This window comes from Arthrobacter sp. V1I7 (assembly GCF_030817015.1).
GTDB lineage: Bacteria > Actinomycetota > Actinomycetes > Actinomycetales > Micrococcaceae > Arthrobacter.
In genome coordinates, this window is the sequence record NZ_JAUSYS010000001.1 from 2565336 (window position 1) to 2622044 (window position 56709).

Below are 56709 nucleotides of genomic sequence, written 5' to 3' on the forward strand. Positions count from 1 at the left end.
CAGCACGGGAAGCTTGTCGACCTGGCGAAGGGACGTCACGCCGTACTTGTCCGCACCAAGTAGGAAGGAATGGACCGGGAACATGGGGTCGAAGCCGCCAGCTTGCCCCGCATCAATGCCGACAGTCTCCACCCCAAAGCCGCTGATGCTGTCATTCTTGGCTATCCATTCGGCCCCTGCAGCCGAGACACCCGGCGTATGAGGTCCGGCCTCGTCCGAGTTGACGAAGTCCGCGGCGTTCCCGCCCCGGGCAGACCAACCGGTTCGGAAAATGATCCAGCAGTTCTCCGGAAGCGCGCCGTGTTCCTCTTGAAACTGCTCGAAGTGCTCAGGTTCCAGGAGAAAGTCCGGATTCTGTGCCACCGCCGCCGATTTGTCGATGACCACGAGGGGACCGACGAGGCGGGACGGCTCGATTTGATCCACGGATTTGCCGTCCCGGCCCGAGATCCAATGGATGGGAGCATCCAGATGGGTACCCGCGTGCTCCCCAACACTGACGTCATTCCATGCCCATGCCGGTCCGGCATCGTCGAAGTTGCTCACCGGCGCAAGGCTGAGGCCAACCGTGTTCGCGAAAGGCTCCGGCAGATTCAGTATCGGCGTGTCCCTGCTCAGAGGAGTTGTGAGGTCCACGATTTCGACCGAACCATCTCGGAGGGCTGTGACTAGCCCAGCTATTACAGACATTGTTCTCCTATTCAGTGGGATGATTCTAACCACACGATTGACGTTTTGTATCGCTTTTTTTGCGATCGACAGTAAATGAGTACAAAGGTAGGCGGCAGCGCGCGTGCTCAGGCGCGTTCAGCCACGCATCCGACAGCCTGGAGCCGCCAGCGCAATGCGCTGGGACCAGGACCCAGCAGGGCAGGCAAGGACGCGTCAGGATCACATCAATTCACGGCGTTTACCGCATAGAACGGCGTCTTCCCACCGAGGACCCGGGCTACATCCCGGAAGGCCTTCAGTCGCGTCTCTGCGTACGATTCTGCCGAGTAATGTGCGGCGTGGGGCGAGAGAATGACGTTTTCAAGGTCTCGAAGTGGGTTGTTAGGTGCCAGTGGTTCGACGGCAAATGTATCCAGGCCGGCACCCGCAAGATGTCCACCGGCAACCGCCGCTGCCAGGGCGACTTCGTCAACTAGTCCGCCCCGGGAAACGTTAATAAGATTTGCGCCTGCCTTGAATTTGGCAAGTTCAGCGGCGCCGATGAGATTTCGTGTTGTTTCGATAAGTGGCACGTGGATTGAGACGACGTCGGCGCCGGCGATCAGATCGCTGAACGACGCAGGTCTTACCCCATGGGAGGAGATCGCGTCATCCGACATGAACGGATCGTGAGCCCAGACCTCGAATCCGATGGCCTTTGCACTGGCAGCTACCCGCTGACCGATCTTGCCGAAGCCGATTAGGCCGAACACCTGGGTGGAGACTCGCCGTACGCCGGCACCTGGGCCTTCGAAATCCCACTGACCTGACCGGATGCTGCGGTCATAGCGGTGCAATCGCCGAGTAAGCGCCAAGGCCAAGGCGACGGCGTGCGTGGCAACTTCAGTGATGTTGGAGTCGGGGACGTTGGTGACCACTATGCCCCGGTTTGTTGCGGCTTGGACGTCAATGGAGTCCAGACCCACGCCGAAGCGCCCGATGACGCGAAGCTGCGGCAGAGCATCAAGGACTCGCGCAGTGATTGGTTCGCGGAGAACCAGTAGCGCGCTGGCTCCTTCGCAGTTGGATATGAGTTCGGCCTCAGTCAGGCTGGTGATTTCGTCGAAGGTGATATCGAGTCCGGCGAACTCGGCGCGATCGGCGTCGTATGTCTCGAGGACTCCGTCGGTTTTGACAATGCGCATGCTCAATTGACTCCCTTGGATGTTACGAGTGCCGCGGCGGCGATTGCTCCGCGCGCGGATTTCAGGGTCTGTCCCGCTGCCTCAGCGAGGAAAACTACGTCAGCACCGATAAGGTATAGCCGGACGCCTTCGGCAGAATACTTCTCCACCTGGGCTGGGGAGGAGCAAAATATTCCGGTAGGAACGCCGCACTGGGCAGCAGCGTTCAGAATCCGGGTGACAGCGGCAGCGTGCTGGGCGGACCCGGGACTTGTCCCCAATGAAACGGCCAGGTCACCGGGTCCGACAAAAATGACATCGATGCCCTCGACGGCAGCAATCTCCTCGACGTTGGCCACACCGGCAGCTGTCTCAATTTGCAGGACGAGAAGGACGTCATCATTGGCTGTGGCCACATACTGCCCCATATTGGCGCCGTACCGTGTCGCGCGTCCGGGCCCGGCTCCCCGGCCTCCCTCGGAGGGGTATCTCACCCGGGACACGGCTTCCCTGGCCTGGTCCACTGTTTCAATCCGGGGCACGACCACTCCCGCGGCGCCCCAATCCAGGACGCGGCCGATATCCTGGCCAAGTTCGGGAACGCGGACCAAGGCCGGCGTGCCAGTCACATCGGCCGCGCGAATGAGCCCTTGTAGGTCGGCGACACCGAAAGCCGAGTGTTCGGCGTCCAGGCACAGCACCTCGTAGCCGCTCCAGCCAAGGATCTCCACAGCTGTAGGACTGGAGATGCCTACGAAAGTGCCGATAAGGGGCCCTGCGGCCAGGCGGCCCGTCAGGTTGAGGGTTGTAGTGGTCATCAAATGTTCCGTATCTCTGTCAGTGGCTATGCGAGGATGGATGAAGGGGAATTGTCCACAGTCGCCACTACCGCGAACTGATGAGGTTCCTTTGAAGGACTCCCGGGTGGGCAAAGTTGAGGAGATCATGACAACCACGCACGGCTTCGCGCCTATTCGTCCGGGACTTCTTGTGACGCAGATTCACCAAAAACTCAGGGAAGCTATCTTGGACGGGACCCTGCGCCCCGGTGACGCGCTCCGCGATTCTGTTATCGCCGAGCAAATGAAGGTCAGCCGGTCCCCGGTCCGCGAAGCGCTGCGCCTGCTCGAGGCCGCGGGACTCACCACCAAGGATCCGAACCGGTCGTATGTGGTCCTTGAATTTGGTGAAGATGATCTGAGGGAACTTGCCGGCATGCGGCTGGCCTACGAGACCCTGGCAGTGCGACTCATAGTCCACTCGGACAAAGCTGTGGGTGATTTCTCCCTTCAGCTCAAGGCCCTCCGCGCCGCACTTACGTCCGGGTCGCAGGCCGCTATCGCCGCTGCCGACAGGGTCTTTCATAGCTCCTTGGTTGCGCTTTCCGGGAACAGCAGGCTGATCGAGGGCTACGGGCGGATTCAGGATCAAGTGGAACTCACTCTCATCAGTACCGACGCCCCCAACCGGGGATCAGACGGGATGGTGGAACGGCACGAACTTCTGGTGCAATTGCTGACTGAGGCCGCGTCGAGGGGGCAGTCGGGAGACGTTGTGGCTGAGCTCGAATCTCACATCCTCCAAGGGATGGGCTGTCCTTCGCTCCTGCCTCCATTGCACTGACGAACTGAGCGTGCGATGCCGCGCTCGATGCCGGCGCGGCACCGCGTACCGTCTTTTAGGCTGACGCTTTTAGGCTGACGTCTGTGCGGAAACTACCGCGGGGAGACTCTCATCTGTCTGCTGGCTCTCAGTCTTCGGCGATGCCATGCGTGCGGTAATGAACGTCAGGAGGCCGCCCAGGAGGATGGGAATTCCAAGGAGGGCAAGCCCAAGCTCAAACCCTCCAGTAAGGTCGCGCATCCATCCGTTCAGATACGGCCCAACGAAGCCACCCAGGTTGCCGAAGGAGTTGGCGAGGGCGGTCGCGGTCGCAGCCACAGCGCCGCTGACGTATGTCCGGGGAAGGGACCAAAATGCACTGGGGGCAGCGTAAACAGCCGTTGCAGCCACGCTCAGGAGCGCAAGGGCCAGGACCGGTTCCTTGGTATAGGCGCCGACGGCGAAGGCGAGACAGGCCGCGATGCACGGAATTACGGTGTGCCAGATCCGTTCCCCGGTTTTGGAGGAGTGCCGGCCCCACAGGACCATGCCGACGGCAGCCGCCGCAAACGGAATGGCCGTTAGCCAGCCAGTGAGGCCAACGTCAGCGCCCAAGGACTTGATTACCTGCGGCAGCCACAGGACCAGGGCATAGCTGCTGGTCATGATCAGGAAATACTGGAGGCACATCAGCATGGTTTGCGGATCGCGAAGAGCTTTCACCCATGAAACGTGCTCGGTGGGCTTTGCAACTGCGGAACGAAGAGCAACTTTCTCCTCTGCCGTCAGCCATTTCGCATCCTCGATGCTGTCCGGAAGTATCCGCAGGACTACAAAGGCCAGAATGATTGCGGGAATACCTTCAACCACGAAGACCCACTGCCAACCCCAGGCAGACATGATGGCCGTGGCCAGGGGTGCGCCGACGGCGTTGGCCAGTGGGCCGAAAGCGAAGAAAGTGGCCAGGACCTTGGCAATATTTTTCTGGTCAAACCACTGGTAGAGGAAGAACACCACTCCAGGGAAGAAGCCTGCCTCGGCGGCCCCTAAAAGGAAACGGAAGATATAGAACGTCGTCTCGTTGCTGATGAAGTACATGGCCATCGAGATGACACCCCAGGTGATCATGATCCGTGCGATCCAGCGGCGGGCACCATACTTTGCCAGTGCCAGGTTGCTGGGAACTTCGAACAAAAAGTACCCGATGAAGAAGATGCCTGCGCCGAAGCCGTACGCCGCAGCCGACATGCCGATATCTGCATTCATGGTCAGTGAAGCGACACTTACGTTGGTGCGGTCAATGATGCTGATGAAGAAACAGATACCCAGGAGCGGAATTAGCCTTTTGATGGCCTTCCGGGTGGCAATGGCTTGCATGTTAGTCCTGCCCTTAATAGTGGGGGTCCGGTGGTTGGAAAAGGAACGGCTCGAGCTCGGCGCACATCGGGGACCGTGTGGTTAGGGCCGCCTGTGCTGAACAGAGGGTGAGCCGAAGGGGAGCTCCCGCGCTGCGTTGCCGTCCCCACCAGTGTGCAGGGTAAATTCGTAATTGTCGACAGTCGCCACCTAGAATTTTACAAGGCTGAAATTTGTTACATTTGCGGGTCTCTGGAACACGTGGGCCCGATGGAGGCTGCCCTGCGGCCGGCTACTCCACGTCGGGAACGGCTACTATCTCGACATGTCAGATTTGGAAGCCGTCCTTGAGCACGCCAACGTCACGGTTATTGAAGGTGACCCCTAGGCGCCCAGGGCGCGGGTCACTTGCGCGTTGTCCACGCCTGCTTAATGGAGGAAGAGCGCGCTCCGGACGCTTATGCCAGAATCGGCGATGCCCTCCGACTCACGGCCACGGCCCACAACCCAGTGCCCGCTTAGAAGGGACGGAGCCCCGCGGCGCGGAGTTGTTTCACGCGCCCAGAACGGAACGTGCGTACCGCTGTGCCTTTGGGCCCAACAAGGAGTGCACTTTGGCAAAAAGCGCCTCGGCGGCCAGTCCCGACCAGCCCTCGGGAAGATATTCCTCCGGCAGTCCCGGGTCCAAATACGGAAGCCGGCGCCATTGGGTCACGGTGGGCACGTAGTCGCTGAACGCCTGCCTCAGCTGCTCAGGGGTTTCTGGTTCCTCGGCCCGGCCACCGGCCCATCGCACCAGGACATCCTGGTGGCGGACCAGAAAGTCCGAGTAGAGGGCGTCGAGAGCGGGCAAGTCCCACCACTGGCCCACCTTTGCCCGGATGTTCCCCTCGCCCATGCGGGCTGCCCTGAAGAGATCCACGTATTCCATCAGCCCGGCACGATCCAACTGTTGGGCGATCTCGCTGCCAAGACTGCCGGGCGCTATCCACAAGCCCGGGGATACCTGTCCGCAGCCCATCCGCGTCAAAATGGTGCGCAGTTTGTGGCGCAGGTGCCGCTGTGACTCCGGCACCGAGAATGAGGTCAGAATCCAGTCGTCACCTTTGATGGCCCGCCGAGGAGAAAAAATGCGCTCGTCCCCGGCTTTGAATACTTCTTCGAGTCCGGGGGCGAGACTGTACGCGGCAGAGCCTCCCTGCTTCAGGCTGACCAGGACGCCGCGTTTCTTGAGCCTGGAGACCGAGGACCGTACGCCGGCTGACTCGACACCCAGATCGCTGAGCAGGCGGATCAGGTCCGAGACGGCGAGGACGCCGCCGTGTTCCCTGGCGTAGAGCCCATAGACGGTCACGATCAGGTGCTGGTGCCGCGGCATCGGGGCCAAATCGGGAACGGTATCTGTGGAAGCCATTCAGCACCTCGGGTCGGTCGGAGTTGGGCGGCCGGCGCCTCCCAATTCCAGACGCTGCGGGCTTTCGTTTCAGCTGATGACACGGCTGTGGCACCATGGAAACGGTCGTCACACACTTTACATAATAACCGGAGGGTCCACACCTCCACAGGTCTGGGAGCGCCATGACAGCACGAACTCCATCGGTGGCAAACGCCAGCATCGACCGCACGGTTGAGTGGGTAGACACTGATGCCTCGGGGCATCAGCATAATTCTGCGGTTATGCGGTGGGTTGAGGCGGCCGAGGCTGAGCTCATGCGGAATCTCGGCCTGCCTGACTACTTTCCCAGCGCGCCCCGAGTCCACCAGGAGATCTCCTACAGGTCAAAACTCTGGTTCGGTCAGCTGATCACGGCGTCCATTGAAGTACAAAAGCTCGGCCGGACATCCCTGACGTATGCCTTCGAAGTCCGGGGCCACACCCACCCGAAGTCGAACGCGGGCATCGCCGCCTTCGGTACAGTCACGGTGGCCCATGTGCCGCCTGGATTCGAAAAATCGCAGCCGTGGCCGCACGACCTCGTTGAAGCCGTCAATGCTCTGATGGCAGCCGCCGCCCCCGCGTCCTAGAGGCAGGAAAGCCCGGCGCCGGAGCCCGACGCCGGCACGCCCGGCTCCTGTATACCGGAAGGGATCAGCGTTCCGCTATTACCGCGATGCCCTGGATTTCGATCAGTGCTTCCTTCTGCCAGAGCCTGGTAACTCCGATGCCAGCCATGGCGGGGTACTCAGACCCGGCCATTTCCCGCCAGATCCGGCCTATCTCGCGGCCGTTGGCCATGTAGTCCTCGACGTCGGTGAGGTAGATCGTGACGCTGACTAGGTCCTGTGACTGCCCTCCCGCCGCGGCCAGCGTGGTCAGCACATTGGAAAACGCCTGCCGGAACTGCTCCACAATGCCGCCCTCAACAATCTTCATGTCCTTGTCGAGCGCTGTCTGCCCGCCGAGGAAAACCGTGTTTCCGGACAGGATGCCGTGGGCATATCCGGACGGCTTGGGCAGCGAATCGGGGTTGATGGTCCTGTTCACAGTGTTCTCCTGAATCGGCTTGTTACTGGCGTCAAAAAAGCACTATTCAGATCTTCTCTGCCGTGCTACCTTGAGCATATGTGACGATCGTAATAAAGTCGATATATAGATTAGAGGAACTGGCAGATGAAACTGGCCACACTGAGAACCAGTGAAAACGGCACGACGGCGGCCCTTGCCGTGGGCGTAGAGTCCTACTTGCCCCTGCCGTATCCGAACGTTGGAACGCTCCTCGAGGACCCCGACTGGCGGAATACCGTGAAGGCAACGGCAGATGCAGGGCCGGACGACGCGGGCTTCATTGAGGCCTCCGCGGCTTCACTTGCTCCGCTTCTGCCTACGGCCAGGAAGGTCATCTGCTGCGGGCTGAACTACGGCGACCACATCCGGGAAATGGGGCGTGACCTCCCCGAATACCCGACGCTATTCGCCAAATACGCGGACACGCTGACGGGCGCATCCGACACCATCACCGTCCACGGCAGCGACCGCGTCGACTGGGAAGCCGAGCTGGCCGTAGTCGTCGGCGCCCAGCTCTTTCGCGCGGACGAGACGGAGGCCCGGGCCGCGATCGCGGGCTATACCGTTGCCAACGATGTCTCCATGCGGGACTGGCAAAACCGGACCCTCCAGTGGTTCCAAGGCAAGGCCTTCGACGCCACAACCCCCGTGGGCCCGGTAATGATTACCCCAGACGAGGCCGGCACTTCGTTTGACGTAAAGGGCTACGTCAACGGCGAACTGGTCCAGAGCGGCAATACCTCAACACTGGTCTTCGGGCCCGCGCAGCTGCTCTCCTACATTTCCCGGTTCACTTTGCTCCGGCCCGGGGACCTGGTCCTCACCGGGACGCCAGGCGGGGTGGGAATGGGCATGAAGCCCCCACGATTCCTGCGCGACGGTGATGTCCTCACCACGGAGATCGCCGGCATCGGAACCTTGCAGAACACCGTCCGCATCCATCAGCCCACCGGCACCGAAGCCCGCATGCCGGTCGCAGCCACCAGCACCAAGGAATGAAGATCATGACCGATACCATCACCGAATACCTGACCGATGGCGACAACTCGATCTACGCCGGCGCCGATGGGCGCGTTGTCCCCGTGGTCACGAAGGCCGGACAGGAAGACACCAATACAGCCCAATCCGGGGACTGCGTCCGCATTTCAGGGGTCTCCATCCAGCACACTCCGGCTACGAAGATCTGGTTCGGCCAGGTGTCCAATGTTCCCGGCTACCGTTCCCTGCCCCACCACCATGGGGAGGCAGAGACCGGCGGTTACGTCCTGCGCGGCCACGGCCGAATCTATTACGGTGAAAACTACTCCGAATACCAGGACATGAAAGCCGGTGACTGGGTTTTCGTGCCCCCCTTCATGCCGCACGTTGAGGCGAACATGTCCGTGACCGAGGAATTGGTGTGGCTCACCGCCCGCACTCCGGAGAACATTGTCGTCAACCTGGTCGACGTCGCCGACGACTCCCTCGTCGATTACCGCAGGGCATAAACGACGATGATTCCTGCATCCCCGGCAGTCAAAGCACCGACCTCCGAGAACTTCCTGCGGGCCATCGAACTCACGCCTGTCCCGGCACAGCATGCGGACGAGGCCTACGAGGCAGTGACGCAATACGTGCCATGGCCCAAGTCATACGGCGGCGACATGGTGGCCCAGTCCACCGCTGCCATGATGCGCTCCGTCCAGTCGGACCGCAGCCTGCATTCGATGCACAGCTACTTCATGAGGCCCGTGGACATTGAGTCGAGCGTCAGGTACGAGGTGGAGCGCCTGCGGGACGGCCGCGGGTATTCCACCCGCAGCGTCCGCGGCTACCAGAACGGAAAAATTGTCTTCGCGGCGATGGGCTCTTTCCACGTGCGGGAAGATGGCCCGGACTTCCAAACCGCCTCCCCAGCCGTTGTTGAACCCGGGTCCCTCCGTTCAGCCGCCGATGCCCTCGAGGATACAGCCGGTGCAGCCGCTGACTACTGGTCTGCCGGCCGGAGCTTCGACATGCGCCACGTTCCGGGTCCCCTCTACGTGCAGGTCGAAGGCGAAAGCCAGCCACACCAGGCCGTCTGGGTGAAAGCTTTTGACCGCTTGCCCGACGGCGACGACGCCTACGCAACAGCTAACCTGCACCGCACCGCCCTGGCGTACGTTTGCGATTACACCATCCTGGAACCGCTGCTGCGGGTCAATGACCTGCACTGGTCCTCTCCGGGACTGAGCACGGCCAGCTTGGACCATTCCATGTGGTTCCACCGTGATGGCCGCGCGGACGAATGGATCCTCTACGTGCAAGAAGCCGTTTCGGTCCAAAACAACCGCGGGTTGGCGCTGGGCCGTTTTTTCTCCAAGGACGGCAGCCTGCTCGCCACGGTGGCCCAAGAAGGCATGATTCGTCAGGCTTCCTGACACCAACCCAACTCATCAGACGCACTGAAAGGAGTGGCCATGACACCAGCATCCTCAGCCCACGTGGACACCTTTACCCGTGACCACCTGCCGCCCACCGAATTGTGGCCGACCCTCGAGTTCACGTTGCCGGAACTCCAGTACCCCGAGGTGCTCAACGCCGGGGCTGTGCTAATCGATGACGCAGTAACAGAACACGGGCCGGACCGTCCCGCGCTCCACACCCCCTACGGAACAACCTGGACCTACGGCGAGCTCCAAAAGCGGGCTAACCAGGCAGCCCAGGTCCTCACTGAAGACTTCGGAGTGGTGCCCGGAAACCGGGTCCTTCTCCGCGGACCCAACAACCCGTGGATCGTAGCGGCCTGGCTGGGCGTGCTGAAAACCGGCGCCGTGGTTGTCACCACCATGCCCATACTCCGGTCCTCCGAGGTAGCCACCCTGATTGGGCTCACCAGGCCTGTCCTGGCGATTTCTGACCATCGTTTTATGGATGAACTGGTACTGGCAGCAGTCGACGGCGTGACTGTTGTACCGTACGGCGGGCCCGGTGAAGATGACTTCATCGCCCGCTGCGCGGCCAAGAGCGGAAAGTTCACCAATGTGGAAACAGCGGCCGACGACGTCGCGCTCCTGGGCCCCACGTCAGGGACCACGGGCGCGCCGAAGGTCACCATGCACTTCCACCGTGACATCCTCGCCAATGCTGATACATTTGCCCGCCACATTCTCCAGCCCACCGCCGAGGATGTCTTTGCGGGTTCACCTCCCATCTCGTTCACTTTCGGGCTCGGGGGACTTGTAGTTTTCCCGTTGCGGTTCGGAGCCTCCTCACTCCTTACCGAACGCGCCGCCCCCGTGGAGCTCGCTGAACACGCGGCCGCAGCTGGTGTCACCATCCTCTTCACTGCACCCACCGCCTACCGCGCGATTCTCAAAGCCGGCCGGGGGGAGCTCCTTTCCCGCCTCAGGGTTGCGGTCTCCGCCGGCGAACATCTGCCGAAGGAAACATGGGAGGCCGTATACAATGCCACCGGCGTCCGTCTGGTCAATGGCATCGGGTCCACTGAGCTGCTCCATGTCTTCATTTCCGCAGCGGGAGATGACATCCGGCCAGGTACCACGGGTGTGCCCATCCCCGGCTACCGTGCCACGATCCTGGACGATGACGGCAACGAGGCTGGCCCCAACGAGGCCGGCAGGCTGGCGGTTGTTGGCCCCACCGGGTGCCGTTACCTTGCCGACGAACGGCAGTCCAAATATGTGGTCAATGGCTGGAACGTCACCGGTGACACTTTCACCCAGGATGAAGAAGGCTACTTCACGTATCAGGCCCGGTCCGACAACATGATCATCTCCTCCGGGTACAACATCGGCGCCCCCGAGGTTGAAGCCGCGATCGACCAGCACCCTGACGTCGTCGAAAGCGCCGTGGTTGCCCGGCCGGACCAGGAACGCGGCAGCGTGGTTTGCGCCTTCATCGTGCTGCGCGAGGGCGTGGATGCAGATGATGCCAAACGCAAGGAAATCCAGGACTTCGTCAAAGCGACCATAGCTCCCTACAAATACCCGCGGGATGTCCGGTTCACGTCTGAACTTCCCCGCAACCCCAGCGGCAAGCTGCAGCACTTCAAGCTGCGTGACTGCCTCGAACTCGAAAACGACCAGCTGGCCGGCGTCGCCGCCAACCGGCCCTAGTAAGGAGCAGACCGTGAAGATCGCAATCGTCGGAGGCGGCCCCGGAGGCCTGTACTTCGCAGCACTGATGAAACAGCTGGACCGCTCCCACGACATCACTCTCTGGGAGCGCAACGCTGCCTCGGACACCTTTGGATTCGGCGTCGTCTTTTCCGACGAAACCCTCGGCGGCATCGGCAATGCAGACCCGGTGGTTGCCGAGTACATGAGCCGAAGGTTTGCCCGGTGGTCCGACATCGACATCCACTTCCGCGATGAAATCCTGACTGTCGGCGGCCAGGGGTTCGCCGCGATGAGCCGCAAGGAGCTGCTGGAACTGCTGCAGCGCCGGTGCGCCGAACTGGGCGTGGACGTCCGCTTCAGCACGCCTGCACCGCCCATCGCCGACCTCGAGGCTGGCTATGACCTGGTGCTCGCCTCAGACGGCATCAACTCGCAGATCCGGGCAACCTATGCGGAGTCGTTCGGCCCCAGCCTGGACCCCCGGCCCAACAAATTCATGTGGCTCGGCACCGACCAGGTGTTCGAAGCGTTCAAGTTCTTCGTCAAGGACACCGAATACGGCACCATGCAGATCCACGGCTATCCCTACTCCGACGAAGGCTCAACCTTCATCGTGGAAATGTCGCCTGACGTTTGGGAGGCCGCCGGCTTCGACGAGACCGCGGCGGACGTGTTCGCCCCCGGGGTGTCGGACGAGAAGGCCATCAGCAAAATCCGCGCCATTTTCGCTGACGAACTCGCAGGCCACGAAGTACTGGCCAACAACTCCAAGTGGCTGAACTTCACAACGGTCAAGAACCGCAGCTGGCGTCACGGGAATATCGTGCTGCTGGGCGATGCCGCGCACACAGCCCACTTCTCCATCGGATCCGGCACAAAGCTCGCCATGGAAGATTCCCTTGCCTTGGCCGCCTGCCTCCACGAGCACCAGGACCTCGAAGCCGCCCTTGCGGCCTACGAGACCGAGCGACGTCCCGTCGTCGAATCCACCCAACGTGCCGCCCAGGCGTCGCTGGAGTGGTTCGAACGGATCGGACAGTACAAAGGCCAGGAGCCCACGCAGTTTGCGTTCAACCTGCTCACCCGCTCGCGCCGGATCACCCAGGAAAACTTGCGCCTGCGCGACCCGGAATTCGCAGAAACGGTGGACCGCAAATTCGCCGAAGCCCAGGGGTTGCCGGACATCGCCCCGGCGATGTTCCAGCCTCTCCGCATTGGCGGGCTGGAGCTCAAGAACCGTGTGGTTGTCTCCCCCATGGACATGTACTCCGCCGTCGACGGCATGCCCGGGGACTTCCACATGGTCCACCTCGGCTCCAAGGCACTCGGCGGCGCCGGCCTGGTGATGACCGAAATGGTCTGCGTGTCAGCCGAAGGGCGCATCACCCCCGGCTGCTCGGGCATCTACACCGACGAACAGCGCGACAACTGGAAATCCATCGTTGAGTTTGTCCACGTCCGCTCAACGGCGAAAATCGGCGTGCAGCTCGGCCACTCCGGCCGTAAAGGCTCCACCCGGCTCATGTGGGAAGGTATCGACCAACCCCTGGAGAGCGGCAACTGGGAGACCGTCGGTCCGTCGGCACTGCCCTACGGCCCGGGTAACCACGTCCCCCGTGAAATCAGCCAGGCCGAAATGGAGAGCGTCAAGGCTGACTTCGTCGCTTCCGCGCAACGGGCAGACGAGGCCGGCTTCGACCTGCTTGAGGTCCATGCGGCCCACGGATACCTGCTCTCGTCCTTCCTCTCCCCCATCTCCAACCAGCGCACCGACGAGTACGGCGGCAGCCTCGAGAACAGGCTGCGCTTTCCCCTCGAAGTCTTCGACGCCGTGCGCGCAGCATGGCCCGCGCACAAGCCGCTGACAGTGCGCATCTCGGCAACAGACTGGATCGAGGGCGGAAACTCCTCGGACGACGCAATCGTGATTGCCCAGGCATTCGTCGATCACGGCGCCGCGGCCATCGATGTCTCCACGGGGCAGGTGGCCAAAGAGGAAAAGCCCGCCTTCGGCAGGAGCTATCAGACCCCGTTCGCCGACCGGATCCGGCAGGAGGTGGCCGCCCCCGCCGGAGTTGCCGTCATTGCCGTCGGAGCCATCTCCACCTACGACGACGTCAACTCAGTCCTGCTCGCAGGCAGGGCCGATCTCGTGGCACTGGGCCGCACACACCTGTACGACCCGCATTGGACCCTTCACGCCGCGGCAGAGCAGGAATATCAGGGCTCAGGCTCGCAGTGGATCCCCCAGTTCGGGGCGGGCCGCCGCAAGCCACCGAGCGCCCGGACCGATGCCGTGCGCCCGCGGCTGTCCCTGCTCAGGGAACCAGAGTCCATCGCACCGGACGGCCACCTGCGCTGGACGCGGGGCATCACCGCTACTGAGCCGGTACTTGCCCAATAGAGCGCCGAGCCAGCTGCTGCGCGGCGAGCCCTTGTTTCAGCATGATTACCGCTGCGGAAACTCTGCAATTCGTCGTCGCGAGGCCTATTGCATTTCTGTGACGCCCGTTATGTTCAATACATAGCGGACGTCACCTCCAAGGGTTTGCAAGGTTTCAGACCTACGTCCACTCCCCGGCGCTTCAGTCACCATTCACAACCACCGAAGGACTTTCATGGCTGCGTTGAACCACACCCAATGGCCCGTTCCACCGAAAACCACCAACCGCGTTTTGCTCGCCTGCTGGCTAGCCATCCTTGCGGAGGGCTACGACGTCGGCGTCCTGGGCGCCATCATTCCTGCCCTCGCCGAGTACAAGGAATGGGACCTCAGCCCGCTCGAGCTCGGCGGACTGGGTTCCTACGCCCTGGTTGGGATGCTGATCGGTGCCATGACAATCGGCACCCTCTCAGACCGCGTCGGCCGTAAAAACATGCTGCTGCTGTCCGTGCTGATCTTCACCTCCACACAGCTGGGCGCGGCTTTGGCGACCACCCCGGAAATCTTCGGCTTGTTCCGCTTCGTGGGCGGCCTGGGCATGGGTGGCATCATTCCTGTTGCCGCCGCACTCACCATCGAATATTCAGCCCCCAAACGCCGGTCCTTCAACTACGGCATCATGTACTCCGGCTACTCGTTCGGAATTCTCGCTGCCGCACTGGTCGCCCTCGCACTGCTGCCGACGCTCGGCTGGCGCTGGGTAATCGGCGTGGGGTTCATTCCCATCCTGCTCATCCCGGTCCTGGCCTGGATACTTCCGGAGTCCCTTGAGTTCCTGATGAGCAAGGGCCGCCGCGCTGAGGCGCAGCGCCTTGCGGGCAAGCTGGGCGTCACACCGTTCGTCGACAACGACTGGGCACCGGTACCGGTTGCCGGCGCAGCTCTAAAGCCCGTGGGTTGGAAGCAGTCCCTGATGGCTCTCTTTTCCCGCGACTACATCCGGCCCACCGTCTTCTTCTGGGTTTCCCTGTTTTGCGGCATGGTCCTCGTCTACGGTCTCAACACATGGCTGCCGACCATCATGCGGAAGGCCGGCTACGACCTTGGCTCATCCCTGACGTTCCTTGCAGTCTTCAGCCTCGCCTCGGCCATCGGTGGCATGGTCCTGGGCAAAGCCGCCGATGTCTACGGCAAGAAGCTCATCCTCGTCCTCTTCTACGCCATTGGCGGCGTGGGCATCCTGCTGCTGATGTTCCCGAACAACATCTTCATCAACTACGTTTTCGTCGCACTCGCTGGCGTGGGCTCGATCTCGACGTCCCTCGTCCTCACAGGCTGGGTAGCCGATTACTATCCCTCCTACGCCCGGGCAACGGCCACCGGCTGGGCCCTGTCCTTCGCGCGCATCGGAGCGATTTCCGGACCCCTGATCGGCGGCTGGATCGGATCAGCACAACTTCCGTTCCAGTGGAACTTCATCGTCTTCGCATTCGTGGCGCTCCTGGCCGCCGGCGCCGTCGCGATAATCCCTCGAACACCCGGTTCAACGCCCGGCATCATCACACACGCGGCAGACGAGCTCGAACCCACCAGCGCAAAACAATGACGGACGCAGCCTGAAAAGCTGCCTGCAACAGGATCGGACGGTGCGCCCAGGCGCTCCGTCCGATCCTGCTTTAACTGCCCAGTTCTGACGACCCGGCGCGGCCAATACAGCCTCTTCGGCCAACGGCCGGAGCCGACGATATTGCATCAGATGCAATAATCATAAGCTAGCCTTACATAAGGTCCGTTATCGGCACTTAAAATTCCGGGGGTGGTTGCATCTGAAGCGACTTGTCCGTTCTCATTCCAAATGTCAGTTTTCGCATCCAACGTGTCAGTTGACGGATTCGGGGTGATGAAGAACCTGGCCCAGAGCCACGGAATAAGCATTAAAGCTGCGTCACTGCAGTTCTCACTGGCGCACCCCGCAATCGCCGCGGTCATCCCCGGCGCGACCAAACCGAGCCGCATTGCCGAAGACGTTGCCGCGCTGGGTGAACAAGTTCCTGCGGGCCTTCTGGTCAGCTCTTCGTGAAGAACAGCTGATCTCGCCCTCGGCCACCGTGCCGGCCGCCATCACCCAGGCACCATTCCCAGAAACGGGCTATTACTCGACGCTGCAAGTCCACGAACTGCCGGTAGAGAGACTGCACGAGTGGAATGGTCCGGCACCTTCACCCCGGTAAATGTCAGCGACTCCGTGGCCGTGGCCCTGTTCCACGGCATATACTCAGATGGACTGAAAGCGCTCCAGGAGACCGCTCGCGGCCTGAGATTCCCGTGACCTGATCCGCGCCGATGCCCGACCGTGGGCGCCCTGGATTGTGACTCTCCAGAGGATCGAGAACGAAGCCAGCCCTTTCAAGCGAGCACCTCTCGATGCGGCGGCTGCAGAGACCACCACCCACTCCGCCCCAGCTATCCCCTTTCCGGAATCATCAGAAACAGGAACGAAATTCGGCCCCAGAATCCAGCTAATGCGGATGCAGAATCGCAGACGGGGTCCGCGATGAGCCAGGCGACCGCTTGCAGCCACACCATAGGTTGGTATGAAAATTCACTAGCGCGGAAAACGATTGGTCCCTACAGTTGTCATGCAATCGTCCACCGGAGGTCCGGCAATCAGGGAACGCTCGTTCTCAGCAGATTCGAGAGGAATCCACAGCATGGCATTTATTACCGTTGGAACCGAAAACAGCACAAACATCGAGCTTTACTATGAGGACCATGGCACTGGTCAGCCGGTTGTCCTGATCCACGGCTACCCGTTGGACGGTCATTCATGGGAAAAGCAGAGCGCCGCCCTGCTCAAGGCAGGTTATCGAGTCATTACCTACGACCGGCGCGGCTTCGGCCGCTCAAGCCAACCCACCACGGGCTATGACTACGACACCTTCGCCGCTGACCTGAACGTGGTTCTCGAGACTCTTGATCTCCGCGACGCTGTCCTCGTCGGTTTCTCCATGGGAACCGGCGAAGTTGGGCGCTATCTGGGCACCTACGGATCCGGCCGCATCTCCAAGGCCGCGTTCCTGGCATCCCTTGAACCGTTCCTGCTCAAGACCGATGACAACCCGGACGGAGTACCGCAGGAGGTATTCGACGGTATCCTCGCCGCTGTCACCACGGACCGCTACGCCTATTTCAGCGACTTCTACAAGAATTTCTACAACACCGATCAGACCTTGGGCACAAGGCTGTCGGAGGAGGCTCTGCGCAACAGCTGGAACGTGGCCGCCGGCGCTTCCTGGTACGCCTCCAGCGCCGCGGTGCCAACCTGGACTACCGATTTCCGGGGAGACATTCCCAAGATCGATGTCCCGTCGCTCATCCTGCACGGAACCGCGGACAACATCCTCCCGATCGATGCAACAGGGCGGCCCTTCTACAAGGCTCTTCCGTCGGCTGAGTATGTTGAAATCGACGGCGCCCCCCACGGGCTGCTGTGGACTCACGCGGAGGAAGTTAACCGGGCGCTGCTGGGCTTCCTCGCCGGTTAGGTGACCCGCTGTTAGCATCCCACGGCCACCGCCGCGCGCGATGCCAACCCATGAGGCTGTTCGAGACGTGGCGTGCCGTCCGCACTCGTGGGCGAAGCGTGGGTTCCAGGAGCGCTCTGGAGGAGGTTCCCGGAGCCAGCGTTACCTCCTGACGTGATTTCCGGGCCTTGGGGAGGGTTGTGAATTCGTTTGGATACTCGACGAATTCACAACCTCCCACTACGCCGGGCAATGACCCCTTAGTGCTATTTTCCGTCTCGTGGCCATCTCCGTTGGATGTCCGCTCCGCGGCGCGTTGGTGCGCCGCGGGGCGGTTCCGGTGACGACTACGTGGTCTTTTGCCGCGTCATTCGCCGCGTCATTCGCCGGCCGGTGCCTGAGATTTGCCCGGAGAAGTCTTGAAGCCGTCGTGATACAACGCTGCCGATTCTGGCTTCTGGCGTCTGCTTGGCGCCCCGTCTTCTGACAGGTCCTCTTTCTGCCAAGGCCATTTTCCGGTGATTTCGAGTTCGAGCGAGAAACTCAGAAAGGTACGGATGAGGACAATGATGGCCAGCACGCCGACGCCTTCAAATGTTGGGGCAACCGCGACGGTCCGGATGATGTCGGCCGCCACGAGTAGTTCCAGCCCCAACAGAATGGAACGTCCCAGCAATTGACGGTAGGAGCGGTAGACGGATTTGGTGTCAGTCCCGGGCTTGGGACGCCTCGGGTGGTAACCGCGCATGGCCATCGGAATTGAGATGACCGCGCCCACAACCATTACGGCCACGCCAGCGAAATCCATGAACCGGCCCACTGCCTCGATGATCTGCTGGAATTCCATTCTGCCTTTCCTGTTCTGATGTCGTGCCCGGATCGGATACTGGCCACTAATAACCCATCGATGTTCACTTTTGAATTGTGCTGCATCGGACTACGGTCATTTCTGCGGCCGCGCCTTGTGCAGGTCTGGGCCGGGCCACCATCATGCTTAGGGCCCTGATGAGTTTGACCTCCGCAGCGAGGTATCTGGCTGCTTTGCCGGTCTCGAAGAGCACCACGCTGGACGAGGTGTCCTTACGGCGTGTAGATGCGGTCGACGGCGGCCAGATGCTCCGGCCGGATCGGTGCGGCGTACCTCTGGTAGTCGGGATGCCGGCGTATGTAGCTCTTGATGTAGGGGCAGACGGGGATGATGGTCAGCCCGGCGGCGATGGTGTCGTCCAGGGCGTGCTTGGCCAGGACGGCGGCGAGGCCCTTCCCGGCGTGGGCGTCGCTGACTTCGGTGTGGTAGAAAATCCGTTCCTGGTCGGCCGGGCTGCTGGCGGGCACATATTCGGTCTTGCCGATAGCGGTTTGCCCGTCGAGGAGCTCATAGCAGTGGCTGTCGGGGACATGCCGGACGGTGATGGTTTTCTCCGGTTCCATTGGGTCTCCTTGTGATCGTTCCGGCCGGTGACCGGATGTTAGCCTCGCTTGCTGACGGTCACGGCTCGTTCGTGGAGCTGTCGGCCGGTGTCTTCGTTTCTGAGCCGCCCTGGCACTGGTGTTGCCTCCGCCTCGGGAACGTTGTAGCGGGCGGAACAACTCGATCTGGGCGACGGTGTCCCGCCCTTGCTGGGGGCGTTCATCGATCCGTGCGGTGAGGACCTGCCGCCGCACGGCCAGCTCTTCCCGCCAGGTCTCGGGCAGTATGTGCTGGTTGCTGCCCGTGGCAGCGAATTTGGCGAGAGGAGCAGGTTCCATTATCCGTCCGGCGATTCCTCAGCAGGCTAGCGAGGCAGTGAGGTGCGCAGCTTTTCCGTGAGCCTGAGCAGCTCGCGCTGTTCCGCGGCCGTCAGCGCCGGAGCGACCAGCTGGGCGATTTCCCGGACGTGTTCGCGGCCGATCTGCTTTTGCAGCTGTGCCCCTTCATCCGTGAGTTTCACCAGGACACCGCGGCGGTCGTCGGGTGCCGGCATCCGTTCCACCAGGCCACGCTTTTCCAGCCGTTCAACCAGCCTGCTGAGGCTCGACTGGCTCAGCAGCACGTTGTCGTTGAGCTCGTTCAGCCGCGCCCACCCTGAGGGGCAGCGGGACAGCGTGAACAGGACGTCGTACTCATTGAGGGCCAGGTCCCGGAACGCCGGCCCCCACTGTAGCCGGCGCATTACGGCAACCTGTGCACGGAACAGTGACTCCCAAGTCTCGGCAGCCAGCCGCACCGGTGAAGCGGCGGGGGCCGTTCCGGCGGACATCACGCCTCCCGTGCGGCGGGGGCGGCAGGAGCGGCGGATGCGTCAGGCTTGCCGGCTGCAGTCTCAGCCGCCGCGTTCTCCGCGGCGGTCCTAGCAGCTACGCGCCCGGCGTGGGTGGGCGGGTCCGGAACATGGGCCGGCTTGAGGGCGGCGTACTCCTTGCGCAGCACCGGAAGCACCTCTTCGCCGAACAGGTCAAGCTGTTCCAGGACGGTTTTGAGCGGCAGTCCGGCGTGGTCGATCAGGAACAGCTGGCGCTGGTAGTCGCCGAAGTACTCACGGAAGGTGAGCGTCTTCTCGATGACCTCCTGCGGGCTGCCCACAGTCAGCGGGGTCTGCGACCTGAAGTCCTCCAGGGAGGGGCCGTGACCGTAGACCGGGGCGTTGTCGAAGTACGGCCGGAATTCCTTGACGGCGTCCTGCGAGTTCTTCCGCATGAAGAACTGGCCGCCGAGGCCCACGATCGCCTGGTCTGCCGTGCCGTGGCCGTAGTGCTCGTAGCGTTCGCGGTAGAGGCTGATCAGCTGCTGGTAGTGCTCCTTGGGCCAGAAGATGTTGTTCGCGAAGAAGCCGTCACCGTAGTACGCCGCCACCTCCGCGATCTGCGGCGTGCGGATCGAGCCGTGCCACACGAAGGGGGCTACGCCGTCGAGCGGGCGCGGCGTCGAGGTGAAGTTCTGCAGCGGCGTCCGGAACTTGCCGGACCAGTTGACGGTGTCCTCGTCCCAGAGCCGGCGCAGCAGGTTGTAGTTCTCGATCGCGAGCTCGATTCCGTCCTCCATGTTCTTGCCGAACCAGGGGTAGACCGGCGCGGTGTTGCCCCGTCCGAGCACCAGGTCCACCCGCCCGTCGGCGAGGTGCTGGAGCATCGCGAAGTCCTCGGCGATTTTCACGGGATCGTTCGTGGTGATCAGCGTGGTGGCCGTGGAGAGCGTGATGCGTTCCGTCTGGGCGGCGATGTACGCAAGCGTGGTGGTGGGAGAGGAGGAGAAGAAGGGCCGGTTGTGGTGCTCGCCGATGGCGTAGACGTCCATGCCGATTTCTTCGACCTTCCTGGCGATGGCCACCGAGGCCTTGATCCGCTCATTCTCGGTGGGAATCCGGCCCGTGGTGGGGTTCTGGGTGATGTCGCTGACGCTGAATACGCCGATCTGCATGATGTGCCTTCCGTTGTCCGAGCTGTTTCCGGGCTTGCTTTAACTGTACCCGATTTACATGCGTTTGCATCTATCAGTGGATGTAACGTTCAGCGCGGCAGGTTATTCCCGGTTGGGCGAGGGGCGGCGTCGACGTGCGACGGTGCGGGCCGCTCGGGGCGCCGTGCGCGGCGCGCGATCCGGGTCAGGGGCCACTTTTCCCACGGAGCATACGGCCCTGAAGTGCCTCTACCTGGCCACTTGAGCACTGGCCCCCGCGAACGAAGGCAGGGCACCATATTCCTCACCGCGAAGCCAGCCCTGATCTCCTTCGCCTTCACCTTCCAGGGAAGAGTCAACTAACGCAAAATCAAGGATTGACCGATATGCGGAATTCGCGATCTCGGTTCGGAATCTCCTTCACATTCCTGGAGCTCGCCTCACCGCATCAACGATCCACCTTTTCCCAGCCATCTAGCTAGCCGTTCATCGGGCCTTCGGCATGCAGCTTGCCGGCTCCTGGACCTTCAACATGCAATGTGGCGCGGATCACCAGGCTGTCCGGTGCGGTGTCCAGCTCAATCAGGGTTTCGTGGGCGTTCAGGATGGTGAAGACCTCGGAACCGGCCTCGACCGTCAGTCCCTTGGCTTCCGCCGTCTGCCGTGCATTGTCCAAGGCCTCGCGCTGAAGCTTCTCAACATACTTGCTGTCATCTTCTCGGGCGGCATCGCCGAATGCCCAGCCGAACAAAGTCCCTGTGTTGTCCATGACAGCGATATTACGCGCAACGGCTCCGGAAGCATTAGTAAGTGTACTTACCGTAGGCTGACCATGACCTTGATGGGAAACGGCCAGTGACACATGCTCACCAACGGTGATGTCGATACCGCCACCGGAGCTGACTACTTCGCCAGGCGCCGACCAGCCAAAACACCGCGGCCCCGTGCAGCCCAGAAATCGAGGCATTCGGCTGCATCGTCACCCTGCAACCCCACACCCAAACAGGCTGGCAGCCGAGTAGCCTATCGTTTCCTGGCGCATTCCCGGAAGACGTACACTTTGGACTACCGGTGCGCGCCCGCACGGTTTGACCCGGTTCTCCACTGCGGGGCTGCCCGAGGCGCGGCGGATCGCACTGTGGGAGGAGCACAATGCCCGCGCCCTGGTCGGGCTTCAGGCCCGAACGTTGACAGGCGGCCCGCTGGAAGCTGCCGAGCTGAACCTGAACCTGCCCCAGCTGCAGTTGGCCCAGGTCTGGGGCAATCCGCACGTAGTGGAACGCTCACTCCGGGAGATCGCAGCGCACCCGGCCGAGGCCGTGGTCGCCTACTTCACGCTGGAGGGCGAGGGCTTCTTCTACCACCGGGACGGCTGCGAAATCCTCAGGCCCGGCGAGGCAATCCTCTATGACGCGGACCAGCCATTCATGCGCGGATTCTCGCACGGGCTGAAGGAACTGGCCCTGAAGATCCCCCGCGATACCCTGAGCGAATTCACCGGCCAGTCCGGGCTGATTCGCCCGAAGATCTTCGGCTTCCGTGGCCCTCAGGCCGGCGCTGTGCACGCCGGAGCCCTGGCTTCGTCCCTGGGTGCGGCGTTGTCCGGACGGGCCACAGATTGGGACGAGCTGGAGAAAACGGCGCTGGAACTGCTCGCGGGTATCCTCGGCGCCGCGGGACCGGCTGGACACTTGGCCGCTGCGCAGGCCTTCATCGCAGCTCACTCAGCAGATCCGCGGCTGTCGGCCGGGCGAATTGCCGCCGCCGTCGGCATTTCCGAGCGTCAGCTCTCGCGTATCTTGGCCGAGGCAGGCACCAGCGTACCGGGCGCCGTCCTGGATGCGAGGCTGGCGGCGGTCCGACAGCAGTTACTCTCCCCCGAAGCCGCACGGATGTCGCTGGGCAGCCTGGCGCTGCAGCAGGGCTTTGCCTCTCAAGCGCACTTCTCCCGCAGTTACAAGGAGAAATTCGGCATCTCCCCGCTGCAGGATCGCCGTTCCGCCGGCGCCTGATGGCCCTTGCCTTTGCGCCCCGGTCGCTCCGTCGGTGATGAAGCCAGCCGTTTATCGCCGTGTATAGCGCCGCAGGTCCTGACGGGGATGCGTGACGTGGAGTTTTTATCCGGATCCGCCGAGTTTTTTCCTGTTTCCGCCGTGATCGCCGCCACTCCACTCAGAAGCGGTGTGAACCGGGACACTCAGTAGCAGTCGTCCGGAACTAGACCGGCTGTTGAAGTGGAGTACATGCAATGGTGATTTTCAATGACGGGGTCTCCGAGACCGAGACCCCGGATTCTGCCGTCGTCGAGACGGATGTCCTCGTCGTTGGCTCCGGCCCGGCCGGGTCCTCGGCCGCGCTGTTCCTGTCCTCGCTGGGCGTGCCGAACATCATGATCACCAAGTACCGCTGGACCGCGAACACTCCGCGGGCCCACATCACAAACCAGCGGACGATGGAGATCTTTCGGGACCTGGGCATCGAGGATCAGGTGCTGGCTGACGCGACCCCGCACCATATGATCGGGGACACAGTTTTCTGTACCTCGATCGCCGGCGAGGAAATCGGCCGCGTCCTCACTTGGGGCAACCATCCGGCCCGCCATGCGGACTATGAGCTGGCCTCGCCTTCGCTGAACTGCGATATCCCGCAGACCTACTTGGAGCCGATCCTGGTCAGGAACGCCACCATGCGCGGCACGCAGACGCAGTTCTCCACGGAGTACCTCTCGCACAGCCAGGACGACGACGGCGTGAGCGTGCGGGTGCTGAACCGGCTCACCGGCCATGAGTACACCATCCGTGCCAAGTACCTGATCGGTGCCGACGGGGCCCGCTCCAAGGTCGCAGCCGACATCGAACTGCCCTACGAGGGGCGGATGGATATCGCCGGCTCGATGAACATCACCTTCAAGGCGGACATCGCCGAGCTCGTGGGGCACCGCCCGTCGGTGCTGTACTGGGTGGTTCAGCCCGGCTCCAATATCGGCGGCATCGGCGCCGGCCTGGTGCGCATGGTCCGGCCGTGGAACGAATGGCTGATCGTCTGGGGCTTTGATATCAACGAAGGCACCCCCGCGGTCTCCGAGGACGACGCCCGGCAGATCGTGCGCAACCTGATCGGCGTACCTGACCTGGGCGTGGAGATCACCGGCATCTCGCTCTGGGGCAACAACGAGCAGTACGCCACACGGTTGCAGGCCGACCGGGTGTTCTGCGCCGGCGATGCCGTGCATAAGCATCCGCCGAGCAACGGGCTGGGCTCCAACACTTCCATCCAGGACTCCTATAACCTGGCCTGGAAACTCGCCGCCGTCCTCAAGGGTCAGGCCGGCCAGGAACTGCTGGAGGCCTACTCGGCCGAACGTGCCCCGGTCGCCGAGCAGATCGTCACCCGGGCCAATAGGTCCGCCAGGGAGTTCGGCAAGCTGTTCGAGGCCCTGGGCATCGACACGGCCGAAACCGCGGAGGAAATGCTCGCGCTGATCGAGTCCCGCAAGGACGCGACACCGGAGGGCGCCGCCAAGCGCGCTGCAGTGCAGGAGGCCATGGACCTGAAAAACTACGAATTCAACGCCCACGGAGTGGAGCTCGGTCAGCATTATGTCTCCACCGCCGTTGTTGGGGATGGCACGGCGAAGCCGGAACCGGGGCGGGACCCGGAGCTGTACTACCAGCCGACCACCCAGCCCGGCGGCCGGCTGCCGCATGCCTGGGTCGGCGACAACACGCACAAGTACTCCCCGCACGACCTGGCCCCGTACGGCCAGTTCACCCTTTTCACCGGAGTTACCGGCGAGGACTGGACGGGGGCGGCACAGAAGGTCGGTGACCAGCTCGGCATCACCATCAGCACGGTGGTCATCGGCCCCGGCAGGGAAGTCACCGATCTGTACTTCGACTGGGCAAGGCTGCGCGAGGTGGCCGAAGACGGCGCCCTCCTGGTCCGCCCGGACAAGCACATCGCCTGGCGCTGCCACACGCTGCCGGCCGACCCCGAAGCCGAGCTGCGCACCGCGGCGGCCGCCATCCTGAACAGGAGCAAGTGAAGATGTCTTTGGTTTTTGAACATGTCGCACTGGGGCAGCGGGTGCTGTTCGGGACCGGGAAGGCCGCCGAAAACCTGGCCGCGGAGGTGGAGCGGCTCGGGGCACGGAAGGTGATGGTGATCGCCTCCGAGTTCGAGGCGACGATTGCGGATGTGGTCTGTGCCGGGATTTCCCCGGTGCTGCGCTGGGACGAGGTCGTCATGCACGTCCCGGTCGAGGTCGCGGAGAAAGCCCGGGCCGCGGCGGCCGAGCACGAAATCGACCTGCTGGTGTGTGTGGGCGGGGGCTCGACCACGGGTCTGGCCAAGGCCGTGGCCCTGACCTCGGGGATACCAATCGTGGCGGTGCCGACCACCTACGCGGGCTCCGAGGCGACCAACGTGTGGGGCCTGACCGAGGCCGCCCGGAAGACCACCGGGGTGGACGACCGCGTCCTGCCGGTGAGCGTGGTCTACGATGCGGGCCTGACCCTGTCCCTGCCGGTGGACATGTCCGTGGCCTCAGGGCTGAACGGGATGGCCCATTGCATCGACTCGCTCTGGGCCCCGCGGGCAGACCCGATCAACGCCGCGCTGGCCGCCGAGGGCATCCGCGCCCTGAACCAGTGCTTGCCGCTGATCAAGGCCGACCCGCAGGACCTTCAGGGCCGGGAGCAGGCCCTGTATGGGGCCTACCTGTCGGCGGTAGCGTTCGCCAGCGCCGGATCCGGGATGCACCACAAGATCTGCCACGTGCTCGGCGGGACCTTCAACCTCCCCCACGCCCAGACCCACGCCACCGTGCTGCCCTACGTGCTGGCCTTCAACGCCCCCGCCGCGCCCGAGGCGGCCGCGCGGGCCGCCGCCGCGTTCAGCGCCGAAGACGCAGTGACCGGCCTGAACCGGCTCCGCGACATCCTCGACGCACCGAAGGCTCTGGCCGATTACGGCTTCAGGGAGGGAGACATCTCTGAAGCGGTCCAGGTTGCCCTGCCCGCCATCCCGGCCTCCAACCCGCGGAAGGTCACCGCAGAGAACCTGACCAGGCTGCTGGTCGCCGCCACAGCAGGCGATGACCCCAAGATCCTCACCGACCTCTAAGGACACCCTCATGACTGACACTACCGGCACCCCGGTGACTGCCGGCGCCGGCGCCGAACAGATCGCCGTTGAAGAGACCCTAATCCAGAATGTTCTGCATTCCTTTGAGAACTGCACCGATCCGCGGCTGCAGCTCCTGATGCAGGCCCTGGTAAGGCATTTGCACGCGTTCATCCGCGAGGTGCGCCTGACCGGGGACGAATGGAACGCCGCGATCGCGTTCCTGACCGAGGCCGGGCACATCACCGACGAGAAGCGCCAGGAGTTCATCCTGCTCTCCGACGTGCTGGGCGCCTCCATGCAGACGATCAACGTCAACAACCAGGCGTACAAGAACGCCACCGACGCCACGGTCTTCGGCCCTTTCTTCGCAGAGGACGCCCCGGAAATACCCAACGGCGGGGACATCGCCGGCGGCGCGCCCGGTCAGCCCTGCTGGCTCGAGGGCACCGTCGCCGACACCGAGGGCGCCCCGGTGCCCGGGGCCCGCATCGAGGTCTGGGAGGCCGACGAGGACGGCTTCTACGACGTCCAGTACGGCGACAACCGGGTCGCCGGCCGGGCGCATCTGTTCGCCGACGATCAGGGACACTACAGCTTCTGGGGCCTGGCCCCGACGCCGTACCCGATCCCGCACGACGGGCCTGTCGGCAAACTGCTGGAGGCAACCGGGCGCTCCCCGATGCGCGCGTCGCACCTGCACTTCATGGTCACCGCGCCGGGTAAGCGGGTCCTGGTCACGCACATCTTCGTCGCCGGGGACGAACTACTCAAGTCCGACACCGTTTTCGGTGTCAAGGACTCCCTCATCAAGAACTTCGAGCAGCAGGCCCCCGGCACCCCCACCCCCGACGGCCGCGATCTGGACGGGAAAACCTGGGCCCGCAGCCGCTTCGACATCGTCCTCGCCCCCACCGAAGCAGGCGGCGGCAACTGAGACACCGCAGGGGCCAAGCAACAGGCAGCCCCTGAACAGCTCCACCGAACATGCCCGCCAGATCGGGCTACATCCAGACGCGCCCGAGTGTGCCCGTGAATAGCGCCCAAGTGTGCCCACAAATACCCAAGTGCGCCCATAAATAAAGGTTTGGGATGGTCATGACAGTTAACAGAACAGAGGCTGTGGAACGAGCCGAAACGAGACAGATTTCTGCAACGACTACTTCCGAGGAGAAGACGATGACACTGACTAAGCAAAGCATGACCGATGAACAGCGTAAGTCTGTCGCGCTGGAGTATCTGAAAGCCTTTGACCATGGCGGGGTGACTTCCGACGGCGGAAGCATCCTGGACCTCTTCAGCATCGACGCTCAGGTCTACTTCCCTAAATGGGGCATCGCGAACGGCAGGGAAGAAATTGGAAAGCTCTTTGGTGACGTGGGCGCCACCATCAGGAGCATCACGCACGACTACTCCACGTTTAATTGGATTTTCTCGGGTTCGGACACAATTGTGGCCGAGGGCACAAGCTTCGGAGTGCATCGGGATGGACCCTGGCGTGCCGGTGTTCCAGACTCTGGTGCGGGCCGCTGGTGCGACGTCTTTGAGATCCTGGACTGGCAGATCACGCGCGTATTCATCTACATGGATCCGGACTATGCCGGTAAAGATACCCGGCGCTATCCCTGGCTTCAGCCAGAGGGGACTGGTGAATGAGGGCAAGGATTGCGGCACCGATCAAACCTTCCAGGACTACCGAGATATGCCGACACACCGTCTTGTCGAGTGCGCCGATTCTCTCCGGTTTCCGCCCGCTTCGATGCCTTGGAGCCGTTCCCAACCAAGATGCCCCACCGTAGAATGACTTCGACTATCAGGACGCCATGGACATCAAGAACTACGAGTTCAACGCCCACGGCGTGGAGATCGGCCAGCATTACATCTCCTCTGCCGTGAGCTGGACCGGCCCGGTCAAACCGGGCTCCGGCCACGGACGCCGAGCTGTACTGCGAGCCTTCCACCTACCCTGTGCTCCGCCTGCCCCCACGCCTGGGCGGGAAACAGCGCCGGGAAATATTCAACGCATGACCTCGGGCGAACCTCCGGGGCGTTGAGGAAGACGGCGCCGTTCTTGTCTGGCCCTATAAGCACATCGGCTGCGGGTCGGAGCCAGCTGCCTGCAGATCCTGAGCGTCCCTGATGACCGCACCCACCGCCACACTGAGCAGGAGCAACTGATGGGACTGACCTTTCAGCACACAACGCTGGGCCAGAGGGTGCTCTTCGGCTCCGGGAAGGCAGCGGAGCACCTTGCCGGCGAGGTCGGCCGCCTGAGCGCTCGGAACGTCATGGTGATCGCCTCCGGCCGGGAACGGCCCGAAGCCGAAAGGGTCACCGCAGGCATCAGCACGGCCTTGCTGTACGACGACGTTGCCCCGCACGTGCCCATCGATAAAGCGGAGAAAGCCCGGAAGGCAGCCACCGACAACGGCATCGACCTGCTGGTCTGCGTGGGCGGCGGATCAACCACCGGCATGGCCAAGGCCATTGCCATGACAACCGGGCTGCCCATTATCGCGGTGCCCACTACGTACGCAGGGTCTGAGGCGACCAACGTCTGGGGCCTAACGGAAGCATCCCGGAAGACCACGGGCGTCGATGACCAGGTGTTGCCCGTGACCGTGGTCTACGACGCTGAGCTGACGCTGTCCCTGCCGGCAGAACTGAGCATAGCTTCGGGACTGAATGCCTTGGCGCACTGCATAGATTCCATGTGGGCGCCGCGAGCGGATCCCATCAACCAGGCACTGGCCGGCGAAGGCATCCGAGCGCTCAACGGCGGCCTTCCGGCGATCCGCACCAACTCCAAGGATCTGCGGGGCCGGGAACTGGCGCTGTACGGGGCCTACCTCTCCGCGGTCGCGTTCGCCTCTGCAGGATCCGGCATGCACCATAAGATCTGCCATGTCCTCGGCGGCCGGTGGAACATGCCCCACGCTCAAACCCACGCCACCGTACTCCCCTATGTCCTTGCCTTCAACGCTCCAGCCGCGGACGCCGCCGCCCAGAGGATCGCGGCGGCCTTCGGGGCGGATACGTCCACCGCAGGATTGAACACGCTGCGGGAGACACTGGATGCGCCCCAGGCCCTTAGAGACTACGGATTTGTTGAGGGCAACATCACGGAGGCCGTCCAGCTCATCCTGCCCGTCATCCCGGAATCCAACCCCCGCCCCGTCACGGAAGATAACCTCACCGCGCTGCTCACGGCCGCCTACGCCGGAACCGCCCCCGATGCCGAGTGGGCGGAGTCACAGCCATGACAAGCGCCCAGCACCAGGAGGCACCCATGACTGCAGGCCCAACCGCCGGCATCCCCCCGCAGCAGCAGGCACTCGAGGAAGACATCGTCAGAACAGTCCTCGCCTCGTTCGAAAACACCTCTGACCACCGCCTCAGGATTCTGGTACATTCACTCACTCCGCAGCTGCACGCCTTCATCCGCGAAATCGGCGGTGACATCGCCGCTGGTGCCCCCGGGTCGCACTGCTGGATAGAAGGCCAGGTCACGGGAACCGACGGACGGCCGGTTCCGGGGGCCTGCATCGAGGGCTGGGAAGCCGATGAGGACGGCTTCTACGACGTCCGGTACGCGGACCGGAGAGTCTCATGCCGTGCCCGCCTGAACCCGGACGGGGAGGGAGGGCACGCGTTCTGGGGACTGGCCCCTTCCCCCTACCCGGTTCCCCATGACGGGGCGGTGGGCAGGATGTTCGATGCCATGGGACGGTCCCCGATGCGTCCGTCGCATCGGCACCGGTGCGTCCGGCAGGCGCGCAAGGGCGCGGGCACCCAATATCGGGTGCCCGCGCCCTTGGTTGTCGTTGCCCGGGGGTGGCAACGGTGCGGTGCTGGGGTCAGCTGGCTGAGAGCACGAATGCCGAATCGATGGTGATGGTGACCTTGTCGCCGACGAGGACTCCGCCGGCCTCAAGGGCGGCGTTCCAGGTGATGCCGAAGGCCTTGCGGGAGATCTGGGCGGTGGCGGAGAACCCGGCGCGGGTGGCGCCGAAGGGGTCAACGGCCACGCCGCCGAACTCCACGTCGAAGGTCACCGGCTTGGAGGTTTCCTTGATGGTCAGGTCGCCGCTGAGCCGGAAACTCTCCGGGGTGCCTTGGACTTCGGTTGCCTTGAAGGTCATATGCGGGTACTGCTCAACGTTGAAGAAGTCCGGGCCCTTGACGTGGGCATCGCGGTTGTTGTCGTTGGAATCGAACGATGCGGTCTGGACCGTTGCCTCGACGGATGAGGTGTCCGGTGTCGCACCGACGACGAGCGTCGCGTACGCCTCGGTGAAGGCACCGCGTACCTTGCTGATGCCGGCGTGGCGGACGGAGAAACCTACCTCGGTGTGTGCCTGGTCGAGTGTCCAAGTGCCGGGCGTGAGCTCAATCGTGGTCATATCCATCTCCTGTGTCCGGTGTCTGCAAGCTTTCAACTTGCATGCGTATGCATGTAACCATGCCTGCTTTGGGAGGTGGGTGTCAACTAAGAAGATTCTTTACGCACGATAATCTCCTTGGAAATATCTTTCTAAGAAGGTATGTTTCATGTCAGTCCTCCAAGGGCTCCAAACCACAGGGCCGGGGCAGGAGGAAACGGACCAAAAGGGCCCAACGAGCGTCATCCCTAAATTGGAATGGAGGTGGGCCGACATGCCCACAATGCCTGTAGGCGGGATCGTTCCCCGCAATGATGCGGGACAGACCGCAGACACCATCGTTCGAAATGCCAAAGTCTTCACCGGTGACCCTGCCCGGCCGCACGCCTCGGCCGTGGCCATCAAAGACGGCAAGGTACTGGTCGTCGGCGACGATGCCGACATCGCCAAGGTCACCGGATCGGCCACGAAGATCGTCGATGCCCAGAACCGCCGGGTAATCCCGGGACTCAACGACTCGCACCTGCATGTCATCCGGGGCGGGCTGAACTACGTGATGGAACTGCGCTGGGACGGAGTGCCGACGCTCAAGCTCGCCATGCAGATGCTCCGCGAGCAGGCCGACCGTACTCCCAAGGGCCAGTGGGTCCGCGTCGTGGGCGGTTTCACCAAGGAACAGTTTGCCGAAAAGCGGCTGCCCACCCTGGCGGAACTCAACGAAGCCGCCCCCGATACGCCGGTCTTCATCCTCAATCTGTATCAGTCGGCGCTGATGAACCGCGCCGCCGTCAGGGCCGCCGGCTACACCAAGGACACCCCCGACTTCAAAGGCGGTCAGATCGTCCACGGCCGTAACGGGGAACCAACCGGTCTGCTCCTGGCCGCACCCAGTGCCCTGGTCCTGTACTCAACCCTGGCCAAGGCCCCGCTGCTGCCCGAAGACGAACGGAAGAACTCCACGCGCCAGTATCTGCGTGAACTGAACAGGTTCGGCCTCACCTCGGCCATTGATGCCGCCGGCGGCTTCCAAAACTTCCCGGACAACTACCGGACCGTTATGGATCTTGCCAACGAGGGCAATCTGTCCCTCCGGATTGCCTACCACCTGTTCCCCCAGGTTGCCGGCCAGGAACTCGATGACCTCAAGCGCTGGGTGGAGACCGTCAAACCCGGAGATGGGGACGAATACCTGCGGCTCAACGGCGCCGGAGAAAACCTCACCTGGGCCGCCGGGGACTTCGAGAACTTCACGGAACCGCGCCCGGAACTGTCCGCAGACTACGAAGTCGAGTTCGAAAAGGCCGTCCGCCTGCTGATGGAAAACGGCTGGGGCTTCCGGCTCCACGCAACCTACAACGAAACCATCGAACGCGACCTGGCCGTGTTCGAAAAACTCGCCGCCGACGGTCTGTTCCCGGGCGGGAACCGGTGGATCTTCGACCACGCCGAAACCATCAGCAGCTCCAGCATGGACCGGGTCGCAGCACTGGGCGGGTCACTGTCGGTCCAGAACCGCATGTCCTTCCAGGGCGAAGCCTTCGTCCAGCGCTACGGCGCCGGCGCTGCCGCCCAGGCCCCGCCGATCCGCAAGATGCTCGACCGCGGCCTGGTGGTCGGCGCAGGAACGGACGCGACCCGCGTCTCCTCCTACAACCCCTGGGTCGCACTACACTGGCTGGTCTCCGGGCGCACCATCGGCAACACCCTCATCTACCCGCCGGAGAACCGGGTCAGCCGGGAACAGGCGCTGCAGATGTACACGGTCGCCGGAGCGAAACTCACCGGCGAAGAGAACATCAAAGGCGTCCTGCGTGAAGGTTTCTACGGTGACCTGAGCATCCTCTCCGATGACTTCTTCGCCGTCGAGGAGCAGGACATTCCGCACATCGAGGCACTGGCCACCATCGTTGGAGGGCGCATCGTCTACGCCGCCGGCGACTACGAAGGCCAGGACGAGGAAATCCCGGCCATCAGCCCGCTCTGGAGCCCAGTGGCCCACTACGGCGGCTACCAGGCCACCGCAAAGCCCTCGAGCACCGGCGGACGCCAGGCCGAACTGCTCGCCCAGGCCGCCGCCGAAGCCGAACAGCAGCGGCAGTGGCGTTCAGCGCGCCACGGGGCACCTGCAGTCATCGCCGACACCGCCTTCGAAACCCACGCCCACTAGCCAGCAATAGAACCCGATGAAAAAGAGACGTCTGTACGACATCATCCGTACAGCACTAAGAAGAACCCCCAACAACAGAGAAGGAAGCAAAACCATGACAACCGTAAACTTCGACAACGTCCAGGCAGTCCCCAGCGAGAACCTCATCACCCCCGAGAACAGCGTCTTCCTCTTCGTGGACCACCAGCCCCAGATGTTCTTCGGCGTCGGCAGCACCGGCGACCGCGGCGCCATCATCAACGCCGCCGTCGGACTGGGCAAGACTGCCAAGGCCTTCAACGTCCCCACCGTATTGACAACCGTCGCCGCGAAGACCTTCTCCGGCAACCTCCTGCCTTCCCTTGCCGAGGTGTTCCCGGGCGCCGACATCATCGACCGCACCACGATGAACGCGTGGGAGGACCCGGCTGTGGTCGACGCGATCAAGGCCACGGGCCGGACCAAGATCGTCCTGTCCGGCCTCTGGACCGAAGTCTGCCTGGTCCTGCCCGCCCTCTCAGCACTCGCCCAGGGCTATGAAATCTACGTCGTGGCCGACGCCTCCGGCGGCGTCAGCGCCGAGGCCCACGACCTCGCCATCCAGCGCATGGCCGCCGCAGGAGCAGTCCCGGTCACCTGGGTCCAGGTCCTGCTCGAGCTCCAGCGCGACTGGGCACGGGGCGAGACCTACGTACCAGTGTCCGAGATCGTCAAGGCCCACGGCGGCGCCTATGGCCTGGGTATGTACTACGCAGGGGACTTCCTCGGCGGAAACGCCGGCTGAGCCCCCGAATGTCCTGACGTTATGGATTGAGTGAAGGGACCGGACCGTGAATGACGATGTGGGAATCCTGCTGCTGCGGGTGGTCATCGGGCTGCTGATCGCCGGCCACGGCGTGCAGAAAGTCTCCTTCCGCCTCGGCGGGAAGGGACTGCAGGGCGGCACCGACGAATTCAAGGCCGACGGCTTCCGCGGCGGCGCCTTCACGGCGCTGGCCGCCGGTCTCGGTCAGATCGGATCCGGTCTCTTCCTCGCCCTCGGCGCCCTGACCCCGCTCGCGGCGATGGTCGCCATCGGGGTCATGACGGTCGCCGTGACCGTCAAAACCGGCAACGGGCTCTGGGTCCAGCACGATGGGTACGAATTCCCACTGGTCCTGATTACCATCGCCACAGCCCTGGGCTTCACCGGCCCCGGCGCCTACTCCGTCGACGCACTCCTGGGCATTGACAACCCCCCGCTGTGGGCCGGAACCGCGGCACTGGCAGTCGGCGTCCTCGCCGGACTCCTCATGCGGGTGGCGCTCCACCGCGGCACCCCATCTGCCCCTGACACACGTCAGGGGCAGGCCTGATCGGCCACGGAATCCTCCCGGCTCCGTGGACGGCCCGAGGCGCCTCGCCGAATAGCGCGCCGCATCCGGCCTTGCAGTACTACCCCATCCAGTCCACTCACATCCAAGGAGCTCTCATGAGTTCTCCCCCTCGAGGGGTCTTCCTCTCGCTCAGTGCGCTCACCATCGCCACCGGCCTCGTGGACGCAGCAAGCGTTCTGGGCATGGGCGTCTTTGCAGCCAACATGACCGGCAACATCGTCTTCCTTGGTTTCTCCCTGGGCGGCGCCCCCGGGTACTCCGTCATTGCCGCTCTGTTTGCTCTGGCCGGATTCTTGGTCGGCGCATTCGTCGCCGGACTGGTCGTCGTAGGCAAGTTCGAGTCCCGAAGAGCGGGACAAGCTCTGGGTGTTGAGTCCGCTGTTCTTGTCGCCGCGGCATTGGCTGCTTGGCTCACTGGTGCCGATGGATTGGACGGATGGCCAGACTGGGTCGTGCTCGCGGTGCTGGGCGCAGCCATGGGGCTGCAGAACGCGATCTCGTTGAAGTCGGGTGTCACTGATATGAGGACCACGGTGCTCACCCTCACCCTGACCGCGTTGGCGTCCGACCTGGCCCGCGGAAAGAACGATCAGGCCGGCATTCGAATCTACTCCGTGGTCCTGCTGCTCGTGGGCGCTCTTGGCGGGACACTGCTGCTCTTCTGGGCCGGGCTGACCTGGACTATTGCCGCTGCGGCCCTGTTCGTGGGGATTGCCGCAATCCTTATAGCACGTACTCGCTCTGCCGCGCTGGGCGCGACCGCTGGCGGAGGCGGCTAAAGGGAGCGCCAGCCCGCTTACGCCAAATAGAACCCACCGGCGCTCCGGCAGAACCGGGTGCCGGGACCGACCCCGGCGCCCGGCGCCGATAAGCGGGCAGACCACAGGGAAGGGCCATGGAATTCCAATTCCAACCCATCATGGACAGCGTCGGCAGGGCCATGGATGCCGCCCGGCGTCGCGGCAATAGTCATAGGAGCCGTCGCCGCGACACTCTCAGCAGCCGGCCCTGCTGCGGCGGCAGCCGGGCAGCACCTACGAGACATACCGCGCCGGCTGGGCAGGTCCATCCTCTTGGGCCGGGAGCTGCTGGTGGCCGCCGATATCATCCGTTCAGTTGCCATCGACCCCGCCTTCGACCCCGTAGGCGTCCACGGGTGTCCTACGGAAATGCCAACTCGACAGCGACCGGATGCTCTCCCCGAGGGCCGAGGCGTGCGGACGGACCGACAGGAACTAGTCGAGACCAGTCATCGCTAACAGGGAGCAGTGGTATTTTCAGCATATCGCTGTAACTAGCAAGAGCAGAGGGGAAATGGGTGGAACGCGACGACACTCACCCGGCGCCTGAGGGCCATGGGGATGCACCGCTACTGCCCAACGCTGGGGATTCCTTTCACGCCTTGCCTGACCGGCCGCAGGCTTTCTTCAGTTCTCTACTTACCGAGCACTTCGTGCTGGAATCCGCCAGGGGAATAACGGTGGCCGAGTCCAGCAGCAGGGCGTCGCTTTACCTCATGACACTATCGAGCTCCCTAGTTGCGTATGGATTCCTCGCCCAGACTCCAATAGCCCTAAATTTCCTAGCAGTAGTGATTCCTGTGGTCGTTGTCCTGGGACTGTTCACGTACGAACGGCTCGTCCAGACATCACTGGAAGACGTCGCCGCATTGGACTCGATGCAGCGAATTCGCCGGTATTACGCTCGCCTTCTCCCGGGGGCTGAAGAATTCTTTTCAATGCCGCACGGGCAACACGCGCTGAATGAACTGCTCGATATCGGAGGACGGGGATCGTGGCGCGGTGTCTTCTTCACCATGTCCACGGCTATCGCCGTCGTGAATTCCATCGTTGCGGGTGCGGGCGTGGCGCTTCTCAGTTACCCCACTCTCGGCAGTGACACTGCCGCCATCCTCCTAGGGGCAGCGCTAGGTGTTCTCTTCCTTGCGGTGCAGACCGGATATCAAGTGCGTCGCTACCAGAAAGTGATCAGGATTATTCTGGCCAGGCACCGCCCACGCCAGTAGTCCCGGGGGTCACCGGCACGACAAGCCGTTGCGCAAAGTTCGACGGCACTGACCGCTGCTGGATTTGGTAGCCGGTGCCGTGATCGTCCATGCCGCGCCATCGGAGTTGCAGCCCTTCGCAGAGACCGGATTCCTTCCTGTCCCGCTGAAGTTCGCGCGAAAAGTGGAGTAAGCCCCGCGTCTATGCCCGACGGATAGCGGCTTCTTCCTCTTCGAGCGAGGGGTAGTCAATATAGCCTTGTCCGTGCCGCCGTAGAAGTGGTCACGGTGGGTTCGGAGCTGCCGGAGATGGCTGCGGTGGTCTGTGCCCCCTCGGCCACGATCGCCAGCTGACACGCCAGGGAGACGGTGCCCCGATGTCCTTTGCGTCAGCGCGCCAAGGAACCCTAACCTCGGTCTTTCATGAGGGCGTGGCTGGAACGCGTGGTTAAAGCCTGAAAGGTGCCCTGACGGGAAAATGTAGTTACCACACAACATTTTTCATGACACATCAGGAGCACCCTGCAGGTGAGTTACTTTACCGGCTTTACCCGTCTGTCCGTGTTGATTCTTCCGGGGACGGAGTGGTGTCGCAGGCTGGCGGTGTGATCCTGACGTCGATGGTGAAGGGGGCTGGTCTTGGCGCTGGTTTGTCGGAGGCTTTGGAGCCGTGGCGCAAGCCCTTTGCCACGCACGACCCGGGCAAAATCCTCACCGACCTGGCCCTGTCGTTGGCCACGGGCGGCGACAGTGTGTCTGACATTGACCGGCTTCGCAACCAGCCTGAGGTGTACGGGCTCGTGGCCTCGGATCCGACGATCAGCCGGCTGTTCAAGATCCTGGCAACGGTAAAGCCTGCCAAGGCGCTGGCGGCCATCAACGGCGCCCGCGCGAAGGCTCGGGCCCATGTGTGGGCGCAGGCCGGGAAGGACTCACCCCTGCACGGGGTGAGCGCCGAGAATCCGCTGGTCATCGACCTCGACGCGTCCCTCCTGAATTCCCATTCAGAGAAGGAAGACGCCCGTCCAACGTGGAAGAAGGGCTTCGGATTCCACCCGCTGTGTTCCTTCCTTGACCACGGGATTCTGGGCACCGGTGAGCCGCTGGTGACCCTGCTGCGGCCCGGCAATGCCGGCTCCAACACGGTCAGTGATCACATCCAGGTCGTGAAGGACTCTGTCAAACAACTCCCCAAGGGGTACCGGTCGGGGAGGAAGATCATGATCCGCACCGATTCCGCCGGCGGCACGCACGGGTTCCTGGACTGGCTGACTGCCAAGGGTCGCAACTTCTCCTACTCCGTGGGGTTCCCGATCCACGGTGCGGTGGCCGCTGTCCTGCCCCTGGTCCCCAAAGACGGGTGGACCAAGGCGCACGACAGCGACGGGGTTGAGCGTGACGGCGCCTGGGTCGCCGACATCACCGGCATGCTGGACCTGTCCTCATGGCCCGCCGGGATGCGGGTCATCGTCCGCAAGGAAATCCCGCACGTCGGCGCCCAGCTGCGGATCACCGACATCGACGGGCACCGGTACACGGCCATCGCGACGAACCAGGAAAAGGGCCAGCTGGCCACGTTGGAGGTCCGCCACCGGCTCCGGGCACGCTGCGAGGACAGGATCCGCAACGCCAAAGACACCGGCCTGGCCAACCTGCCCTTCCACGCCTTTACCGGCAATGAACTCTGGTGCCACGTGGTCATGCTCGCCGCTGAGATCATGGCCTGGACCCAAATGATTGCCTTCACCGGCACAAAGGCCAGACGCTGGGAGCCCAAGAAACTCCGTGCCAGGCTGTTCGAAATCGGCGGCAAAATCGCCAGCCACGCCCGCCAAACCACCCTGCACCTGGCCGCGACAGCACCGGACGTGACGCTGCTGCTCAAGGGAATGAAACGCCTCGCAGTACTGAGCCCACCATAGCCGGGACCGCCAACCGCCCGCCGCTCATCCAGAAAGCACCAGCATCACCGTGACCGGTGTGGAACCCGTCACCGACAACCGCCATCAGGCCAGCGGTCAAAATGTCACACCCAAATGCCACCATAGAAACCGTCAGGCAGCCGGTAAGCCCAGACCCACTGGAAACCACGCCTCATGAAAGATCGAGGCTAAGATCGGCTTCGCCTGGCACGCGGCCGTCACCGCCCACGGCGACGGCTCAGGTCACCCGCGTTCGGCATCAAATACCGGAGTGCCTGACTCCCGGCATCTCTGTACGACGCACAGGTAGAGGCGCCGTCCCTGGGCGTAGGAGGGTTAGTCCTGGTATGCGCGGGTGACGAAGTCCTCAACGCGGCGATCCGGAACCAGCCAGATCAGCGCCACCGCGGTGTAGACCGCGACCCCCAGCAGCGGCTGCACGAGGCTCAGCGCAAGGCCGGTGAGGTAAATCAGCGGCGACGCCTTGCCTTTCCAGTCCCGGCCGACTGCTTGGGCCAGGGCACCATCCCGGCCCTGCTGGCGGATCAGGGCCTGTTGCAAGATGAAGTAGGCGATGGACGCGCAGAACAGGTTGATCCCGTAGACCACCACAGGGATCTGTACGAAGCCGGACTCGTCCATCCAGTGGGTGCTGAATGGGAAGAGCGAGAGCCAGAACAACAGGTGCAGATTCGCCCAGAGGATCCGGCCGTTGACGCGGTCGGCCAAGTGGATCATGTGGTGGTGGTTGTTCCAGTAGATTCCGACATAAACGAAGCTCAGCAGGTAGCTGAGGAAAGTAGGGAGGACATCGAGCAAACCTTGCCAAGTCGGCTCGTGCGGCACGCGCAGTTCGAGCACCATGATGGTGATGACTATAGCCAGCACGCCATCGCTGAAAGTCTCCAGGCGGTTCTTGTTCATCGGGTTTCTCCATCAGCGCATCTTCGTAATCCAAGCCTTCGCACCAAGGCCGCGGGGTGACATTTTCAAGGGCGTGGCGCAGTCCTCGGCAGTCCGGATTGCGCCGGTCCGCTGCGCCGGCACCTGCCAGCGCGCCGCCATCAGCCTAGCCGTTCCGCAGGATAGATGGGCCCTGGCTCGCCGCTTTGCGGAAGCAGGGCTGCAAGATGAGCCCACCTCGGCGACTTCGCTGGTTGGACGGTGGGGAGGCCTCGGGCAGGGTCGGTTCGAGCAGCTCGATGGGATTGGCCGAACGATCGTCGAGCAGGACCTGACGGCCGACGACGCCAGGAACTTTTCCGTTCACCGAGTTCCTCATGAGGGACCTCCCCTCTACAGCTATGACTACGATGCTGATTTTCCCCCCGCAGGGCGGGGCGTTGCAGGATGCCATCGAAGCCTGCAACGGCATCCTTTTTGCCTCTCCCGAGTACAACCAGGTCCATTCCCGGGGTGCTGAAGAACGCCATCGACTGGGGATCCCGGCCGTGAGGCACCAATTCTTTCGCCCGGAGACCTACCGGCATCATCGGCGCTCCCCCGGCCAGCATGGCACGGCCCTTGATGTAAGTCATCCATCCGCACCGAGCTGAGCTTCCTCGATGCGCCGCAACTGAGCACTCCTGAAGCCTCCATGAAGTTCAGTGCCGGCGCGTTCGAGGACGACGGTGCGGTAAAGGACGAATCCGCAGCAACCTTCCTGCGCCACTACAGGGACGAATACGGCGCCCTCGTCCAGCGCGTCGCCGCCCACGCCCTCGGCCACATCGGCGATCTGGAGCCGGACACCCAAACCAGCTCTCCCGCTGACAAGCAGCCGCCAGGCTCCACGGGCGACGGCGGCTCAGGCGGCATCGAGTGCCGCCTGAGCCGCCGTTTCCTGGGGGCAGGTTCCTGCCCGGTCGCGGTGTCCGGCTGCTACGCCGCGTTGGCTTCGCGCAGTTCTGCCATCGCTTCAGCTACCATGACCGCCTTGTCCGGGCCGAGAACGTCGATATAGGTTTTCTGGACGATGTCTGCGACGAGGCAACGAAGCTCCTTGGCCTGCTCGGCGCCTGCATCGGTCAGCTCCAGGTAGATCACCCTGCGGTCGTCGGCGCAAGGATTGCGTACCGCGAGGTTTCGTTTTGCCAGCCGGTCCGCGATTTTGGTGACGCCGCCCGTGCTGAAGGCCGCCTCGCGGGCCAGCGCCGCCATTGGCATCCGGTGGCCCGGGGTTCGCATCAGCCGCAGCAGCGTCTCGGCTTCGGCAGGGTCCAAGGTGAATGCGGCCGCCACCGCCTTGTGCAGCTTCTTGTTCGTGTTTTGGAAACCCTCGATAACAAGTCCCCACTGCGATACGGCATCGAGGTCGAGGCTGGCTTCTGCAGATGCTTGCTGGGGCATGAGGTAGTCCTTTCCAAGCCCTATGGTACACGCGTCGGCATCTACTTACTAGCAAATTGTTTGCCAGTAAGGTAATCTCTGGGGTTTTGCGGGAAGGGCGGTCCTGTCGACGTAATTAGTTTCCTAGGAAATAATATTCTGGAAAGATGCGTTTGCATGAACATCACCGGCCGGGGGCTTCCTGACCGCGTCAGTCCACAACCATGGAGGGTCAGCATGACCGCGAATACTTCAGGTCTGCACCACGTCACAGCCATTGCCGGCGAGCCGCAGGCCAACATCGATTTCTACGTAAAGGGCTTGGGCCTGCGCCTGGTGAAGAAGACCGTCAACTTCGATGACCCTTCCACGTACCACCTGTACTACGGCGACGAGGCCGGCCAGCCGGGCTCGCTAATGACGTTCTTCCCCTGGCGCGGGGTGGCCCGTGGCCGCATCGGTGCAGGGCAGTCCACCTCCACCGCCTTCTCCGTCCCGGAGGGAACCCTGGGCTGGTGGCAGAACCACTTCCAGGCCCTGGGCGTCGAATCCAGCATCACCCGGGCCTCCGCCGAGGAAGAGCGCCTCTCCCTGCGCGACCCGGACGGGCTGCAGCTGGACCTGGTCGCCTCCTCCACGATCGATCCCCGGAACCCCTGGGATTCGGCCTCTGTGCCTGCCGAGTACGCCGTGCGCGGCCAGCACTCCTCGGTGCTCACCGTCGCCAATCCGGACAAGACCGTGGCCGTGCTGACCGAGGACCTCGGCCTGCACCTGGTCGGTACCTCCGGTAACCGCACACGCCTTGCCGCCGGCAACGGCGGCCCGGGAAACATCGTCGACGTCATTGCCGACCCCAAGGCCCGGCCCGGCCTCACCGCCGGCGGCACCGTCCACCACATCGCCTTCCGCGTCCCTGACGTCGCCACCCAGGAGATATGGCGCCAAGACCTGGCCGCCCGCGGTTTCCACGTCACGGAGATCCTGGACCGCCAGTACTTCACCTCCATCTACTTCCGCGAACCAGGCGGCGTGCTGTTCGAAATCGCCACCGACACCCCCGGTTTCGACGTGGACGAACCGCTGCTGGAACTCGGCCGCTCCCTGAAACTGCCGCCATGGCTCGAGCCCTCCCGCGAGGCGATCGAACACTCCGTGGCCCGCATCCAGCTGCCGGCCGAAAACAACCCCGCCCTGGCAGGACGGTAGGCTCTGATGAGTACCGCAACCACCCCCGTCACGAGCTGGCCGCACGTCTTCAGCCCCGGTGAGGCAGGCTCCCCGGTGCTGCTGATGCTTCACGCCACCGGCGGCAACGAACACGAGATCGCCGCCCTCGCCACCGAACTCCACCCGGGCGCTGGCGTCCTCGCACCCCGGGGTCAGGTGCAGGAACATGGAATGCTCCGCTGGTTCCGTCGCCACGGCGAAGGCAATTTCGACGTGGACGACGTGATCGCCCGCGCCGGGGACCTGGTCGCCTTCCTGGACGCGGCGCGGGACCACTACAACCTCGGCAACAGGCCCGTAATAGCAGTCGGGTTTTCCAACGGCGCCAACATTGCCCTGGCCACAGCCATCCTCCATCCCGAGACCCTGGACCGGGTCATCGCCTTCTCCGGCATGTACCCCTTCGGCGACCGGGAAGGCGCCGCTGACCTGGTCGGCAGCAGGCTGCTGATCCTGAACGGCGAGGCCGACCCCATGGCCCCGCTCACCAGCGTCAACACGCTCATGGCCGCCCTGCACCAAAACGGTGCCGATGCGGAGCAGGTCCTTCGCCCCGGAGGGCACGGCATCGCGCACACGGACCTGCACGCCGCAAAACAGTGGCTGGTAACGGTCCTCGTACAGTAAGAGGAAAGCTGGCGCGACCGGAGACGTGAAAGGACATTGCGTGGAATCACCCTGGGCGCCGCTTCGGCGGCGCACGTTCTTCATTCTGTGGATGGCACAACTTGGTTCCAACGTCGGTTCCTGGATGCAAACGGTCGGCGCGCAGTGGTATCTGGTGGAGTCCGGCGCCAGTCCCACGGTCATCGCACTGGTCCAGACGGCGAACTTGGCACCTGCCCTGCTGCTGTCGCTCATGGCTGGTGTGCTGGCCGATGCCTTCGACCGTCGGAGGCTGATTATTGGCACGAACATCTTCGCGGCTCTGGCGGCGGCGGCCCTGACACTCAGCGCTGCGTCCGGGCTCCTGGAGCCCGCCTCGCTCCTGGTTTATACCTTCCTCATCGGGGCCGGCGTCGCGCTGAGCTCCCCCGCATGGCAGGCCATCCAACCCGATCTGGTACCGCGGTCGGAAATTCAGGCAGCCTCTGCATTGGGCGGAGTCACGGTGAACGCGGCGCGGGCCGTGGGCCCTGCCGCAGCCGGTGTCCTCGTCGCAGTGGCCGGCCCGGCCTTTGTTTTCGGGCTCAATGCCCTCTCCTTCCTGGGAGCCGCGGCAGCGGTCTACAGCTGGCGAACCCCGCGGAGGGACCTCGCTGATCGGGAGCATGTCCACGAAGCAATGGCCGCGGGGATACGCTACATCCGCTCCGCGCCCCGGATCCGGCGTATCCTGCTCCGCACGGCGTTGTTTACAACACCGGCCAGCGCCCTGTGGGCGTTGCTTCCCATCGCCGCAAACGGGCACCTCGATATCGGCTCGGCAGGCTATGGGCTGTTGCTCGGAGCGCTCGGCGCGGGGGCACTTCTTGGCGTTGTCGTCCTCCCCCGGGTCCGGACCCGGATCACCAACGACACTATCCTGGCGGGCTCCGCCCTGCTGTTCGGCGCGGGAACCGCCGCCGCGGCGTTCCTGCCGCCGCTGCCTGTGGCAGCACTCATGGTCGTGGCCGGAGCAGCATGGATAGGCAATCTCTCAACCTTCGGCGCCGTCACGCAGTTGACCCTGCCAGCCTGGGTACGGGCCCGCGGAATGTCCACATATCTGCTGGTAATGGCAGGCACGCAGGCTCTCGGGGCGCTGGCCTGGGGCTCCATCGCAACCATCTTCGGCTATGAACTGGCTCTGGCCGTCAGCGCAATCCTGCTCATGGCCACCGCAGCCAGCATTTTCATCTGGCCTCTGCTCCCCGGAACCGGTCAACTCGACCGTACGGTCTCCGGCCCCGGCGAACATGCACCAATCCAGACGGGCGCCATTGACCCTGGCACCGGCCCGGTCACCGTGATCATTACTTACCGTCCTGACCCAGACCTCCTGGTGCAGTTCACCGCAGCCATGGAGCAAGTGGAACTAACCCGCCGGAGGACCGGGGCAACAGACTGGAAACTTGCCCGCCAACTCGGGCAACCAGGATCATTCGCCGAAATCTACACCCTGCCTACCTGGCGTGAATACCAACGCCAGGAAGAAGAAAGGATCACGGGGGAAGACCGCCGCTATTTCGACCGTGCACGCGAAACCTGCCTGGAGGAACCCACCCAAAACTGGTACCTGCCGGCCTAGATGACCCAGAGAGGTCCGTTCCGACGCAGACGCCGGCATATGCCCCTCCCCGAGCACTGAACACCGGACCAAACCCCATCACAGACAGCTAGCCCGCGAAGAGTTCGCCGGCGGTTCATCCGGTGCAAACGGAAACAAACGTAAAGGCTCACGCCCGCCCTCCGTCCCTCGTCTCTACCGATAGCGGTGACAGGACGAATCTCAATAAACAGGGGCCTTTGAAATATCCCACGAGTCAGCTGCATTTGCGGCGGACTAACTCCGGAACTAGAGGTAACCACTGATGACCAAACCCGAACAATCGGCCGAGTTATGGGCCGATACGCACGGATTGCATCGCCAACTCAGCGGACGCCAACTGAGCATGATGGGCTTGGGCGGGGCGATCGGAACCGGTTTGTTTCTTGGTTCCGGACTGGCCATCTCCCTGGCAGGTCCTGCCACCATCATTGCCTACATCGTCAGCGGGCTTGTGACCCTCGTAGTTGCCTGGGCCCTTGCCGAAATGACGGTGGTGCATCCCACGGCCGGCGCCTTTGGTGTGCTTGCCCATGCCTATATTGGACGCTGGGCGGGCTTCGTAGTCCGCTGGACCTATTGGGCCGTGCTCTCCATCGCCGTTGGCGGCGAAGTTGTCGCCGCAGGTATTTATGTCCGCTTTTGGTGGCCCGAGATTCCGCTGTGGCTGACTACCATAGTCTTCTCAGCGGCCATCCTCGCCGTGAACGCCGGAGCCGTCAAGACCTTCGGCAAGGTTGAGTACTGGTTCTCGATGATCAAGGTCAGCGCAATTGTTGCCTTCATCCTCTTGGGGCTTGCTCTCATCTTCTTCGGACTGCCGAGCCAGCCCCCGGTAGGGATGCATAACCTGGTTTCCAACGGCGGATTCATGCCCCACGGCATTCAGGGTCTCCTGCTGGCCATGGTGTTCGTGATCTTCAGCTTCCTCGGCACCGAAGTAGTCTCCGTAACTGCTGCAGAGTCGGAGGACCCTGTTCGCGACGTAGTTCGTGCAACCAAGTCCATGGCCTTCCGGCTCTGCCTCTTCTACATCCTCTCCATCACCATTGTTCTGGCTGTTGTCCCGTGGACGCAGACTGCCCAAGTCGGCAGCGACATCACGGCCAGCCCTTTCGTCATGGTCTTCTCAGCAGCCGGGGTCCCTGCAGCTGCGGGCATCATGAATTTCGTGGTGCTGACGGCGGCGCTTTCGGCAGCCAATGCCAACCTGTACGTGACATCGCGCATGCTGCACTCACTGGCTGCGCACAATTACGCACCCAAGTGGACGGGAAAGCTGACAGAGGGGAGCGCGCCCCTCCGTGCGCTGCTGATCAGTTCCATCGGGCTGTTGATTGCAGCGATCATCTCGCTGGTCGCGGCTGACACCGCATATCTGGCACTGTTCGGTGTGGCCGTCTTTGGCGCACTGGTGGTGTGGATTCTGATCCTCGTTACGCACATGCGCTTCCGGTTTCTCCGGACCCGACACAATCTTCCAGCGTCTCCGGCCCGGCTCAGGGGGGCTCCGATCACCACGGCTCTGGCCATGCTGTTTGTGGGAGCTGTCCTGGTTTCGACCCTCTTCATCGACAGCCTGAGGTGGGCCTGGGTGGCTGGTCTGCCATTCTTTGCCCTGGTGCTAGGTGCCTACTTCTACGTCGACAGGCGCACAAAGGGTTCCGGCGAACGCTATGACCCGTTGGCCGAGGAAATCAAGAGCGCCGATGCGTTGCTTGAGGAGGATGTTGCGGCGCCCACTAGGTAGATGTCACATGCAGTAGGCGGCGCGCCTTGCGAGCCTCACGGTCGGCAGGGCGCGCGGGGCGTAAGCGCGGCGGTGTGCACCGGCCGGAACGGTCTCCGATTTCCGCCCCCAGTTTTGGCGACACTGCAGGCTGGTCATTGGAACCGTCGGAACCGCCCGCTTCACCGCCGGTTATGTCATTGCCGTCTCCTGGGCGGCAAAAGTGCTGAGCTCTCTCCGCCTTCCACCAGACGTCAGGACCGTTGCGCCGGAAGAGCGTCAGGGGCCGGCCAATGAGGGTTCTCAGCAGCGGCTGAGCACGGGGCAAGCCCCGCCGGCAGCACGGCGCCAGAACCAGACTTAGCCCTCTTCATCCAGGTTTTCCAACGCCTCGACGAAATCCACCGCGTCCAGCAACTCCGCCGTGCTGTTCCGGTGGCCTTGGCCAGCTCATCGAGTGAGACGAATCCCCGCCGGCTGCTGCGTCCTCGGCGCGCGGAGGTCCCTGGGTGGCGGCCGGCCGCGCATGGCTACCGGGTCTTCCTCCCAGGGCTTCCCATTACGTGAACAGGCATACAAGCCGGTCACGCCGGTCCCTTCGGATGCCTGGGCAAGTTCGGCCCATGCTTCCTGCAGAGGACTCCGAAAGTGATATGTCAAAAGGTATGGGCGTGCCAGCGGCTAGTACTACAGTCGCGTTTAATTCTGGCTGCATCGGCGGTTTAGTCGTACTTTCCGCTCGTGACCTGTTAATCGTTGGTGGTGAGTGATGATATTTGTGTGGCGGACGTAGAAGAGTGGGCCGAAGGTCTGGAGGAAATCGGCGATCTTATCGGGCCGCGGTTTGCCCGGTCCGAACCTCGCCGAAACGCTGTGGGGTATGTGCGCGGGCTGCTTTCGGATGAGGAACGAAAAAACTCCTGGACCCTGTCTGAACGGGCCGGGCACGGCACCCCGGACGGCATGCAGCGTCTGCTCTCGACCACCGATTGGGACCCCGATGCGGTGCGGGATGACCTGTTCACCTACGTCAACCGCCACCTGGGCGATCCCGACGGAATCCTGATCATCGATGAGACCGGATTCCTCAAGAAGGGCGGTGCCTCGGCCGGAGTCGCACGCCAGTATTCGGGCACCGCGGGCCGGGTGGAGAACTGCCAGATCGGGGTTGTCCTGACGTACTCCGCCCCTGCCGGGCGCACCCTGCTGGACCGGGAACTTTATCTGCCCAAAACCTGGGCCGATGACCGGGAACGATGCACCCGGGCCGGGGTCCCCAAGACCAGGGAATTCGCCACGAAACCGGTGCTCGCCGCGGACATGATCGACCGTGTCCTGGATGCCGGGGTCCCTGCCCGCTGGGCCACTGGGGACGCTGTCTACGGGCAGCATTCGGGGCTGCGCCGCCGGCTCGAAGCCAGAGGTTTGCACTACGTGCTGGCCGTTCCCATGAACCAAAACGTCATCGCCCCCACAGCCTGGCCGGGCGAGCAATGGCGCGCGGATAAGCTCATCGCTTCGCTGCGCGGCACTGCCTGGCGGACCCGTACCGCCGGGGCCGGGACCAAGGGCGACCGTCGCTACTCCTGGGCACGGACCCGCATCAACGGTCCCGCAGAAACCGGCGAACACTGGCTGCTGGCCCGCCGCTCCCTGAAGGACCCGACCGACCTGGCCTACTACATCTGCCATGGCCCCAACCGGGTCTCGCTGGCCGAACTGGTCAGGATCGCCGGCGCCCGCTGGGCGATCGAAGAAACCTTCCAAACCTCCAAAGGCGAAACCGGCCTGGACCACTACCAGGTGCGCCAATACACCGGCTGGTACCGCCACATCACCCTCTCCATGTTCGCCCAGGCCTTCCTGACCGTGATCCGCTCCAAAAAAGGGGCCCTGCCACCGGCAACGGGGAACTGATCCGGCTCTCACTGCCCGAAATCAGGCGGCTCCTCGTCCGGCTCGTATGGCACCGAACCACCAGCCCGGACCACGTCCTGGAACACTCAACCTGGCGGCGAAAACACCAACACCGCGCCCGATATTGTCATTACAAGGCTCGCGGGCATGCCCCATAAACGCGACTGTAGTACTAGGGCGTGTCTCCCAAATGGGTTGATCTCTGACTGGAAAACTTGGGGGCGTGTCTCGTTTTCAAGTCTTTACCGATGATCAGTGGGCTCGCGTTGAGCCGTTGCTGCCCAGCTCCGACGGCCAACGCGGGCGTCCGTTCCGGAACCACCGCCAGGTCGTGGAGGGCATCGCGTACCGGTATCGGTGCGGGATTGCCTGGCGGGACCTGCCGGAGCAGTTCGGCCCATGGCAGACGGTGTGGAAGCGCCACCACCGTTTCGCAGCGGACGGGATCTGGGACCGGATCCACGCCCTACTGCTGTCCGAAGCCGACGCCGCCGGGGAGATCGACTGGACGGTATCGGTGGACTCAACGATCAACCGCGCCCACCAGCACGGCACGAACCTACCCCGCAACACAGGGGGACCCGCTGAATTACAAGAAACTCTGGGCCGAGCCTGAGGACCACGCCGTCGGACGTTCCCGGGGCGGGTTGGGCACGAAGATCCACCACGCCTGCGACGGGAAAGGCCGGCCCCTGGCCTTCTCCTCGGACCGGGCCAGGGCTCAGACTCGCGGATGTTCCCGCACGTCATTGACGCCATCAGCGTCCCGCGCCCCGGTAAGGGGCGGGCCCGGACCCGCCCCGACGCCGTGATGGGCGACAAGGCCTACTCCTCCAGGGCCAACCGCTCGCTCCTGCGGGCCCGGAAAATCAAGGCGGTCATTCCTGAGCCCCGGGACCAGATCGCCAACCGCAAACGCAAAGGCGCCCGCGGTGGCCGACCGGTGGACTTCGACAGCGAGGCCTACAAAGGCCGGTCCGTCGTCGAGCAGTCCTTCAACATCTTCAAGCAATGGCGCAGCATCGCCACCCGGTACGACAAGCTCGCCATCACCTATCGGTCCGGGGTCGCTCTCTACTCGGTCCTGATCTGGCTACGCCAATAAGGAGACACGCCCTAGTAGTACTTTGTTAGGTCTTCGGTGAGGGGCTTTTAATCGCTGGCCTGAGCTGTTAATTTCGTTTCGTGGGCATGGAAGAGGCAGGACTGCGGGTCGAGCTGGAGGATTACGTCGGGCAGGTGTTCGCGTCGTTGGGCCGGAAGGACCAGCGGGCGAAGGGCCGGCTGTATCTGCAGGGGTTGATGCTGGAGGGGCGGCGCAAGTCGATGCAGCCGATGGCGGAGCGCCTGGATGTGGACCACCAGCAGCTGCAGCAGTTCGTTACGTCCTCGCCGTGGGAGGTGGAGCCGGTCCGCCGCCGCCTGGCAGCCCTGGCCGATGAGGCTATCGTGCCGGAGGCGTGGGTGATTGACGATACCGGGTTCAAGAAGGACGGGGCCGCCTCGGCGTGCGTGGCGCGCCAGTACTCGGGCACGCTGGGCAAGATCGGCAACTGCCAGGTTGCCTCCACCGTGCACATGGTCACCGACCATGCCTCGGCCCCGGTGAACTGGCGCCTGTTCGTGCCCGAGGCCTGGGATGACGCCTGTGCGGACACCAACGAGCACGCCGAAGCCGTCGCCGCCCGCCGGATCAAGGCGAAGATCCCCGAATACGTACGGCACCGGCCCAAGTGGGAACTCGCGCTGGAGATGATCGATGAACTCGCCCATTGGGGGCGCAGGTGCCCGGTCGCGGTTGCCGACGCCGGGTACGGGGACAACGCGCTGTTCCGGCTTGAGCTGACCCGGCGGTCCATTCCGTGGGTGATGGCGGTCAAGGCATCCACCAGCGCCTACCCGGCCAATGCCGTTCCCGAACTCGCCGAACGCTCCGGCCCCAGGGGCAGGCCCAGTGTGCCCCGCTACCGACAGGACCCGGCCAGCCTGGCCGAACTCGCGGTGGCCGCCGGAAGGGGACAACTACGCAGGATCACCTGGCGGCACGGCACCAAGAACACCGGCACCAACAGGACCGCGGCCATGAAATCCCGCTTCCTGGCCCTGCGCGTCAGACCTCCCAGCCGGCACATCGCCCCCGGCGAAGACGGATCGTTGCCCGAGGCCTGGCTGATCGCCGAATGGCCACCCGGCGCCAAGGAGCCCACCGACTACTGGCTCTCCGACCTGCCCGCCGACACACCAACCAGGACCTTGGTCAGGCTGGCGAAAATCCGGTGGCGCATTGAACACGACTACCGCGAACTGAAAACCGGCCTCGGCCTTTCCCACTTCGAAGGACGATCCTTCCCGGGCTTCCACCACCACGTCACCCTCGTGTCCGCAGCACACCTGTTCATCACCAAAAAACGCCTTGCCACCCCAAAAGCAGCAGGGGCAGCCTGAGCCTGTACGGGGTCCTCAAGGAACTCCAACGGATCCTCATCCGACAGCTCAGACGCTGCCCCTACTGCCAACACGCCCCACCAACCTAACAAAGTACTACTAGGCCGTCTTACTTCTAAAGTAGAATCTACTCAGCGGGCATCCCCACTGGTGCTGCTGTGATGATCCTGACGCAGCGGGCAGTCACACGTGAGGACGCTGGATGCAGGCCAGATACAGAATCATCAGGCAACTCGCTTGATGCCAGAAGCGCAGCTTTCGTCAGTTTACCCGCTAGGAAGTGGGACCAGACGAAGCGAATCAAGTTGGACGTAAGAGCGCGGCGTTTGAAATCGTTACGGCCTTGGCCCTGGCCGGAATCATCTGACTCTTGGGTTTTGGTTCGCTGGATAAGGGCCGTCATGACTACCCCAGCCACAACGCCTGGCACGTAGATGGGCCAGGTCTCGCTTCCGGCGGCAAAGTCCCGGGTGAGCGAGAGGACAAAGTAAAGCGTGAGGGCCAAGGAGACCACGGTCATTGCCGCCTTGTATGATCGCGAGATGGTGCGGCGGTTCATGATTTCAGCCCTGACTTACCGGTTCCGCAAAGTGAAATGCCGTGATGGCAATGCCTGACAGAGCAGCCCTCCCAAAGCTACTAATGCTAGAACCTTACGGGACGAGCACTTTTCGACGTATGACTTCTACGCGGGCCGAGTCGCGCGAGCCGCTGGGGCTCAACTACTGCCGGCGCGGCCAGGTGAGGCCCGATTAGGCGCCTTTCATAAGGCTGGGTCTTTGCCGGGCGATTTATCAGCCGACCTTTGGCATTGATCCCACGTTCGGCCAGCCAGGGTCCTGCCATATTGCTTTGCAGTTCGTCCGCCCCACTGTTTGAAGAAGAACGGTACATGTACACGGCACACTGATCGCGTATGTCTTCGACCCATGCGGATTCCCTTGGACGATAGTTCGGGCCTGACTCACCTCCCGCGATTACCCAATCGATCCCGGCTAAGTTCAAATTTGCGAGAGATCCAAGCAGCGGCTCACATGACAGGAAACGGGCGGCTGCCGGCGTTACCCGCAGATGATCGATTCTGTCCATCACATCCGCATCTTCAACTGGCACGCCCATCCATAGGCTTGACGGCCACGACAACTGATCTGCGATCCTGGCCATCCGGTGGAATCGCTTGGCCAAGGCCGGATAGGTGTGTTTGCGGGGTTTCCTTGATGACATCAAAGATGTCCCGCGCGAATGTGAATGGCCCCTTCGCATGGAATATGTCACTCATTGAGTTAACGAACACGAGGCGCGGTTTTTCCAACGCCTTGGCTGATTCAAGAGCCAATGGGTGGATGCTAACGCCAAAGCCGGGACCAGAGGTCACAGGGTTCCCATCACGCTGGTACTTCTCTCGCCTTCAGCCGCTTGGAGAGCGCAAGGGCATAGCAGTTGTCGCAGCCAGCAGCGACCTTGTCACAACCCGTAACGGGGTTCCAGGTTGCCTCTGTCCACTCAGTTGGAGAGCTTGAACTCATGGTTTCCTCTTCACGCTCTACTCCGACACAACAAGCGCCAGCTATCCTCCAAGGTATCGGCCTAACGCAGGCGGCGTGACCACGGGGCCTGCATACGCTGACTGCATATGCGGCCCAATGATCGAACCAGTCGAAGGCAATAATGGCTACGTCGGATGGCTCATCACACACCACTCACTCGACGGTAGAGAACGAGACGAGTAGCCATGGACCGACGAAGGAAGCAGGATCATGCTCGCACTCTGGATAGTCCTGGCCCACCTCGTAGGCGACTACGTCATCCAGTCACACTGGATGGCCACAGAGAAGACCAAGCACTGGCTGCCTGCCATCGTCCACGGCGTGACCTATACGCTGCCGTACGCACTGATCACCCAGTCACCCCTGGCGCTCGTCGTCATAGGCGGGACTCACATCATCATCGACAGGTTCCGCCTCGCACGCCACGTCGCGTGGCTGAAGAACCAACTCGGACCCAAGCGCTCACGCCCACGCTGGGCTGACGCCAAGGCCACCGGATACCCGTCAGAGACACCAGCTTGGCTATCCGTCTGGCTCATGATCATCACCGACAACACCATCCACTTGCTGATCAACACAGCAGCCATCCTCTGGATGTAGCCATGCCAAGAGCCAAGCGCATCTGCGCCAGGTCAGGCTGCCCAACACTGAAACAGGTGCCCCGACGACGCCGAGGAACTTGCCAAAATTATCCCGCTGAAAATTTACGATGCCAGAGAAGAGGCAGAGAAATGGTGGTAGCCCCGGAACTTCCGACGTTCAGCCGCGCGCGCCGACGACCACCCTGGAGGGTTGGCGCAGCTTCGTGGACAGCGAGCCCTTAGACATGACCCCGCTCCCGACCAGCGATTTGGAAACCCTCACCCCGGCGCGGCATGAACTCTATGACGAGCAAGGGATCGGCTATCGCTCCGAACTGGTCATCGTCCAAACCTCCACGGCCCGCAGCATCATCCATCAGGGACGACTGCTGACCATGCTGAACCAGCGCGAAGTCAGCGCCCGCCGCGGCCTGGTCGCCTCGGGCCCGTGGGCCTCGGGAAAAACCACCCGCATCAAAAAGCTCGGAAAGACCCACGAGCTGCGGATCAGGCGCCGCTACCCGGGCCAGAATCGTATCCCCGTCGTCTACATCACCCCGTCCAAAGGCACCCCGCGGAAGCGGGCCAGCGAGTTCGCGAACTTCCTCGATCCCCCAGCGACCCAGGCACAACGTCACCGACATTGCCGACGCCGTCTGCCAGGTCCTGACCGACGCGCGGACCGATCTGGTCATCGTCGACGAAATCCACAACCTGAATCTTGCCACCAGCGCCGGCGAGGACATGGCCGACCACCTGAAGTACTTCGCCGAACACCTACCGCCACCTTCGTTTATGCCGGCATCAACGTCGAGAACTCAGGCCTGTTCACCGGCCTGCGCGGACGCCAGATCTCGGCCCGGTCCGTCCTCAAAACCACCGCCCCGTTTCCCTACGGCGATGAATTCAGATCCCTGATCGCCACCCTCGAAGAGGCGCTCCGGCTCCACGACCACGCTCCCGGAACACTCACCCGGGAACGCCCGGTATCTGCACCGGCGCACCGGCGGAGGAATCAGCAGCCTCTCGCACCTCATCCGTCAGGCCGCCATCAGCGCCATCCTGCTCCAGACCGAACGCATCGACCGTCAGCTACTGGACGAAACCGTCGTCGACCATATCGCCGAAATGGATGGACCCAGCCCGGCAGCACGGACCTCACCGTGAGCATCTCCGGCGCCGTCCGGCCGCTCCCCCGCTCGATACGCCCCCATTCGGATGAAACGACGGCTTCCTTCCTGCAGCGACTTGAAAACTCGAATGCTCTGATACCGGGGCAACTGCGCCGCACTCTGCGCGGCCGGGGAGAGCCGTGGCTGAACACGCTCTCGGCCTGGAGCGGACATGACCCCGACGTCCTCTCACTGGCCGTGCCGCAACTGCTCGGCGACGGAGACCACCACATCCCTGACCCCATCCTCGCGGGCCGGCCCAACCGCACCATACTCGGTATCGCCTGCCGACGGTACGCCCAGGCCCGCAGCATCGGGGCGAACATCGAGATCTACACCACCCATGACAAAGTCATTTGTCCCCGTCACGGACTCTGGATCGGCGAGGGAACAAACTCCTGCGCCGCACAAATCATGCCCTTACCGGCCTGGCCCTGCTCGTGGCTGCAGTGCTGGTCGGCGGCGCCAGCGGGCTCTGGCGGGCCCGGGTGGAAATGACCGGCATGCCCGAGCTCATCGCCCTGCTGCACAGCTTCGTCGGGCTCGCCGCAGTACTCGCTGGCGGGAACGGGCACCTCGAAGCCCCCGACCCGCCGGCAAATTTGACGGCTATCCATCATGCCGAGGTATTCATCGCGTCTTCATCGGCGCGGTGACCTTCACCGGTTCCACCGTGGCGTTCCTGAAACTCCCAGCCCGATGGACGAAATCAACGAAGACCTCGACGACACCTCCGTCGTCTTCGTCATCGGGGCCAACGACACCGTCACCCCCCGCGGCCGAAGACCCGTCCAGCCCCATCGCCAGCATGCCCGTCCTAAGGGTCTGGGAAGCCGAAAACGTAATCGTGTTCGAACGATCCATGGCCGCAGGCCACGCCGGATCCAAAACGGCCTGTTCCACCGCGGCCACTCTAAATGCTCTTCGGCGACGCCAAACAACGCGTCAAAGTCATCCTCCGCGCCTTCTAGTTGGCAAGGGCACAGCGCTGACCCGATGACCATGGAGCCTTGTTAGGCAGTGTCTGGCGCTGGCAATATTCTTCCCGCCACCTGTTGCAAAACGTATCCGGCCAGCGAAGTGGGCAAGGGTCCTGGAACTGGTCTGCTAACTCCGCTAGACATCACCTCGAGGAAGCTGTGTCTGCGAGGTGTTCGTCTGCTGTCCTTCGAGGATCAGCGATTTTGCCGCACGGCCCGGCGTCCCGCCGGTAATGTCCAGGCCGTTCAGACTTGGCTGTTGACTATGACCTATATCACCAGGAACTTTGCACCCAGTCGGGATCTCTTCGCCTGCCTCGATTCGTACGACCCAAACACTTGCAACAGCCAAGATGCCACCTACCCTATGACGCGGAAGGTCACAGGAAGTCCTAAGCGGTCACCGAATGGCCCGTCGGAGGACAGTTCCCTGATTGAGTCGTTCTGTTCGCTGCCGATCGCACCATACGGGTACCGGTCCCCTGTGAACCCGGCGGGCAAGATCAGGCGAAGCCGGAGACTTGGAGGTTCCGGAATTCCGAGGCATGGAAAATGAGTGGGTCGCGGCTGGTGTCCGGAGTGGAGTAACCGTGGACCCTGAGCAGTACGACGGAGTGGTCCCCGGCCGGTATCTCGGTCTCCACGGAGCAGTCCAGCCAGAGTGCAGCATCGTCGAGCAGAACGGCACCGGATGACATGGTGGTCCGTCCGACCCCGGCAAAGCGGTCGCCGGACTTGGCTGCTACCTGGCGGCAGATGTCCGCCTGGTCCGCGGCCAGGACGGAAACACCGATTCGTCCGCTGTTCCGGATGAGTGGCCAGGTCCGCGAGGAGTTCTGCGCAGCAAACATCACCAGCGGAGGGTCCAGCGAGACGCCAACGGTGAAGGTCGAGGCCACGATTCCCTCCAGTCTCCCGTCCACGGTCGTGCAGAGGGCGGCCACACCCGACGGAAAGTGTCCGAAAGTTTCCCTCAAGGCGCCCGGGCTCAGATCATCGTTCAGAGACAAGGAGTGCCCCTCTCTGCGGAGCAAGGTGTCGGACGGGCTGGACCGGGCGGCCGGCGAAACGAATGTATCCCGGGTCGGGGCAGCCCGTGGTGTTCGCGCAGCGTCCGGCCGGTGGATTCACCCCGGAAAAGTCCGCGGTCCCGCAGGATCGGGATGACGTGGTCAACGAACGCGTCGTGCTCATCAGAAACGCGTTCAGGTGCAGGCGCCGAGCGCCGAGCGCCGGTCGTCGCTGCGCCTCTGAAAGGATGGCGGCGGGGACAACAACGACCGTCTCGGAATAGGTCGAGGAATCGCCTTGGAGCGCCTGGCTCGGTTTCCCGTCCACGCCCACGGGGATGTCGCCGGCGACGATCACGCGGTTGAGCTTGCGCGGCTGGTTGTCATAGTTGTCGGGGGCGTAATGCTGGGCGAAGAGCACCAGCTGGTCCGGTTCCCAATCCACCCGGACCACGTTCTCCGGGCGCGTGATGTAGGCCTGCAACAGTCGAATGATGTCCCGGGACTCGGTGTTGGACAGCCCTACGATCCGCAGACGCTGCGCGGAGCCTTCCATGAACAGGCCACGCTCGCCGGTCAGGGGGGTGGACCCGCACCACCGGGTGGGCGGTTTCGAACTTCAGACGGGTGAATTCCTTCCTCGTTCCTCGGCGTTGGCGTGTTCGAGGTTCTCCGGCACGGAGTAGTCGTAGTCGTTGGTGTGGATGGCCCAGCGCGTGTCGGGGGCAGGACGTTCTCCTCACCCTGTATCGGGGCCACGGTGGGGAGTGCCTTGGTGAGCGGGCTCGTTAGCGGAGTCAGCGACGCCGAGCTGCTCCAGGAGAGCGAGCTCGTCGGCAAAGAACCACGCCTCGGCTATCTTGCCGTTAACAAGCCTCCAGATTCCTACCTCGAGTACCTCGAGCCAGCGTCCCGTGGCAGGGAATCCACAGAGGTCACCGGCGTGCATTCCGCGAAGCATCCAGACCGCCCAGACCCTGTCGCCCTTGGCGATCATGTCCAACATCTGATCCTCGCGGTCCGCGATCGATCCATGCCCATAGCCGGAACTTCCAGCCGTCTCCGCACGCCGGGTCAGGGTCGCCATACCTCGACGGTGCACCGTGTATCCCGGGGCCTGGAACGCACTCCTCTCCTCGAACCTCGCACGGCGCACTTCCCGAATGACGTCGAGATTGCGCGACTCTTCCTCAGTATGTTCAGTCAAGCGCAAGCCCGGCGACACCAAGGCCGCCACGAGCGAGGCAACAATCGGCGAATCAGTCATGTGACGCTTCCCCTGCGAAAAGGTTTCAGTGGACGAGGGTCGGGGCGGCGGCCGCGTCCCGTATGAACTGGGCAATTTGGCTGCGAACATCAACGAATGACTTGGTTGACTTCGTCGCGATTTGGTCCCGCTGTTCAGGCAGCTCGATCGCAACTTCAGCGAGAATTCCGCCAGGCGACCGTCGGAGCACTATGACCCTGTTGGACAGATAGACGGACTCATCGATGTCATGTGTAACGAAGACAATCGTCATCTGAAACTCTTGGTGCACCGCTCGCGTGAGGTCTTCGAGTTCCGACCGCGTTTGCGCGTCGACGGAGGCGAAGGGCTCGTCCATGAGAAGCACCCTCGGGCGGTACGCCAGCGCGCGCGCGATCGCGACTCGCTGCTGCATGCCGCCAGACAACTCCCAGGGATACTTGTCGAGCTTGTCGCCAAGATTCACCGCTTCAAGCGACTCACGCACCCGCGACGAGATTTCAGCTTTGTCCAGGCCGAGCGCCGTGAGCGGGAACTCCACGTTGTCGGCAACCTTCATCCAGGGAAACAGCGATCGGCTGTAGTCCTGGAAGACCACCGCGAGGTCATCGGGAACGCCCGTCACAGGCTTGCCCATTA

54 protein-coding genes and 5 pseudogenes (2 of these 59 running past the window's edge) are annotated in these 56709 nt (G+C 63.1%); 34 read left to right on the plus strand and 25 right to left on the minus strand.

The features are described from left to right. From QFZ69_RS11840 to QFZ69_RS11850, 3 genes are all read right to left on the minus strand, one after another. On the minus strand, window positions 1-690 hold the 5' portion of the coding sequence (locus tag QFZ69_RS11840; protein ID WP_306918364.1) for a cyclase family protein. The gene continues 87 nt to the left of window position 1, outside the view; 690 of the gene's 777 nt are visible here — the first part of the coding sequence; the start codon lies at window positions 688-690; the stop codon falls past the left edge of the window. 206 nt (window positions 691-896) lie between these two features. After that, window positions 897-1856: a C-terminal binding protein gene (locus tag QFZ69_RS11845; protein WP_306918366.1), complete on the minus strand. Its 960-nt coding sequence runs from the start codon at window positions 1854-1856 to the stop codon at window positions 897-899. A 2-nt stretch (window positions 1857-1858) separates the two neighbouring features. Then, window positions 1859-2653: an HpcH/HpaI aldolase/citrate lyase family protein gene (locus QFZ69_RS11850; RefSeq protein ID WP_306918368.1), complete on the minus strand. Its 795-nt coding sequence runs from the start codon at window positions 2651-2653 to the stop codon at window positions 1859-1861. A 127-nt stretch (window positions 2654-2780) separates the two neighbouring features. Here QFZ69_RS11850 and QFZ69_RS11855 point away from each other — a divergent pair, with 127 nt between their 5' ends. Then, window positions 2781-3458 carry a GntR family transcriptional regulator gene (locus tag QFZ69_RS11855; protein ID WP_307000470.1) on the plus strand — a complete coding sequence of 226 codons (678 nt, stop codon included), beginning with the start codon at window positions 2781-2783 and terminating at the stop codon, window positions 3456-3458. Between the two features lie 69 nt (window positions 3459-3527). Here QFZ69_RS11855 and QFZ69_RS11860 read toward each other — a convergent pair whose 3' ends face one another. Together QFZ69_RS11860 and QFZ69_RS11865 are read right to left on the minus strand one after the other, a co-directional pair. Further along, entirely contained in the window at window positions 3528-4814 is a 1287-nt protein-coding gene (locus QFZ69_RS11860) for an MFS transporter (RefSeq protein ID WP_306918372.1), read from the minus strand. Between the two features lie 532 nt (window positions 4815-5346). Beyond that, window positions 5347-6207 (minus strand): PaaX family transcriptional regulator C-terminal domain-containing protein, encoded by an 861-nt coding sequence (locus QFZ69_RS11865; protein ID WP_306918375.1) that lies wholly within the window; start codon window positions 6205-6207, stop codon window positions 5347-5349. Window positions 6208-6371: 164 nt separating this feature from the next. On the opposite strand from QFZ69_RS11865, the gene QFZ69_RS11870 reads away from it, so the two are divergent. Then, entirely contained in the window at window positions 6372-6818 is a 447-nt protein-coding gene (locus tag QFZ69_RS11870; protein WP_306918378.1) for a thioesterase family protein, read from the plus strand. Window positions 6819-6882: 64 nt separating this feature from the next. On the opposite strand, the gene QFZ69_RS11875 is transcribed toward QFZ69_RS11870, so the two are convergent. Next, a complete protein-coding gene (locus tag QFZ69_RS11875) occupies window positions 6883-7278 on the minus strand; it encodes a RidA family protein (RefSeq protein WP_306918379.1) in 396 nt (131 codons plus the stop codon). Window positions 7279-7404: 126 nt separating this feature from the next. On the opposite strand from QFZ69_RS11875, the gene QFZ69_RS11880 reads away from it, so the two are divergent. From QFZ69_RS11880 to QFZ69_RS11915, 8 genes are all read left to right on the plus strand, one after another. Continuing rightward, on the plus strand, window positions 7405-8298 hold the full coding sequence (locus QFZ69_RS11880; RefSeq protein WP_306918381.1) for a fumarylacetoacetate hydrolase family protein: 894 nt from the start codon (window positions 7405-7407) through the stop codon (window positions 8296-8298). Between the two features lie 5 nt (window positions 8299-8303). Then, window positions 8304-8786 (plus strand): cupin domain-containing protein, encoded by a 483-nt coding sequence (locus QFZ69_RS11885; protein WP_306918382.1) that lies wholly within the window; start codon window positions 8304-8306, stop codon window positions 8784-8786. A gap of 6 nt (window positions 8787-8792) precedes the next feature. After that, complete coding sequence (locus QFZ69_RS11890; protein WP_306918383.1) at window positions 8793-9698, plus strand: acyl-CoA thioesterase II; 906 nt, start codon at window positions 8793-8795, stop codon at window positions 9696-9698. A gap of 39 nt (window positions 9699-9737) precedes the next feature. Beyond that, window positions 9738-11396 carry an AMP-binding protein gene (locus tag QFZ69_RS11895; RefSeq protein ID WP_306918385.1) on the plus strand — a complete coding sequence of 553 codons (1659 nt, stop codon included), beginning with the start codon at window positions 9738-9740 and terminating at the stop codon, window positions 11394-11396. A gap of 13 nt (window positions 11397-11409) precedes the next feature. After that, window positions 11410-13803 carry a bifunctional salicylyl-CoA 5-hydroxylase/oxidoreductase gene (locus tag QFZ69_RS11900; RefSeq protein WP_306918387.1) on the plus strand — a complete coding sequence of 798 codons (2394 nt, stop codon included), beginning with the start codon at window positions 11410-11412 and terminating at the stop codon, window positions 13801-13803. 214 nt (window positions 13804-14017) lie between these two features. Continuing rightward, on the plus strand, window positions 14018-15388 hold the full coding sequence (locus tag QFZ69_RS11905) for an aromatic acid/H+ symport family MFS transporter (RefSeq protein ID WP_306918389.1): 1371 nt from the start codon (window positions 14018-14020) through the stop codon (window positions 15386-15388). A gap of 270 nt (window positions 15389-15658) precedes the next feature. Next, window positions 15659-15862: an aldo/keto reductase gene (locus QFZ69_RS11910; RefSeq protein WP_307000140.1), complete on the plus strand. Its 204-nt coding sequence runs from the start codon at window positions 15659-15661 to the stop codon at window positions 15860-15862. A 631-nt stretch (window positions 15863-16493) separates the two neighbouring features. Further along, entirely contained in the window at window positions 16494-17327 is an 834-nt protein-coding gene (locus QFZ69_RS11915; protein ID WP_306918392.1) for an alpha/beta fold hydrolase, read from the plus strand. Window positions 17328-17799: 472 nt separating this feature from the next. On the opposite strand, the pseudogene QFZ69_RS11920 reads toward QFZ69_RS11915, so the two are convergent. From QFZ69_RS11920 to QFZ69_RS11940, 5 genes and pseudogenes are all read right to left on the minus strand, one after another. Beyond that, window positions 17800-18153, minus strand: a pseudogene (locus QFZ69_RS11920) (DUF1622 domain-containing protein); the annotation flags it as partial. A gap of 233 nt (window positions 18154-18386) precedes the next feature. Further along, the gene (locus QFZ69_RS11925; RefSeq protein ID WP_306918393.1) at window positions 18387-18737 is read right to left on the minus strand and encodes a GNAT family N-acetyltransferase; all 351 of its coding nucleotides are present in this window, start codon (window positions 18735-18737) and stop codon (window positions 18387-18389) included. 344 nt (window positions 18738-19081) lie between these two features. Next, window positions 19082-19546, minus strand: a complete 465-nt coding sequence (locus QFZ69_RS11930) for a MarR family winged helix-turn-helix transcriptional regulator (RefSeq protein WP_306918395.1) — start codon at window positions 19544-19546, stop codon at window positions 19082-19084. Continuing rightward, entirely contained in the window at window positions 19546-20703 is a 1158-nt protein-coding gene (locus tag QFZ69_RS11935; RefSeq protein WP_307000142.1) for an LLM class flavin-dependent oxidoreductase, read from the minus strand. Before QFZ69_RS11935 ends, QFZ69_RS11930 begins: the two co-directional genes overlap by 1 nt. A gap of 457 nt (window positions 20704-21160) precedes the next feature. Continuing rightward, complete coding sequence (locus tag QFZ69_RS11940) at window positions 21161-21451, minus strand: hypothetical protein (RefSeq protein ID WP_306918398.1); 291 nt, start codon at window positions 21449-21451, stop codon at window positions 21161-21163. A 319-nt stretch (window positions 21452-21770) separates the two neighbouring features. Here QFZ69_RS11940 and QFZ69_RS11945 point away from each other — a divergent pair, with 319 nt between their 5' ends. From QFZ69_RS11945 to QFZ69_RS11975, 7 genes are all read left to right on the plus strand, one after another. Next, on the plus strand, window positions 21771-22694 hold the full coding sequence (locus QFZ69_RS11945) for an AraC family transcriptional regulator (RefSeq protein ID WP_306918399.1): 924 nt from the start codon (window positions 21771-21773) through the stop codon (window positions 22692-22694). A gap of 236 nt (window positions 22695-22930) precedes the next feature. Then, complete coding sequence (locus QFZ69_RS11950; protein ID WP_306918400.1) at window positions 22931-24727, plus strand: FAD-dependent monooxygenase; 1797 nt, start codon at window positions 22931-22933, stop codon at window positions 24725-24727. 2 nt (window positions 24728-24729) lie between these two features. Continuing rightward, window positions 24730-25806 carry a maleylacetate reductase gene (locus tag QFZ69_RS11955; RefSeq protein ID WP_306918402.1) on the plus strand — a complete coding sequence of 359 codons (1077 nt, stop codon included), beginning with the start codon at window positions 24730-24732 and terminating at the stop codon, window positions 25804-25806. A 10-nt stretch (window positions 25807-25816) separates the two neighbouring features. Next, window positions 25817-26743 carry a dioxygenase gene (locus tag QFZ69_RS11960; RefSeq protein ID WP_306918404.1) on the plus strand — a complete coding sequence of 309 codons (927 nt, stop codon included), beginning with the start codon at window positions 25817-25819 and terminating at the stop codon, window positions 26741-26743. Between the two features lie 242 nt (window positions 26744-26985). After that, the gene (locus tag QFZ69_RS11965) at window positions 26986-27462 is read left to right on the plus strand and encodes a nuclear transport factor 2 family protein (RefSeq protein WP_306918406.1); all 477 of its coding nucleotides are present in this window, start codon (window positions 26986-26988) and stop codon (window positions 27460-27462) included. A 521-nt stretch (window positions 27463-27983) separates the two neighbouring features. Further along, window positions 27984-29069 carry a maleylacetate reductase gene (locus tag QFZ69_RS11970; protein WP_306918409.1) on the plus strand — a complete coding sequence of 362 codons (1086 nt, stop codon included), beginning with the start codon at window positions 27984-27986 and terminating at the stop codon, window positions 29067-29069. Between the two features lie 26 nt (window positions 29070-29095). Next, on the plus strand, window positions 29096-29701 hold the full coding sequence (locus QFZ69_RS11975) for a hypothetical protein (protein WP_306918411.1): 606 nt from the start codon (window positions 29096-29098) through the stop codon (window positions 29699-29701). Here QFZ69_RS11975 and QFZ69_RS11980 read toward each other — a convergent pair. Further along, window positions 29664-30209, minus strand: coding sequence for a YceI family protein (locus tag QFZ69_RS11980; RefSeq protein WP_306918413.1), 546 nt, complete (start codon window positions 30207-30209; stop codon window positions 29664-29666). The two genes, QFZ69_RS11975 and QFZ69_RS11980, sit on opposite strands and share 38 nt — an antisense overlap. Window positions 30210-30462: 253 nt before the next feature. On the opposite strand from QFZ69_RS11980, the gene QFZ69_RS11985 reads away from it, so the two are divergent. From QFZ69_RS11985 to QFZ69_RS12015, 7 genes are all read left to right on the plus strand, one after another. Next, window positions 30463-32355 carry an amidohydrolase gene (locus QFZ69_RS11985; RefSeq protein WP_306918415.1) on the plus strand — a complete coding sequence of 631 codons (1893 nt, stop codon included), beginning with the start codon at window positions 30463-30465 and terminating at the stop codon, window positions 32353-32355. 94 nt (window positions 32356-32449) lie between these two features. Further along, window positions 32450-33118 (plus strand): hydrolase, encoded by a 669-nt coding sequence (locus QFZ69_RS11990; protein ID WP_306918416.1) that lies wholly within the window; start codon window positions 32450-32452, stop codon window positions 33116-33118. Between the two features lie 46 nt (window positions 33119-33164). After that, entirely contained in the window at window positions 33165-33689 is a 525-nt protein-coding gene (locus tag QFZ69_RS11995; protein WP_306918419.1) for a DoxX family protein, read from the plus strand. Window positions 33690-33805: 116 nt separating this feature from the next. Beyond that, complete coding sequence (locus tag QFZ69_RS12000) at window positions 33806-34489, plus strand: YoaK family protein (RefSeq protein WP_306918422.1); 684 nt, start codon at window positions 33806-33808, stop codon at window positions 34487-34489. 165 nt (window positions 34490-34654) lie between these two features. Next, entirely contained in the window at window positions 34655-34969 is a 315-nt protein-coding gene (locus tag QFZ69_RS12005) for a DUF1622 domain-containing protein (protein WP_306918424.1), read from the plus strand. Between the two features lie 59 nt (window positions 34970-35028). Further along, window positions 35029-35736, plus strand: a complete 708-nt coding sequence (locus QFZ69_RS12010) for a hypothetical protein (protein WP_306918426.1) — start codon at window positions 35029-35031, stop codon at window positions 35734-35736. Window positions 35737-36218: 482 nt separating this feature from the next. Then, window positions 36219-37637, plus strand: a complete 1419-nt coding sequence (locus tag QFZ69_RS12015) for an IS1380 family transposase (protein ID WP_306918428.1) — start codon at window positions 36219-36221, stop codon at window positions 37635-37637. A 336-nt stretch (window positions 37638-37973) separates the two neighbouring features. On the opposite strand, the gene QFZ69_RS12020 is transcribed toward QFZ69_RS12015, so the two are convergent. The 3 genes from QFZ69_RS12020 to QFZ69_RS12030 form a co-directional block, all read right to left on the minus strand. Further along, window positions 37974-38561, minus strand: a complete 588-nt coding sequence (locus QFZ69_RS12020) for a TMEM175 family protein (protein WP_306918430.1) — start codon at window positions 38559-38561, stop codon at window positions 37974-37976. A gap of 610 nt (window positions 38562-39171) precedes the next feature. Beyond that, the gene (locus tag QFZ69_RS23355; RefSeq protein WP_373461891.1) at window positions 39172-39393 is read right to left on the minus strand and encodes a hypothetical protein; all 222 of its coding nucleotides are present in this window, start codon (window positions 39391-39393) and stop codon (window positions 39172-39174) included. A 125-nt stretch (window positions 39394-39518) separates the two neighbouring features. Further along, complete coding sequence (locus QFZ69_RS12030; RefSeq protein ID WP_306918432.1) at window positions 39519-39986, minus strand: MarR family winged helix-turn-helix transcriptional regulator; 468 nt, start codon at window positions 39984-39986, stop codon at window positions 39519-39521. Window positions 39987-40202: 216 nt separating this feature from the next. On the opposite strand from QFZ69_RS12030, the gene QFZ69_RS12035 reads away from it, so the two are divergent. The 7 genes and pseudogenes from QFZ69_RS12035 (at window position 40203) to QFZ69_RS12065 (ending at window position 49534) form a co-directional block, all read left to right on the plus strand. Next, the gene (locus QFZ69_RS12035; RefSeq protein WP_307000143.1) at window positions 40203-41174 is read left to right on the plus strand and encodes a ring-cleaving dioxygenase; all 972 of its coding nucleotides are present in this window, start codon (window positions 40203-40205) and stop codon (window positions 41172-41174) included. A 6-nt stretch (window positions 41175-41180) separates the two neighbouring features. Continuing rightward, window positions 41181-41822 (plus strand): alpha/beta hydrolase, encoded by a 642-nt coding sequence (locus tag QFZ69_RS12040; RefSeq protein WP_306918436.1) that lies wholly within the window; start codon window positions 41181-41183, stop codon window positions 41820-41822. 40 nt (window positions 41823-41862) lie between these two features. Continuing rightward, window positions 41863-43425, plus strand: a complete 1563-nt coding sequence (locus QFZ69_RS12045) for an MFS transporter (protein ID WP_306918438.1) — start codon at window positions 41863-41865, stop codon at window positions 43423-43425. Window positions 43426-43708: 283 nt separating this feature from the next. Then, window positions 43709-45193: an amino acid permease gene (locus QFZ69_RS12050; RefSeq protein WP_306918440.1), complete on the plus strand. Its 1485-nt coding sequence runs from the start codon at window positions 43709-43711 to the stop codon at window positions 45191-45193. A 753-nt stretch (window positions 45194-45946) separates the two neighbouring features. Beyond that, the gene (locus tag QFZ69_RS12055; protein WP_373461937.1) at window positions 45947-47089 is read left to right on the plus strand and encodes an IS701 family transposase; all 1143 of its coding nucleotides are present in this window, start codon (window positions 45947-45949) and stop codon (window positions 47087-47089) included. 223 nt (window positions 47090-47312) lie between these two features. Continuing rightward, window positions 47313-48194, plus strand: a pseudogene (locus QFZ69_RS12060) (IS5 family transposase). 86 nt (window positions 48195-48280) lie between these two features. Then, entirely contained in the window at window positions 48281-49534 is a 1254-nt protein-coding gene (locus QFZ69_RS12065) for an IS701 family transposase (protein WP_306918444.1), read from the plus strand. Window positions 49535-49661: 127 nt separating this feature from the next. Here the strand turns inward: QFZ69_RS12065 and QFZ69_RS12070 are convergent, their stop codons facing one another. From QFZ69_RS12070 to QFZ69_RS12085, 4 genes are all read right to left on the minus strand, one after another. Further along, the gene (locus QFZ69_RS12070) at window positions 49662-50093 is read right to left on the minus strand and encodes a hypothetical protein (protein WP_306918446.1); all 432 of its coding nucleotides are present in this window, start codon (window positions 50091-50093) and stop codon (window positions 49662-49664) included. 86 nt (window positions 50094-50179) lie between these two features. Then, window positions 50180-50698: a DUF5131 family protein gene (locus QFZ69_RS12075; protein ID WP_306918448.1), complete on the minus strand. Its 519-nt coding sequence runs from the start codon at window positions 50696-50698 to the stop codon at window positions 50180-50182. Then, window positions 50637-50909, minus strand: coding sequence for a DUF5131 family protein (locus QFZ69_RS12080; RefSeq protein WP_306918450.1), 273 nt, complete (start codon window positions 50907-50909; stop codon window positions 50637-50639). The genes QFZ69_RS12075 and QFZ69_RS12080 overlap by 62 nt, the downstream gene beginning before the upstream one ends. A gap of 10 nt (window positions 50910-50919) precedes the next feature. Beyond that, the gene (locus QFZ69_RS12085; RefSeq protein ID WP_306918452.1) at window positions 50920-51060 is read right to left on the minus strand and encodes a DUF5131 family protein; all 141 of its coding nucleotides are present in this window, start codon (window positions 51058-51060) and stop codon (window positions 50920-50922) included. A gap of 231 nt (window positions 51061-51291) precedes the next feature. Here QFZ69_RS12085 and QFZ69_RS12090 point away from each other — a divergent pair, with 231 nt between their 5' ends. Continuing rightward, window positions 51292-51681 (plus strand): DUF3307 domain-containing protein, encoded by a 390-nt coding sequence (locus QFZ69_RS12090; protein ID WP_306918454.1) that lies wholly within the window; start codon window positions 51292-51294, stop codon window positions 51679-51681. Between the two features lie 1342 nt (window positions 51682-53023). Here QFZ69_RS12090 and QFZ69_RS12095 read toward each other — a convergent pair. Then, on the minus strand, window positions 53024-53179 hold the full coding sequence (locus QFZ69_RS12095; protein WP_307000145.1) for a hypothetical protein: 156 nt from the start codon (window positions 53177-53179) through the stop codon (window positions 53024-53026). A 95-nt stretch (window positions 53180-53274) separates the two neighbouring features. Between QFZ69_RS12095 and QFZ69_RS12100 the strand changes: the two genes are divergently transcribed. Continuing rightward, window positions 53275-53490, plus strand: coding sequence for an NAD(P)(+) transhydrogenase (Re/Si-specific) subunit beta (locus tag QFZ69_RS12100; protein WP_307000147.1), 216 nt, complete (start codon window positions 53275-53277; stop codon window positions 53488-53490). 43 nt (window positions 53491-53533) lie between these two features. Further along, window positions 53534-53805, plus strand: a pseudogene (locus QFZ69_RS12105) (NAD(P)(+) transhydrogenase (Re/Si-specific) subunit beta); the annotation flags it as partial. Window positions 53806-54317: 512 nt separating this feature from the next. Here QFZ69_RS12105 and QFZ69_RS12110 read toward each other — a convergent pair. The 5 genes and pseudogenes from QFZ69_RS12110 to QFZ69_RS12130 all read right to left on the minus strand — a co-directional run. Continuing rightward, window positions 54318-54824 (minus strand): flavin reductase family protein, encoded by a 507-nt coding sequence (locus QFZ69_RS12110; protein ID WP_306918458.1) that lies wholly within the window; start codon window positions 54822-54824, stop codon window positions 54318-54320. Further along, window positions 54815-55000 (minus strand): annotated as a pseudogene (locus QFZ69_RS12115) (LLM class flavin-dependent oxidoreductase); the annotation flags it as partial. The gene QFZ69_RS12110 and the pseudogene QFZ69_RS12115, both read right to left, overlap by 10 nt. Window positions 55001-55080: 80 nt before the next feature. Beyond that, window positions 55081-55545: pseudogene (locus tag QFZ69_RS12120) on the minus strand (TauD/TfdA dioxygenase family protein); the annotation flags it as partial. Window positions 55546-55563: 18 nt separating this feature from the next. Beyond that, window positions 55564-56091 (minus strand): ester cyclase, encoded by a 528-nt coding sequence (locus QFZ69_RS12125; protein ID WP_306918461.1) that lies wholly within the window; start codon window positions 56089-56091, stop codon window positions 55564-55566. A gap of 25 nt (window positions 56092-56116) precedes the next feature. Next, window positions 56117-56709: the 3' portion of an ABC transporter ATP-binding protein gene (locus QFZ69_RS12130; protein WP_306918462.1), read on the minus strand. Its footprint extends 196 nt past the window's final position; only the last 593 of its 789 coding nucleotides appear in the window; its start codon lies beyond the right edge, outside the window; it ends in the stop codon at window positions 56117-56119.

Coding starts and splice junctions, on each gene's coding strand:
- QFZ69_RS11845 (WP_306918366.1), bottom strand. CDS start 1,856: ATGCGCATTGTCAAAACCGACGGAGTCCTCGAGACATACGACGCCGAT.
- QFZ69_RS11850 (WP_306918368.1), bottom strand. CDS start 2,653: ATGACCACTACAACCCTCAACCTGACGGGCCGCCTGGCCGCAGGGCCC.
- QFZ69_RS11855 (WP_307000470.1), top strand. CDS start 2,781: ATGACAACCACGCACGGCTTCGCGCCTATTCGTCCGGGACTTCTTGTG.
- QFZ69_RS11860 (WP_306918372.1), bottom strand. CDS start 4,814: ATGCAAGCCATTGCCACCCGGAAGGCCATCAAAAGGCTAATTCCGCTC.
- QFZ69_RS11865 (WP_306918375.1), bottom strand. CDS start 6,207: ATGGCTTCCACAGATACCGTTCCCGATTTGGCCCCGATGCCGCGGCAC.
- QFZ69_RS11870 (WP_306918378.1), top strand. CDS start 6,372: ATGACAGCACGAACTCCATCGGTGGCAAACGCCAGCATCGACCGCACG.
- QFZ69_RS11880 (WP_306918381.1), top strand. CDS start 7,405: ATGAAACTGGCCACACTGAGAACCAGTGAAAACGGCACGACGGCGGCC.
- QFZ69_RS11885 (WP_306918382.1), top strand. CDS start 8,304: ATGACCGATACCATCACCGAATACCTGACCGATGGCGACAACTCGATC.
- QFZ69_RS11890 (WP_306918383.1), top strand. CDS start 8,793: ATGATTCCTGCATCCCCGGCAGTCAAAGCACCGACCTCCGAGAACTTC.
- QFZ69_RS11895 (WP_306918385.1), top strand. CDS start 9,738: ATGACACCAGCATCCTCAGCCCACGTGGACACCTTTACCCGTGACCAC.
- QFZ69_RS11905 (WP_306918389.1), top strand. CDS start 14,018: ATGGCTGCGTTGAACCACACCCAATGGCCCGTTCCACCGAAAACCACC.
- QFZ69_RS11915 (WP_306918392.1), top strand. CDS start 16,494: ATGGCATTTATTACCGTTGGAACCGAAAACAGCACAAACATCGAGCTT.
- QFZ69_RS11925 (WP_306918393.1), bottom strand. CDS start 18,737: ATGGAACCGGAGAAAACCATCACCGTCCGGCATGTCCCCGACAGCCAC.
- QFZ69_RS11930 (WP_306918395.1), bottom strand. CDS start 19,546: ATGTCCGCCGGAACGGCCCCCGCCGCTTCACCGGTGCGGCTGGCTGCC.
- QFZ69_RS11935 (WP_307000142.1), bottom strand. CDS start 20,703: ATGCAGATCGGCGTATTCAGCGTCAGCGACATCACCCAGAACCCCACC.
- QFZ69_RS11940 (WP_306918398.1), bottom strand. CDS start 21,451: ATGGACAACACAGGGACTTTGTTCGGCTGGGCATTCGGCGATGCCGCC.
- QFZ69_RS11950 (WP_306918400.1), top strand. CDS start 22,931: ATGGTGATTTTCAATGACGGGGTCTCCGAGACCGAGACCCCGGATTCT.
- QFZ69_RS11955 (WP_306918402.1), top strand. CDS start 24,730: ATGTCTTTGGTTTTTGAACATGTCGCACTGGGGCAGCGGGTGCTGTTC.
- QFZ69_RS11960 (WP_306918404.1), top strand. CDS start 25,817: ATGACTGACACTACCGGCACCCCGGTGACTGCCGGCGCCGGCGCCGAA.
- QFZ69_RS11965 (WP_306918406.1), top strand. CDS start 26,986: ATGACACTGACTAAGCAAAGCATGACCGATGAACAGCGTAAGTCTGTC.
- QFZ69_RS11970 (WP_306918409.1), top strand. CDS start 27,984: ATGGGACTGACCTTTCAGCACACAACGCTGGGCCAGAGGGTGCTCTTC.
- QFZ69_RS11975 (WP_306918411.1), top strand. CDS start 29,096: ATGACTGCAGGCCCAACCGCCGGCATCCCCCCGCAGCAGCAGGCACTC.
- QFZ69_RS11980 (WP_306918413.1), bottom strand. CDS start 30,209: ATGACCACGATTGAGCTCACGCCCGGCACTTGGACACTCGACCAGGCA.
- QFZ69_RS11985 (WP_306918415.1), top strand. CDS start 30,463: ATGCCCACAATGCCTGTAGGCGGGATCGTTCCCCGCAATGATGCGGGA.
- QFZ69_RS11990 (WP_306918416.1), top strand. CDS start 32,450: ATGACAACCGTAAACTTCGACAACGTCCAGGCAGTCCCCAGCGAGAAC.
- QFZ69_RS12000 (WP_306918422.1), top strand. CDS start 33,806: ATGAGTTCTCCCCCTCGAGGGGTCTTCCTCTCGCTCAGTGCGCTCACC.
- QFZ69_RS12005 (WP_306918424.1), top strand. CDS start 34,655: ATGCCGCCCGGCGTCGCGGCAATAGTCATAGGAGCCGTCGCCGCGACA.
- QFZ69_RS12015 (WP_306918428.1), top strand. CDS start 36,219: ATGACACATCAGGAGCACCCTGCAGGTGAGTTACTTTACCGGCTTTAC.
- QFZ69_RS12020 (WP_306918430.1), bottom strand. CDS start 38,561: ATGAACAAGAACCGCCTGGAGACTTTCAGCGATGGCGTGCTGGCTATA.
- QFZ69_RS12030 (WP_306918432.1), bottom strand. CDS start 39,986: ATGCCCCAGCAAGCATCTGCAGAAGCCAGCCTCGACCTCGATGCCGTA.
- QFZ69_RS12035 (WP_307000143.1), top strand. CDS start 40,203: ATGACCGCGAATACTTCAGGTCTGCACCACGTCACAGCCATTGCCGGC.
- QFZ69_RS12040 (WP_306918436.1), top strand. CDS start 41,181: ATGAGTACCGCAACCACCCCCGTCACGAGCTGGCCGCACGTCTTCAGC.
- QFZ69_RS12050 (WP_306918440.1), top strand. CDS start 43,709: ATGACCAAACCCGAACAATCGGCCGAGTTATGGGCCGATACGCACGGA.
- QFZ69_RS12065 (WP_306918444.1), top strand. CDS start 48,281: ATGGAAGAGGCAGGACTGCGGGTCGAGCTGGAGGATTACGTCGGGCAG.
- QFZ69_RS12070 (WP_306918446.1), bottom strand. CDS start 50,093: ATGAACCGCCGCACCATCTCGCGATCATACAAGGCGGCAATGACCGTG.
- QFZ69_RS12075 (WP_306918448.1), bottom strand. CDS start 50,698: ATGGCCAGGATCGCAGATCAGTTGTCGTGGCCGTCAAGCCTATGGATG.
- QFZ69_RS12085 (WP_306918452.1), bottom strand. CDS start 51,060: ATGAGTTCAAGCTCTCCAACTGAGTGGACAGAGGCAACCTGGAACCCC.
- QFZ69_RS12090 (WP_306918454.1), top strand. CDS start 51,292: ATGCTCGCACTCTGGATAGTCCTGGCCCACCTCGTAGGCGACTACGTC.
- QFZ69_RS12095 (WP_307000145.1), bottom strand. CDS start 53,179: ATGGGTGGTGTAGATCTCGATGTTCGCCCCGATGCTGCGGGCCTGGGC.
- QFZ69_RS12125 (WP_306918461.1), bottom strand. CDS start 56,091: ATGACTGATTCGCCGATTGTTGCCTCGCTCGTGGCGGCCTTGGTGTCG.